79 protein-coding genes, 1 other RNA gene and 1 pseudogene (1 of these 81 running past the window's edge) are annotated in these 53022 nt (G+C 66.9%); 77 read left to right on the forward strand and 4 right to left on the reverse strand.

Annotated features, from left to right (window positions below):
• The first annotated feature begins 434 nt into the window (after window positions 1–434).
• The 74 genes from B082_RS39050 to B082_RS0129180 all read left to right on the forward strand — a co-directional run bounded on the left by B082_RS39050 (window position 435) and on the right by B082_RS0129180 (window position 49473).
• Window positions 435–842, forward strand: a complete 408-nt coding sequence (locus tag B082_RS39050; RefSeq protein ID WP_106435553.1) for a hypothetical protein — start codon at window positions 435–437, stop codon at window positions 840–842.
• A 4-nt stretch (window positions 843–846) separates the two neighbouring features.
• Window positions 847–1443 carry an HNH endonuclease gene (locus B082_RS38380; RefSeq protein ID WP_037711088.1) on the forward strand — a complete coding sequence of 199 codons (597 nt, stop codon included), beginning with the start codon at window positions 847–849 and terminating at the stop codon, window positions 1441–1443.
• Window positions 1444–1572: 129 nt separating this feature from the next.
• On the forward strand, window positions 1573–1968 hold the full coding sequence (locus B082_RS36915) for a hypothetical protein (RefSeq protein WP_018555269.1): 396 nt from the start codon (window positions 1573–1575) through the stop codon (window positions 1966–1968).
• A gap of 19 nt (window positions 1969–1987) precedes the next feature.
• Window positions 1988–3700 (forward strand): terminase, encoded by a 1713-nt coding sequence (locus B082_RS0128830; RefSeq protein WP_018555270.1) that lies wholly within the window; start codon window positions 1988–1990, stop codon window positions 3698–3700.
• 12 nt (window positions 3701–3712) lie between these two features.
• Entirely contained in the window at window positions 3713–5221 is a 1509-nt protein-coding gene (locus B082_RS0128835; protein WP_018555271.1) for a phage portal protein, read from the forward strand.
• Entirely contained in the window at window positions 5202–6011 is an 810-nt protein-coding gene (locus B082_RS0128840) for a hypothetical protein (RefSeq protein WP_018555272.1), read from the forward strand. The genes B082_RS0128835 and B082_RS0128840 overlap by 20 nt, the downstream gene beginning before the upstream one ends.
• Before the next feature lie 41 nt (window positions 6012–6052).
• Window positions 6053–6676, forward strand: coding sequence for a hypothetical protein (locus B082_RS0128845; protein WP_234018252.1), 624 nt, complete (start codon window positions 6053–6055; stop codon window positions 6674–6676).
• 23 nt (window positions 6677–6699) lie between these two features.
• Window positions 6700–7095: a head decoration protein gene (locus tag B082_RS0128850; RefSeq protein ID WP_018555274.1), complete on the forward strand. Its 396-nt coding sequence runs from the start codon at window positions 6700–6702 to the stop codon at window positions 7093–7095.
• Window positions 7096–7108: 13 nt separating this feature from the next.
• Window positions 7109–8143 (forward strand): major capsid protein, encoded by a 1035-nt coding sequence (locus B082_RS0128855; protein ID WP_018555275.1) that lies wholly within the window; start codon window positions 7109–7111, stop codon window positions 8141–8143.
• Between the two features lie 80 nt (window positions 8144–8223).
• A complete protein-coding gene (locus B082_RS0128860; protein ID WP_018555276.1) occupies window positions 8224–8493 on the forward strand; it encodes an Ig-like domain-containing protein in 270 nt (89 codons plus the stop codon).
• A gap of 221 nt (window positions 8494–8714) precedes the next feature.
• Window positions 8715–9092 carry a hypothetical protein gene (locus B082_RS0128865; RefSeq protein WP_018555277.1) on the forward strand — a complete coding sequence of 126 codons (378 nt, stop codon included), beginning with the start codon at window positions 8715–8717 and terminating at the stop codon, window positions 9090–9092.
• Window positions 9089–9448: a hypothetical protein gene (locus B082_RS0128870; RefSeq protein WP_018555278.1), complete on the forward strand. Its 360-nt coding sequence runs from the start codon at window positions 9089–9091 to the stop codon at window positions 9446–9448. The genes B082_RS0128865 and B082_RS0128870 overlap by 4 nt, the downstream gene beginning before the upstream one ends.
• A gap of 354 nt (window positions 9449–9802) precedes the next feature.
• Entirely contained in the window at window positions 9803–10168 is a 366-nt protein-coding gene (locus tag B082_RS0128880) for a hypothetical protein (RefSeq protein ID WP_018555280.1), read from the forward strand.
• Between the two features lie 63 nt (window positions 10169–10231).
• On the forward strand, window positions 10232–10825 hold the full coding sequence (locus B082_RS0128885) for a hypothetical protein (protein WP_018555281.1): 594 nt from the start codon (window positions 10232–10234) through the stop codon (window positions 10823–10825).
• A 101-nt stretch (window positions 10826–10926) separates the two neighbouring features.
• Window positions 10927–11247 (forward strand): hypothetical protein, encoded by a 321-nt coding sequence (locus B082_RS0128890; RefSeq protein WP_018555282.1) that lies wholly within the window; start codon window positions 10927–10929, stop codon window positions 11245–11247.
• Window positions 11248–11658: 411 nt separating this feature from the next.
• Window positions 11659–16761 (forward strand): peptidoglycan DD-metalloendopeptidase family protein, encoded by a 5103-nt coding sequence (locus tag B082_RS0128900; protein ID WP_018555284.1) that lies wholly within the window; start codon window positions 11659–11661, stop codon window positions 16759–16761.
• Window positions 16761–16928, forward strand: coding sequence for a hypothetical protein (locus tag B082_RS39310; protein ID WP_158688907.1), 168 nt, complete (start codon window positions 16761–16763; stop codon window positions 16926–16928). The genes B082_RS0128900 and B082_RS39310 overlap by 1 nt, the downstream gene beginning before the upstream one ends.
• Window positions 16925–19165: a hypothetical protein gene (locus tag B082_RS0128905; protein WP_020573040.1), complete on the forward strand. Its 2241-nt coding sequence runs from the start codon at window positions 16925–16927 to the stop codon at window positions 19163–19165. The genes B082_RS39310 and B082_RS0128905 overlap by 4 nt, the downstream gene beginning before the upstream one ends.
• 2 nt (window positions 19166–19167) lie before the next feature.
• Window positions 19168–20277, forward strand: a complete 1110-nt coding sequence (locus tag B082_RS0128910; protein WP_018555285.1) for a DUF5047 domain-containing protein — start codon at window positions 19168–19170, stop codon at window positions 20275–20277.
• The gene (locus tag B082_RS39055) at window positions 20274–20531 is read left to right on the forward strand and encodes a hypothetical protein (RefSeq protein WP_202453547.1); all 258 of its coding nucleotides are present in this window, start codon (window positions 20274–20276) and stop codon (window positions 20529–20531) included. Before B082_RS0128910 ends, B082_RS39055 begins: the two co-directional genes overlap by 4 nt.
• A gap of 21 nt (window positions 20532–20552) precedes the next feature.
• A complete protein-coding gene (locus B082_RS0128920) occupies window positions 20553–21161 on the forward strand; it encodes a hypothetical protein (protein ID WP_018555287.1) in 609 nt (202 codons plus the stop codon).
• An 81-nt stretch (window positions 21162–21242) separates the two neighbouring features.
• Window positions 21243–22430, forward strand: coding sequence for a peptidoglycan-binding protein (locus B082_RS0128925; RefSeq protein ID WP_018555288.1), 1188 nt, complete (start codon window positions 21243–21245; stop codon window positions 22428–22430).
• A 4-nt stretch (window positions 22431–22434) separates the two neighbouring features.
• Window positions 22435–22761, forward strand: coding sequence for a hypothetical protein (locus tag B082_RS0128930; protein ID WP_018555289.1), 327 nt, complete (start codon window positions 22435–22437; stop codon window positions 22759–22761).
• Entirely contained in the window at window positions 22758–24722 is a 1965-nt protein-coding gene (locus B082_RS0128935) for a glycerophosphodiester phosphodiesterase (RefSeq protein ID WP_018555290.1), read from the forward strand. The genes B082_RS0128930 and B082_RS0128935 overlap by 4 nt, the downstream gene beginning before the upstream one ends.
• 81 nt (window positions 24723–24803) lie before the next feature.
• The gene (locus B082_RS0128940; protein ID WP_018555291.1) at window positions 24804–25379 is read left to right on the forward strand and encodes a hypothetical protein; all 576 of its coding nucleotides are present in this window, start codon (window positions 24804–24806) and stop codon (window positions 25377–25379) included.
• A gap of 13 nt (window positions 25380–25392) precedes the next feature.
• The gene (locus B082_RS0128945; RefSeq protein ID WP_018555292.1) at window positions 25393–25641 is read left to right on the forward strand and encodes a hypothetical protein; all 249 of its coding nucleotides are present in this window, start codon (window positions 25393–25395) and stop codon (window positions 25639–25641) included.
• A 146-nt stretch (window positions 25642–25787) separates the two neighbouring features.
• A complete protein-coding gene (locus B082_RS0128950; RefSeq protein ID WP_158688908.1) occupies window positions 25788–26414 on the forward strand; it encodes a hypothetical protein in 627 nt (208 codons plus the stop codon).
• A gap of 95 nt (window positions 26415–26509) precedes the next feature.
• The gene (locus tag B082_RS0128955) at window positions 26510–27235 is read left to right on the forward strand and encodes a hypothetical protein (protein WP_018555294.1); all 726 of its coding nucleotides are present in this window, start codon (window positions 26510–26512) and stop codon (window positions 27233–27235) included.
• Between the two features lie 260 nt (window positions 27236–27495).
• Window positions 27496–28299 carry a PD-(D/E)XK nuclease family protein gene (locus B082_RS0128960; RefSeq protein WP_018555295.1) on the forward strand — a complete coding sequence of 268 codons (804 nt, stop codon included), beginning with the start codon at window positions 27496–27498 and terminating at the stop codon, window positions 28297–28299.
• Complete coding sequence (locus tag B082_RS0128965; RefSeq protein ID WP_018555296.1) at window positions 28296–28832, forward strand: hypothetical protein; 537 nt, start codon at window positions 28296–28298, stop codon at window positions 28830–28832. Before B082_RS0128960 ends, B082_RS0128965 begins: the two co-directional genes overlap by 4 nt.
• A complete protein-coding gene (locus tag B082_RS0128970) occupies window positions 28829–29092 on the forward strand; it encodes a hypothetical protein (RefSeq protein ID WP_018555297.1) in 264 nt (87 codons plus the stop codon). Before B082_RS0128965 ends, B082_RS0128970 begins: the two co-directional genes overlap by 4 nt.
• A 65-nt stretch (window positions 29093–29157) precedes the next feature.
• Window positions 29158–29760 carry an RNA ligase family protein gene (locus B082_RS0128975; RefSeq protein WP_018555298.1) on the forward strand — a complete coding sequence of 201 codons (603 nt, stop codon included), beginning with the start codon at window positions 29158–29160 and terminating at the stop codon, window positions 29758–29760.
• Window positions 29761–29864: 104 nt separating this feature from the next.
• Window positions 29865–30221: a hypothetical protein gene (locus B082_RS0128980; protein WP_018555299.1), complete on the forward strand. Its 357-nt coding sequence runs from the start codon at window positions 29865–29867 to the stop codon at window positions 30219–30221.
• Window positions 30222–30313: 92 nt separating this feature from the next.
• The gene (locus tag B082_RS0128985; RefSeq protein WP_018555300.1) at window positions 30314–30829 is read left to right on the forward strand and encodes a VUT family protein; all 516 of its coding nucleotides are present in this window, start codon (window positions 30314–30316) and stop codon (window positions 30827–30829) included.
• Window positions 30826–31461 carry a hypothetical protein gene (locus B082_RS36920; protein ID WP_234018253.1) on the forward strand — a complete coding sequence of 212 codons (636 nt, stop codon included), beginning with the start codon at window positions 30826–30828 and terminating at the stop codon, window positions 31459–31461. The genes B082_RS0128985 and B082_RS36920 overlap by 4 nt, the downstream gene beginning before the upstream one ends.
• Complete coding sequence (locus B082_RS0128995; protein WP_018555302.1) at window positions 31458–31637, forward strand: hypothetical protein; 180 nt, start codon at window positions 31458–31460, stop codon at window positions 31635–31637. The genes B082_RS36920 and B082_RS0128995 overlap by 4 nt, the downstream gene beginning before the upstream one ends.
• Window positions 31634–31861, forward strand: a complete 228-nt coding sequence (locus tag B082_RS0129000; RefSeq protein ID WP_018555303.1) for a hypothetical protein — start codon at window positions 31634–31636, stop codon at window positions 31859–31861. Before B082_RS0128995 ends, B082_RS0129000 begins: the two co-directional genes overlap by 4 nt.
• Window positions 31861–32061: a hypothetical protein gene (locus tag B082_RS0129005; RefSeq protein WP_018555304.1), complete on the forward strand. Its 201-nt coding sequence runs from the start codon at window positions 31861–31863 to the stop codon at window positions 32059–32061. The genes B082_RS0129000 and B082_RS0129005 overlap by 1 nt, the downstream gene beginning before the upstream one ends.
• Entirely contained in the window at window positions 32061–32219 is a 159-nt protein-coding gene (locus B082_RS39605) for a hypothetical protein (RefSeq protein ID WP_018555305.1), read from the forward strand. The genes B082_RS0129005 and B082_RS39605 overlap by 1 nt, the downstream gene beginning before the upstream one ends.
• Window positions 32220–32385: 166 nt before the next feature.
• Window positions 32386–32931, forward strand: a complete 546-nt coding sequence (locus B082_RS36925) for a hypothetical protein (RefSeq protein ID WP_018555307.1) — start codon at window positions 32386–32388, stop codon at window positions 32929–32931.
• Window positions 32924–33409, forward strand: coding sequence for a hypothetical protein (locus B082_RS0129025; RefSeq protein WP_018555308.1), 486 nt, complete (start codon window positions 32924–32926; stop codon window positions 33407–33409). The genes B082_RS36925 and B082_RS0129025 overlap by 8 nt, the downstream gene beginning before the upstream one ends.
• Window positions 33410–33504: 95 nt before the next feature.
• Window positions 33505–34272, forward strand: a complete 768-nt coding sequence (locus B082_RS0129030) for a hypothetical protein (RefSeq protein WP_018555309.1) — start codon at window positions 33505–33507, stop codon at window positions 34270–34272.
• 92 nt (window positions 34273–34364) lie between these two features.
• Window positions 34365–34634, forward strand: a complete 270-nt coding sequence (locus B082_RS0129035; RefSeq protein ID WP_018555310.1) for a hypothetical protein — start codon at window positions 34365–34367, stop codon at window positions 34632–34634.
• 67 nt (window positions 34635–34701) lie between these two features.
• Entirely contained in the window at window positions 34702–35430 is a 729-nt protein-coding gene (locus B082_RS0129040; protein WP_018555311.1) for a phiSA1p31-related protein, read from the forward strand.
• A gap of 72 nt (window positions 35431–35502) precedes the next feature.
• The gene (locus B082_RS0129045; protein ID WP_158688909.1) at window positions 35503–35742 is read left to right on the forward strand and encodes a hypothetical protein; all 240 of its coding nucleotides are present in this window, start codon (window positions 35503–35505) and stop codon (window positions 35740–35742) included.
• A 14-nt stretch (window positions 35743–35756) separates the two neighbouring features.
• Window positions 35757–36143, forward strand: a complete 387-nt coding sequence (locus B082_RS0129050) for a phiSA1p31-related protein (RefSeq protein WP_018555313.1) — start codon at window positions 35757–35759, stop codon at window positions 36141–36143.
• The gene (locus tag B082_RS0129055; protein WP_018555314.1) at window positions 36140–36331 is read left to right on the forward strand and encodes a hypothetical protein; all 192 of its coding nucleotides are present in this window, start codon (window positions 36140–36142) and stop codon (window positions 36329–36331) included. The genes B082_RS0129050 and B082_RS0129055 overlap by 4 nt, the downstream gene beginning before the upstream one ends.
• Window positions 36331–36525, forward strand: coding sequence for a hypothetical protein (locus tag B082_RS0129060; RefSeq protein ID WP_018555315.1), 195 nt, complete (start codon window positions 36331–36333; stop codon window positions 36523–36525). The genes B082_RS0129055 and B082_RS0129060 overlap by 1 nt, the downstream gene beginning before the upstream one ends.
• The gene (locus B082_RS0129065; RefSeq protein WP_018555316.1) at window positions 36522–36761 is read left to right on the forward strand and encodes a hypothetical protein; all 240 of its coding nucleotides are present in this window, start codon (window positions 36522–36524) and stop codon (window positions 36759–36761) included. The genes B082_RS0129060 and B082_RS0129065 overlap by 4 nt, the downstream gene beginning before the upstream one ends.
• Window positions 36758–36892 carry a hypothetical protein gene (locus tag B082_RS40310; RefSeq protein ID WP_018555317.1) on the forward strand — a complete coding sequence of 45 codons (135 nt, stop codon included), beginning with the start codon at window positions 36758–36760 and terminating at the stop codon, window positions 36890–36892. The genes B082_RS0129065 and B082_RS40310 overlap by 4 nt, the downstream gene beginning before the upstream one ends.
• Window positions 36889–37059, forward strand: coding sequence for a hypothetical protein (locus B082_RS39610; RefSeq protein WP_018555318.1), 171 nt, complete (start codon window positions 36889–36891; stop codon window positions 37057–37059). Before B082_RS40310 ends, B082_RS39610 begins: the two co-directional genes overlap by 4 nt.
• Entirely contained in the window at window positions 37056–37373 is a 318-nt protein-coding gene (locus B082_RS0129080) for a hypothetical protein (protein WP_018555319.1), read from the forward strand. The genes B082_RS39610 and B082_RS0129080 overlap by 4 nt, the downstream gene beginning before the upstream one ends.
• On the forward strand, window positions 37370–37630 hold the full coding sequence (locus B082_RS0129085; protein ID WP_018555320.1) for a hypothetical protein: 261 nt from the start codon (window positions 37370–37372) through the stop codon (window positions 37628–37630). Before B082_RS0129080 ends, B082_RS0129085 begins: the two co-directional genes overlap by 4 nt.
• Entirely contained in the window at window positions 37627–37767 is a 141-nt protein-coding gene (locus tag B082_RS39315; RefSeq protein ID WP_018555321.1) for a hypothetical protein, read from the forward strand. Before B082_RS0129085 ends, B082_RS39315 begins: the two co-directional genes overlap by 4 nt.
• Entirely contained in the window at window positions 37758–38177 is a 420-nt protein-coding gene (locus B082_RS0129095) for a hypothetical protein (protein ID WP_234018254.1), read from the forward strand. The genes B082_RS39315 and B082_RS0129095 overlap by 10 nt, the downstream gene beginning before the upstream one ends.
• The gene (locus B082_RS40315) at window positions 38174–38305 is read left to right on the forward strand and encodes a hypothetical protein (protein ID WP_018555323.1); all 132 of its coding nucleotides are present in this window, start codon (window positions 38174–38176) and stop codon (window positions 38303–38305) included. The genes B082_RS0129095 and B082_RS40315 overlap by 4 nt, the downstream gene beginning before the upstream one ends.
• Window positions 38306–38400: 95 nt before the next feature.
• Window positions 38401–40878: a DNA primase family protein gene (locus tag B082_RS0129105; RefSeq protein WP_018555324.1), complete on the forward strand. Its 2478-nt coding sequence runs from the start codon at window positions 38401–38403 to the stop codon at window positions 40876–40878.
• Complete coding sequence (locus tag B082_RS0129110; protein WP_018555325.1) at window positions 40875–42779, forward strand: DNA polymerase; 1905 nt, start codon at window positions 40875–40877, stop codon at window positions 42777–42779. The genes B082_RS0129105 and B082_RS0129110 overlap by 4 nt, the downstream gene beginning before the upstream one ends.
• 122 nt (window positions 42780–42901) lie before the next feature.
• Window positions 42902–43192: an HNH endonuclease gene (locus B082_RS40545; RefSeq protein ID WP_420707700.1), complete on the forward strand. Its 291-nt coding sequence runs from the start codon at window positions 42902–42904 to the stop codon at window positions 43190–43192.
• Window positions 43193–43461: 269 nt separating this feature from the next.
• On the forward strand, window positions 43462–43878 hold the full coding sequence (locus tag B082_RS40550) for a DUF7169 domain-containing protein (RefSeq protein WP_420707701.1): 417 nt from the start codon (window positions 43462–43464) through the stop codon (window positions 43876–43878).
• Window positions 43838–43999, forward strand: a complete 162-nt coding sequence (locus B082_RS0129120) for a hypothetical protein (RefSeq protein WP_158688911.1) — start codon at window positions 43838–43840, stop codon at window positions 43997–43999. Before B082_RS40550 ends, B082_RS0129120 begins: the two co-directional genes overlap by 41 nt.
• A 170-nt stretch (window positions 44000–44169) precedes the next feature.
• A complete protein-coding gene (locus tag B082_RS0129125) occupies window positions 44170–44949 on the forward strand; it encodes a sigma-70 family RNA polymerase sigma factor (protein ID WP_018555328.1) in 780 nt (259 codons plus the stop codon).
• Window positions 44950–44982: 33 nt separating this feature from the next.
• Window positions 44983–45117 (forward strand): hypothetical protein, encoded by a 135-nt coding sequence (locus B082_RS40320; protein WP_018555329.1) that lies wholly within the window; start codon window positions 44983–44985, stop codon window positions 45115–45117.
• 49 nt (window positions 45118–45166) lie between these two features.
• The gene (locus B082_RS0129135) at window positions 45167–45652 is read left to right on the forward strand and encodes a hypothetical protein (RefSeq protein WP_018555330.1); all 486 of its coding nucleotides are present in this window, start codon (window positions 45167–45169) and stop codon (window positions 45650–45652) included.
• Entirely contained in the window at window positions 45649–45978 is a 330-nt protein-coding gene (locus B082_RS0129140) for a hypothetical protein (RefSeq protein WP_018555331.1), read from the forward strand. Before B082_RS0129135 ends, B082_RS0129140 begins: the two co-directional genes overlap by 4 nt.
• Window positions 45979–46105: 127 nt before the next feature.
• The gene (locus B082_RS0129145; RefSeq protein WP_018555332.1) at window positions 46106–46300 is read left to right on the forward strand and encodes a hypothetical protein; all 195 of its coding nucleotides are present in this window, start codon (window positions 46106–46108) and stop codon (window positions 46298–46300) included.
• Between the two features lies 1 nt (window position 46301).
• Window positions 46302–46365, forward strand: an RNA gene (locus tag B082_RS37635) — hammerhead ribozyme type II.
• Window positions 46366–46374: 9 nt separating this feature from the next.
• Window positions 46375–46554, forward strand: coding sequence for a hypothetical protein (locus B082_RS0129150; protein WP_018555333.1), 180 nt, complete (start codon window positions 46375–46377; stop codon window positions 46552–46554).
• 103 nt (window positions 46555–46657) lie between these two features.
• On the forward strand, window positions 46658–46819 hold the full coding sequence (locus B082_RS39325) for a hypothetical protein (RefSeq protein WP_018555334.1): 162 nt from the start codon (window positions 46658–46660) through the stop codon (window positions 46817–46819).
• Window positions 46819–47022 carry a hypothetical protein gene (locus B082_RS0129160; RefSeq protein WP_018555335.1) on the forward strand — a complete coding sequence of 68 codons (204 nt, stop codon included), beginning with the start codon at window positions 46819–46821 and terminating at the stop codon, window positions 47020–47022. The genes B082_RS39325 and B082_RS0129160 overlap by 1 nt, the downstream gene beginning before the upstream one ends.
• 19 nt (window positions 47023–47041) lie before the next feature.
• On the forward strand, window positions 47042–47272 hold the full coding sequence (locus B082_RS0129165; RefSeq protein ID WP_018555336.1) for a hypothetical protein: 231 nt from the start codon (window positions 47042–47044) through the stop codon (window positions 47270–47272).
• Between the two features lie 244 nt (window positions 47273–47516).
• Complete coding sequence (locus tag B082_RS37550) at window positions 47517–48278, forward strand: hypothetical protein (RefSeq protein WP_018555337.1); 762 nt, start codon at window positions 47517–47519, stop codon at window positions 48276–48278.
• A gap of 75 nt (window positions 48279–48353) precedes the next feature.
• A complete protein-coding gene (locus B082_RS0129175; protein WP_018555338.1) occupies window positions 48354–49091 on the forward strand; it encodes a hypothetical protein in 738 nt (245 codons plus the stop codon).
• A 10-nt stretch (window positions 49092–49101) separates the two neighbouring features.
• Window positions 49102–49473, forward strand: coding sequence for a hypothetical protein (locus B082_RS0129180; RefSeq protein WP_018555339.1), 372 nt, complete (start codon window positions 49102–49104; stop codon window positions 49471–49473).
• A 57-nt stretch (window positions 49474–49530) separates the two neighbouring features.
• Here the strand turns inward: B082_RS0129180 and B082_RS0129185 are convergent, their stop codons facing one another.
• The gene (locus tag B082_RS0129185) at window positions 49531–50091 is read right to left on the reverse strand and encodes a hypothetical protein (RefSeq protein WP_018555340.1); all 561 of its coding nucleotides are present in this window, start codon (window positions 50089–50091) and stop codon (window positions 49531–49533) included.
• 325 nt (window positions 50092–50416) lie between these two features.
• Here B082_RS0129185 and B082_RS40325 point away from each other — a divergent pair, with 325 nt between their 5' ends.
• Window positions 50417–50539, forward strand: coding sequence for a hypothetical protein (locus tag B082_RS40325; protein WP_018555341.1), 123 nt, complete (start codon window positions 50417–50419; stop codon window positions 50537–50539).
• A gap of 79 nt (window positions 50540–50618) precedes the next feature.
• Window positions 50619–51071 (forward strand): hypothetical protein, encoded by a 453-nt coding sequence (locus B082_RS0129195; RefSeq protein ID WP_018555342.1) that lies wholly within the window; start codon window positions 50619–50621, stop codon window positions 51069–51071.
• Window position 51072: 1 nt separating this feature from the next.
• On the opposite strand, the gene B082_RS0129200 is transcribed toward B082_RS0129195, so the two are convergent.
• Window positions 51073–51342: a winged helix-turn-helix domain-containing protein gene (locus tag B082_RS0129200; protein WP_026250313.1), complete on the reverse strand. Its 270-nt coding sequence runs from the start codon at window positions 51340–51342 to the stop codon at window positions 51073–51075.
• Between the two features lie 341 nt (window positions 51343–51683).
• Here B082_RS0129200 and B082_RS0129205 point away from each other — a divergent pair, with 341 nt between their 5' ends.
• Window positions 51684–51923 carry a hypothetical protein gene (locus tag B082_RS0129205; protein WP_026250314.1) on the forward strand — a complete coding sequence of 80 codons (240 nt, stop codon included), beginning with the start codon at window positions 51684–51686 and terminating at the stop codon, window positions 51921–51923.
• 111 nt (window positions 51924–52034) lie between these two features.
• Here the strand turns inward: B082_RS0129205 and B082_RS36935 are convergent.
• Window positions 52035–52829: pseudogene (locus B082_RS36935) on the reverse strand (ABC transporter transmembrane domain-containing protein); the annotation flags it as partial.
• Window positions 52826–53022: the final stretch of an ABC transporter transmembrane domain-containing protein gene (locus tag B082_RS0129215; protein WP_018555346.1), read on the reverse strand. The gene runs 1639 nt beyond the window's last position; 197 of the gene's 1836 nt are visible here — the last part of the coding sequence; the start codon falls outside the window, past its right edge — the gene reads right to left on this strand; its stop codon occupies window positions 52826–52828. The pseudogene B082_RS36935 and the gene B082_RS0129215, both read right to left, overlap by 4 nt.

Here is a 53022-nt window from a genome sequence, read left to right on the forward strand (position 1 = left end):
TCATCGGGTCTAAAGACCGTAAGAGTGCTGGTGTCCGCTGTCTGTACGGGTCTGGGGACCTGGCATCGCGCCGTTGAGGCGGGCCGGCTGGGAGGCCGTCAGGCGCCCGCCTGGGGCCTTCTGGAGGTATCCAGGCGGAGCGGGAGGCGGATTTACCGTTACCGGCCAGCGAGTAGCCCCTTTCAGAAACCCCAGGTCAGCCTATGGATTACCGTTACACGCCGCTGTACACTGGAGCCATGAACACACGAATCTGCGAGTGGTGCCCGGAGCATCTCGGGGCGCGACACTCGCACCGAGCCCGCTTCTGTTCCACCCGCTGCCGTGTGGCATCGCACCGCGCAGCGAAGAGGAACGCGCTCCCCGCTGAGCTGACGACCCGCGACAGGTGGATCCGACGCTCGTCCACGAAGGTCCCGCTGACGGTCGCCGGCATGGCTGCCTCGTCGACGGACCCGCGGACGTGGAGCAGCTACAAGGACGCCGTCGCATCGTCGGCCGGCGTCGGTACGGGTTTCGTTCTCTCCGACGTCGACGACATTGTGTGCTTGGACCTTGATTATGCAGTCGATCCGATGACCGGACGCCTGAAAGCGTGGGCTGCTGCCATCGTTCGTGACGCCGGAGACACCTTTACGGAGATCTCCCAGTCAGGCTCTGGACTTCACATCTTCGGTTACGCCAACGTCCGACATGGACGGCGCATCCGACGAGCGGATGGGATGGCCGTGGAGGTTTATGGCGCCGGACGGTACATCGCCGTTACTGGTAATCGGTTCCGCAACTGCCCCAACGCCCTAGCCGACGTGACAGACGTGGTGACGCGCATCTTGGAGGGGTGACGCTGTGGAGAAGGTCTGTAAGACGTGCGGCGAGATGAAGCCGCTTGAGCAGTTCAGCCCGGTTACCCGAGGTAAGTATGGTCGCGCATCGGATTGCAAGCGATGCGCTGCTGACAAGAAGGCGGCGTACCGGGCCGCCAACCCCGAACGGATTCGAGCTGCTAACCAGAAGCACTACGCCGCCAACGCCGAACGCATACGCGAGAGCAAGCGGGCGTACAACGCGGACAACGCTGATCGACGCGCTGGGTACATGCACCGGTACCGCGCGGACAACCCCACGGCACGTCGTGAGTGGGGGCGGGCCAACCCCGACAAGGTGGCGGCTCATCGGCATCGGAGGCGTGCCCGCATAGCCGAGAACGGCTATGAGACGTACTCCCTGGTCGACGTATACGACGAGTCGGATTACCGCTGTGCGTACTGCGCCGGGCCCATTGAGCACCTGGACCACATTGTTCCCGTGGCAAAAGGCGGTGCAGACGTGAGGGCCAACGTAACTGGCGCCTGCGCGCTGTGCAACCAAACCAAGGGCGATATGGATCCCGAAGAGTGGATCAACCGGGTGTTGGCTTCCAACAAGCCTGTGTGGGCCCACTAACTGCGCAGCAACTCCCGGCATGGGCAGCGCTGCTGACCCTGAATGGGAGGTACCGAAGTGGCTGGACGAGGCCCAGCACCGAAAGACCCATCCAAGCGACGCCGACGCAACGCCGCGGAGCCCGAAACCGTGATCGTCCCTGACGACGAACTCCGGGGCCCCGAACTCCCTGAAGGCGTCCTGGGCGTCAACAAGAGTACTGGCGAACTCATCGCGTGGCACCCCATGACGCTCACGTGGTGGGACACCTGGCGCAAGAGCGCGCAGGCGCAGACCTTCACGGACACCGACTGGGCATTCCTCGTGGACACGGCACTCATGCACCATTCGATGTGGGCCAAGGGCCAATGGACCCTGGCCGCTGAAGTCCGCCTCCGGGCTGCCAAGTTCGGCGCCACACCGGAGGACAGGGCTCGGCTCAAGCTCAAGGTCGACGACCCCACGAACGCCCCGCAGAGGCCCGCTCAGGCCCCCGCAGGCAACGTCTCAGACATCAACTCACGGCGAGCGAGGCTGACCGGCTAACTACAGAGAGGGGGCGTTGATGCCGCACGTCACGGTACGCGCCCCTGGCCACGATCGAGCCCGCTCGCTCGGCTGGCTGGCGCTGGCGTGGATGGAGTTCATGGTCGTTCACGGCCCCGGTGACGTCCAGGGCGAGCCCGTCCGTCACGGCGACGAGTACAGCGGCTTCGTGGTGGACTGCTACGCGGTCGATGACGACGAGGGCAAGCTCCTCTACGACTCAGCGTTCTTCTCCCGCCCGAAGGGCTGCGACAAGTCGGGCCTGGGCGCCCGCATCGGCCTTTTCGAGGCCCTTGGCCCTGCCCGGTTTGCCGGCTGGGCTGAAGGCGGCGAGGTTTACCGCGACCCCTGGGGGTTTGGCTTCGAGTACGTCTACGAGGCCGGCGAGCCGATGGGCCGCCCGGTGAAGGTGCCGTACCTCCGGATCATGGCCACGGAAGAGGGCCAGACCGGCAACGTGTACGACACGATCTACTTCAACCTGACCGACGAGTCGTCACCCCTCTCCGCCATCCCGGGCATCGACCCCGGCCTGACGAAGATCAACCTGCCACAGGGTGGGGAGATCACTCCGTCAACTGCGTCGTCCTCCTCGAAGGACGGCGGCAAGGAGACGTGGGTCTGTTTCGACGAGACGCACCTCTATAACACCCCTGAGCTTCGTCGCATGTACGCGACCGTTACCCGAAACCTCCGCAAGAGGAAGAAGGGCGCCGGCACGTGGTACCTGGAGACGACCACGATGTTCGCCCCGGGGCAGGACAGCGTTGCTGAGCGGACGTACGAAGAGGCTGAAGCGATTCGGGAGGGCCGCAAGAAGCGCGGTCGCGCGAAGCTCATGTACGACCACCGGTACGGCGTCTGCAAGGACCTGAAGAATGAGGACGAACTCCGCGCCGCTCTCCGGGACGCCTACGGAGACGCCATGGAGTGGATCGACGAGGACACCCTCGTTGACGACTTCTATGACCTCCGCAACGACTCCGCGGACGGCAAGCGCTACTTCCTCAACTCCCGGACGTCCTCCTCCGACGCGTGGATGGACCCGGACGCCTGGCTGCTCTGCCGGCGTGACGAGGAGATCGCACCTGGTGAGCTGATCACCTTGGGGTTCGATGGATCCATCCGAGATGACGCCACTTCGCTCTGCGCAGCCCGCGTGTCCGACGGTCATCTTCAGCTCCTCGGAGTCTGGGAGAAGCCGGAGGGCCCGGAGGGGGACGGCTGGCAGGTGGACCGCGAATCCGTGGACTCCGCCGTCGCCCAAGCCTTCGAGCGGTACGAGGTGTGCGGCTTCTATGCCGACCCGCCACATTGGCAGGACTACGTAGATGCCTGGACCCGTGACCACGGCGAGAACCTTTCTGTACGCGCCACGCAGGCCCGCCCGCTGGAGTGGTGGACCAACCGCCCGACGGCCATGGAGCAGGCGCTCAACCGCTTCACGGAGGCCGTGGAGGACAAGGGCCTTTCGTGGTGCGGCACGGACAAGGTTGCCGACACCGATACCGAGCACGCCCGCAAGGGCGCCACGCTCTCCCGCCACGTACTGAACGCCAAGCGCCGGCCGATGGGCCGCAACCACATCGGCATCGGCAAGGAACACCCGAAGTCGCCGAAGAAGATTGACGCCGCCATGTCCGCGACGCTCGCCTACGAGTGCCGCGCTGACGCCGTTGCCGCAGGGATCACTAAGCGAAAGAAGCGGACTGGCCGCCTCGTCGCATTCTAGGGAGGAGGACGCATGCCGGTTGACGCACAGGTTCCGGAATCCCCGGGATGGTGGCTCCAGCGGCTGGGCAAGAGGATGCTGGACGAGCGCAAGGACAGCATCGACGACGACAACGAGGTTACCCCCGGGCTCACCTCCCTCCGGAAGGCCGCAGAGGGCAAGCCCGCGCTGCCGACAGTTCCAGGAGTCGACCCACGCGAGATCGTTGAGTGGATGCGGGATGCCCGCACCAACTGGCTCAGTCTCGTCATCGACAGCCCCGGCGAACGTCTGGGGGTCGACGGCTTCCGCTTCGACGACGCAGACCGGGATTCCCCTGACGATGCGCGTGTTGCGGACCGGGAGGCCAACAGGATTTGGCAGGAGAACAGCATGGATGCTGACTCCGCCCTGGTGCACTACGGCGCCATGTCGCAGCGACGTGCGTTCGTCCTCGTGGAGAAGGGTGACGACGGGCGGCCTGTGCTGACCCATGAGACACCCACGCAGGTGGCCGTTGAGCATGAGCAGGGCAACCGGCGCAAGCTGGCTGCCGGACTGAAGCTCTGGCGCGACGACTGGACCGGGAACACCCGAGCCACGCTCTGGACGCCTGCCGAGGTCCACGAGTTCACCACGAAGACCAGCACCCCAGCCTTCACCGGTCGCGCCGCGGAACTTCGTGGGTGGGACGCCCTGGCGCTTCCGAATCTGCCCGACGGCAACCGTGTGAACGAGCTGGGCATGGTCCCCCTCGTCCCCTTCATCAACCGTCGCAACCGCCGGCCGGAAGGGTTCGCGGAACACGAGGACGTCCTCTCGATCCAGAACCGGATCAACCTCTCGCTGATCAACCTCATTGCCGCCATGAAGTACGGCGCCTTCCGCCAGCGGTATGCCGCCGGCCTGGAGGTCGACGAGGACCCGCTCACCGGGGCAGCGATCCAGCCCTTCCAGCTGGACATCCGCAAGCTCTGGACGACCGACAACCCCGACGTCCGCTTCGGGGAGTTCTCGGCAACCGACCTGGGCCCGTACGTGAAGGCCGTGACTGCCGCAGTGCAGGACCTGGCCGCCATTAGTCGCACACCCCCGCACTACCTGATCGGCGCCGTTGTGAACGTCTCCGGCGACGCGCTGAAGGCAGCGGAAACCGGCCTCATCAGCAAGGTTCGCGATCGTCAGCGAGCCTACGGGGAGTCGTGGGAGAACGTCATGCGCATGGCCTTCCGGGTCCTGGGCGACGACGAGCGCGCCACGACCTGGAGCGCAGAGACGATCTGGCGTGACCCCGAGTCCCGCACGATCTCCGAACTCGCCGACGCAGCCGTCAAGAAGGCTTCGGCTGGCGTTCCGTGGCGTCAGCGGATGGAGGACATGGGCTACACCCCGGCGCAGATCTCCCGCATGGAGATCGACCGCGCGGCCGACGCCCTGAACGCTGCGCCGACGGAGGACCCCGAGCCGGCGTCACTCCAGGGCAAGCGTGATGCCCGGACGCTGATCACCCGCGAGGAGGACGATGTCCCTGACGCGGCTTGACCGGCAGTACGGCACCGCAGTTCGCAGCGTGTGGAAGACGACCCTTGGTCGCACCACCCGCGCATGGTCCGGCCTCGGCTCGTGGCGCGACGCCGATGTCCGCCGTTTCGAGCGGACCGTCCTCCCGGTGCTCCTCGGTGGTCAGCGGCAGGTTGCCGCCCTCACGGCGTCGTACCTGGAGCAGCTGTACCGCGAGGTTGACGGACGAGCACCGCGAGTAGACCTGGACTTCGACAGGGTGACCGGACGTGCGCTTCGCGACGTCGACCCCGAGACCGTCTACCGGCGCCCGTTCGTTGAGGTCTGGTCCGCGCTGGACAAGGACGTCGCCTTCGACGTCGCTCTAGACCGGGGCACCCACCGACTGGAGACCATCGCTAAGACGGACCTCCAGCTAGCCCGGACCCACACGGTGAGGGAGGTGGGTGACGATATGCCCCGCTTCAGTTACACCGTCCGTGAGCTACAGGGAGAGTACGACTGCGCTCTCTGCATGATCGCCTCCACCCAGCGCTACCACAAGCGCGACCTGGCCCCGATTCACCCTGGCTGTGACTGCCTCGTCAAGCTCGTGACAGCTGACGAGGACCCCGGGCAGGTCATTGACGAAGAGAAGCTGGAGCGCATCCACGACGCCGTTGAGGACGCGCTTGGCACCTTCGACCGAGGGGGCCGCGCGGTGGACTACCGCAAGATCATCATCGCCAACGACCACGGCGAGATCGGTCCTGTCCTGGGCTTCAAGGGCCAGCACTTCACATCCAAGACGGACATCAACCTTCCGACCTGACGCCCGCCACGGGCTGACGACTCCCGACAGGGGAAACACCTATGCCTCGTCGTACTCTCGCGCGCCGCAACCTCCTGACCTTCTCCGCAGAGCCCTGGACCCTCATGGAGGGCGAGCCGGGTACCGGCGGTGGCGGGGGAGGCGGTGCTCCCCAGCTCAACGAGCACGGCTACCCGGACAACACCCCGACCGCCGACATGTCCACCGAGCACCAGGTGGCGTACTGGAAGCACCACGCCCGCAAGCACGAGGCAGCCTCGAAGGCCGGCCCCGATGCCGCGGAGCTGGAGCGCCTCCGGGCTGCTGACGCCGAACTCGCCACCCGCAAGGCGGCCGAGTTGTCCGACGTGGAGCGGGTCCAGGCGGAGAAGGCGACAGCAGAGGCCGCAGCCGCAACGGCACGTGCCGACGCTGACGCCGCTGTCCGCAAGGCGCTCCTGCTCGAAGTGGCCATGTCGAAGAGCCTCACCCCGGCACAGGCCGCGCGTCTCCAGGGCTCCACGAAGGAGGAGCTGGAGGCGGACGCCGACGCGCTGCTGAAGGACTTCGCTCCCGCAGGTGGCACCGGAACCTACCGGGTCGGCGGAGACCGCGGGTCCGACGTCGGCAGCACTGGCGGCGTGACATCCGGAGCTGAGCGCTTCCGGCAGAAGCACGGCAAGTAACCACTACTTCCCATGGAGGGAACATGGACCTCAACCTCAAGGTCGAGTCCTTCACCCAGGACCGCCGTGACTGGCTCGGCAGCGCCCACGGCACTGACGCCCCCGTCTCGATCACCCTGGACGTCAGCAAGTTCACGAAGGCGACCCACTACCCGGACGGCTACCTGAAGAGCGGCATCCCGCTCGGCAAGGTCACGACCGGCGGTAAGTACGGCCCGTACGACGACGCTGCGAGCGACGGCCGGCAGACCCTCGCGGGCTTCCTCTTCACCGCTCAGGACGTCGACGCCCGGCAGGTGGCTTCCACCTCCGTCGTGGGCTCGATGCTCATCCACTGCTTCATCCGCGAGGCGAAGCTCCCCGTCGCCGTCGACGCTGCCGGGAAGACCGATGTCGCCGGCCGCATCATCTTCGTCTGAGAGGCCCTGACACATGCAGCTGATCACTGAGTACGCGACTCCCGCGGAACTCACCGGCTACGCCCGCGAGGCGCTCCGGTTCCGCGAGGAGAACACGCTCAACCTGAACCGGTGGCTCCCCAACGAGACCATCAACGACCTGACGTTCCGGTTCAACCGGGGCGGAGGCGGCCTCACCGAGGCGGCGAACTTCCGCGCCTTCGACGCTGAGTCGGACATCGCGACCCGCTCCGGCGGGGCCCGTGTGAGCGGCGAGCTGCCGCCCATCTCGCGCAAGATGCCCGTCGGCGAGTACGAGCAGATCCGCATGCGGAACGTCGACACCCAGAACGCTGAGATCCGTGATGCCATGGAGTCCGACTCCGTCAAGCTCGTCGCGCAGATCGCGGCCCGCATCGAGCTGGCTCGCGGTCAGGCGCTCTTCAACGGCTCCGTCACCCTGAACGAGAACGGTGTGCAGGCCGGCGTCGACTTCGGTCGATCCGCCACGCACTCCGTCACGGCGGCTGCGGGCTGGGATGACCCGGACGCCCCGGCGTACGACCAGCTCCAGGCGTGGCTTGAGGTGTACAACGACACCAACGGCTCCCTTCCGGCGTACACCCTGATGTCCCGCAAGGTCTACAACGCCCTGCGGAAGAACAAGCAGATCATCGGCCTGGCCTTCGCCGGCCAGAACGGCGCTCCGGGTGTCCTGACTCGTGACGGCCTGAACGCCGCACTCGGTCAGTACGACATCCCGCCGGTCGAGATCTACGACGCGAGGGTCTCCGTCGGAGGTACCGCCACGCGAGTCACTCCCGAGGACCAGATCCTTTTCCTTCCGGAGCAGGGCGACGCTGCGGGCAGGACCCTGTGGGGTGTCCCGGTGGAAGCGAACGATCCTCGGTACGGCCTGGCTGGCGACTCTGCCGGTATCGCGGTGGGCGGCTACAAGTCGGAGGACCCGCAGACCGTGTGGACCCGTGCAACGGCCATCGTCCTTCCGGTCGTGGGGGCCCCGGACCTGACCTTCCGAGCCACGGTGCTTGACGTCCCTTCTCCCTGACGGTGTCGCCGGGAACCGCAGCCCTGACGCTGGGTTGAGGCGGCACCTGTGACCAGTCTGATGACTACAGAAGAGGATGAATGGCTAAGACCCAGCAGTTGGCGGCTGAACTTACGCTGACCAGCGGCGCCAAGCAGACCGTCACCAGTACGGCTACCTGGACCAGCGCGACCCCGGCGGTTGCTACGGTCTCCGCCGGCGGTCTCGTGACGGCAGTAGCAGTAGGTACCGCCGTGATCAAGGCGGCGGCCCAGGGTAAGGAGGGCACGTGCACCGTCACGGTCACGGACCCCGCAACCCTGATGACCGTCACGCCCGGCACGGCTGACCTTGACCTGACGGAGGCCTGACATGGCGCGACTCCGGACGTACGTGCATCTGACTGACGACCTGGGTCGCGCCGTGGTGTTTGGCCCTGACGACGTCGTCCCCGAGTGGGCACAGGCGCTCATCACCAACTCGAAGGCGTGGCTGGAGCCGCCCGCAAGTCGACTCACGGAGCCTGCCCCGGCGGCGACCGTGAAGAAGGCTCCGGCCAAGCGCGCCGCTCCTCGGAGGAAGGCGGGCGGCAGTGCTGTTTCTGACGGCTGAACTCCGCGCACTCCTGGGTACCCCGCTCTCTGACGAACGGGCACAACTTGCCCACGATCTGGCGGAGGATGCCATCCTGGGCGAGGTAGGGGACCGAGTCGCCACCCCTCCCCAGCGGGGCATCAAGACGGTGGCCCTGAGCGTCGCCGCTCGCATCCTGACGAACCCCCAGGGGCTTCGGTCGGAACAGGCGGGCGGCATGCTTCAGTCCTATGTCGACTCTCAGACCGGTGTCGTCCTGTCCGACGACGAGCGCCGCCGGCTCCGACGAGCAGTGGGCATGGCTGCCGGGGCGGGGATGCTGGACATTGCCCCGGCTGAGTCCCGAATCAGTACCTATCCCTGGCGGCAGGCATGAGCCTGATCGCAAACGTCCTGTCGCAGACGTGGTATGTCGAGCGGGCAGGGGAGCGGGTCCGGGACTCCACGGGGTCATGGGTGCCCGGTCCCCGGGTTCGCATCCGGGTTGACCACTGCGCCGTTATGAGCCCCTACGGCGTGACGGTGGGGTCGTCAACGGAGGAGCACGACGCGTCAACCACCGTGACGACCCGGCGCGTGTTCGCCGCTCCTCTCGGCACCGACGTGCGCCCCGCTGACCGCATCGTCAGCGAGGACGGTTCAGAGGTCTGGGAGGTCATCGGCCGCCCGCTTGTCCTGCCGCTGACGTCCCTCGCGCGAGTCGAAGCCGCTCTGAAGGAGGTAACCGGCTGATGTCGTATCGCTCCAAGTACACCGGCAAGTACGCCGGCTTGGGCCGCATGGTCGGCCGCCCGTGGATGGGCAAGCCGTGCCGGGACGCTGCCGTGCGGATCATGCATTCCGCGGAGGGCTTCTCCCCAACGGGCAACCCTCCGCAGGACCCTCACCCCGGCCTGTACCGGGCCAGCTTCAGTGTCCAGCCCGTCTACAGGAACATTCCTTTCCGTGGGAAGCCACGTATGAGGCATGGAGCCATGGTGGTGAACACTGCACCCCACGCCAAGGCGGTGGAGTACGGCAACTGGAACATCCCCCGGTACGCCCCACTGACCAAGGCGTACATGGCGGCCCTGGCGGCGTACGCCAATGGCTGACGTGGAAACGGTTCTGGCCCCCTGGCTGGAGGCTCGGTTCAACGTCTTCGCAGCAGCTGAGACCCCCGCGGACTTGGAGGACACGCTCCCCGTGATCCGCGTGGAGCGTGTTGCCGGCGCCGACGGACGCTTCGGCCAGACCCCCGCCGTTGCCGTCGATGTCTTTGCCGCCACCGCCGATGAGGCTCGGACGCTTTCTGACCAGGTCCGGGAGGCACTGGTTTTCCTGAGCGGTCCCGTCCCCGGCGCTGTCGTCCGCTCCGTCCGCTGCATCTCCGGCCCGACGCGCCAGCCCTGGGCAAACGAGGCAGTCCACCGACGTGGCGCCACCTACATCGTGGGCCTCCGGGCCGCATAACTCCGATCTTCCCAGCTCCGTGAGTCGACTTGCGGAGCCTCCTACGCATGCCCTGGAGGCATCATGGCGGACACCCGCAATGCCGATCTCACGTTCGGCGCAACCGACTACCTTGTCTACGCGGCAGCCGTGGACACCACCATGCCGATGGCCTTTGCCGACCCGGCAACCCCCTGGGTGAACCTGGGCTGGGTCACGACCGACGGCGGGCTGTTCAAGATCGAGGAGGAGAGCAAGGACGTTGAGGCGGCCGGCTCTCTGGAGCCGATCCGGACCCTGATGACCAAGTCCGTCAAGTCGGCGCAGGTCACCTTCCTGGAGGGCCTGAACCCCCTCGTCCGCGCTCTGTACGACAACGTGCCCGTCGCCTCCCTGGAGCCGACCACGGACACCGTGGAGTACGCGCTCCCCGACAAGCCGGCCGACCTGCGCTATGCCTTCGTGTTCGACACGATGGACGGCGACAAGCGCATGCGCCTGTACATGCCGAACGGCAAGGTCGTGGAGCGGGGCGACGAGCAGCCGCAGACGCAGGACGTCATGAGCGTCCAGATGACCTTCAAGTTCTACAAGGGTGCCTCGAACTCCGCGGCCGTCAAGCGCGCCATCAAGTACGGCGGCGTTGACGTCAGCGCGTTCTTCCCCGAAGAGGGCTGAGCCCCACCTACCAGCAGCGCCCCGTTCCGCGCGGGTCCGGGGCGCTGCTTCACCTCCGCAAGTCGACTCGCGCACCCACCTGACATAGGAGACCCGCGCCCATGACCGACATCACCTCTGCCGACGCCCAGGAGAACGAGGCGAACGAGGAGTACGCGACCGTCCCCCTGGACGGCGTGGACCTGCGCATCAAGCCGGGCAACCGCTGGAGGCCCTCGTACCTCCGGGCCCTCCGCCAGGGCGACTACGACACCTGGGCGGCCGGCGTACTTCACGAGGACGACGTGACCACGTTCCTGGAGCTGGACCCCACCTTCGACGAGATCAACGAGTTCACCACGGCCGCCATGGAGTCGACCGGGGAGGCCCCGGGAAAGTCTTCTGGACGTGCCAAGTCCTCCAGGACCACGCGGAAGCGCTAGAGGCTGACATCCCGCGGTACTACCCGGGCGCGCGAGTGCTTGACGTATACCGCGGGACAGTGTCCCTCCGAACTCTGCGGGTCTGGATTCAGCACCTGCCCCCGGAGTCGGCTACGAAGACGGCCCTGCGGAACGCCGCACCGGAGGCCGATTCATCGGCTCCGGCACCGGAGTACCGCCCGGACAAGGCGGCCTGGAGCAGCGAAATGATGCTCCTCGCGGACATCAAGGACCAACTGGTCCTGACCCGGGGCGTTGCCATAGCAGCAGCCGGCGGAAGTCCGCCTGAGTTCCAGCCCACCCCGAGACCTGGGGTCCCCCCGACGTCGGCATCTGCCAAGCGGCTGTCCGACGAGCAGCGCCGCGCGCTTGACCCGCGGCTGAGAAACCAGCCGAAGGAGGCGTAGGCGCATGCCGGACCTGGATATCGTCGGTGGTGCGGCGGTCGACGTCGTACCTGTCATCCCCCAGTTCCACACCAAGCTGAAGGCCCTCGTCCTCCCCATCGCCGACAAGGTGGGCGAGGAAGCAGGCCGTCGGATGGGGGAGGCGATTTCGAAGAACATCGTCATCTCCATCCCCGACGCCATTAACCAGGGCGGCAAGGCCGGTGTCCGGGTCGCGGGCAAGCAGGGTGACGACGCGGGCGGTGCGTTCGCACGCTCCATCCGGCGCAAGCTGGAAGCTGCGTTCAAGGCGATGCCGAAGCTGGACGTGAAGCTCTCCGATGAGGGTGTTGACGCTGAACTCGCCCGCATCCGCGCCAAGCTGGAGCAGCTTTCCAACAAGCGCATCGGCATTGACGTCAGCGCGGAAGCCGCACAGGCAGAGGTCACCAAGCTGGAGGAGCAGCTCCGCCGGCTCGGTGCCGCCCATCCGAATATCGCTGTCAGGGCCGACACCGCAACAGCTCGTGCGGCCCTTGCGGAGATCAGGGCGGAGATTGCCGCTCTGACCCGTCGGCCGGGCACCATTGAGCTGGAGGTGGACGGCGCCTTCGGAGCTAAGCTCCGGGCGGTCGTCGCACAGGCTCAGGCGTCGCTTCCTGAGATCAACATCGACGCCGACACGTCGCCCGCCCGTGCTGAGATCCAGCGACTCCGGGTCCGCCTGGACGCCCTGGCTGACGCCCGCGTCGGTATCGACATCGACGCCAAGGCCGCCATGGCGGAGATCGAGGAAATCCAGGCGCGTCTTGCAGTCCTGAGTATCCAGAAGCACGACATCGACGTCCGGGTTGACGCCGGCCGTGCAGCTGCTCAGCTGGCCGCCCTGCGGGCCATGGCCGACAACACGGCGGTCTTCAACATCAAGGCCGTCGCGGATACCCGGCAGGCTACAAACGCGCTGATGCACCTGGCGATCCAGGTTGCGGTCCTTGCTGCTATCCCCGTCGCCCCGCCGCTTCTGGCGGGTCTCGGTGCCATCGCAGCCCTGGCGACAACTGCCGGCGCAGGTGTCGGTGCGCTCGCACTGGTGGCCATTCCAGCCATCAAGGGCATCACCGAAGCCCTGGCGGCGAAGAAGGCTGCGGAGGACGACGCTGCGAAGGCGACGGACAACGGCGCCAAGGCAACCGTCCAGGCCGCCCAGCGGGCCCTTCAGATGACCAGCGCACAAGCGTCGCTTGCCTCCGCTCACCGCAACGCTGCTCGCTCCATCGCGTCGGCCAACCGGTCGGTGGAGAACGCAGAGCGGTCCCTCGCTCAGGCCGGCATCCGGGCCATGGACCAGCGGCGTCAGGCCACGGAGGCGGTCGAGCGGGCTGAGCGCTCCCTCGCCGACTCCCAGCGCGATGCGCGGCGGGCCGAAGAGGCGCTGACCGATGCACGTAAGGATGCTGCGAGGCAGCTCGCCGACCTGAACGACAAACTCCTTGACGGTGCCCTGGATCAGCGCGAGGCAACCCTCCGTGTCCAGCAGGCACAGGAGTCTCTCAACGAGACGCTTGCCAAGGCCGAGGTCGGGCAGGCGTCGGATCTGGACGTCGACGCCGCTCAGCTGGCGTTCGACCGGGCCAAGCAGAACGCCAAGGAGCAGAAGCAGGACTACGCCGACCTCCAGAAGGAGGCAACCAAACAGCGCAAGGCCGGCGTCGATGGGGCGGATGCGGTCAAGGACGCCACCGAGCGCCTGGCCGACGCCCAGCGCAACGTCAAGGACAACACAAAGGCCGTCGCGGACGCCCAGAAGGCTGCCGCCCGCGCTCAGATCGAAGCGGCCCAGTCCGTGGCCGACGCGCAGCGGAACCTTGCTGACGCCGTCCAGGGCGTGGCTGACGCTCAGGTGTCGGCCGCGGAGTCCATCTCCTCCGCGGAGCGTGGCGTGGAGTCCGCCCGCCTCTCCGGGATCGACACCACGACGAAGGCGATCAGCAAGCAGGAGGAGTACCGTAAGGCACTCGCGAAGCTCAGCGGTCCGCAGCGGGATCTCTTCGAGGCAATCGCCGGCCCCCGGGGGTTGAAGAAGGCGTTCGACGACTGGCAAAAGACCCTGCACCCCGACGTACTGCCGATCTTCACGCGCGGCGTCGACGGGATGAAGAACTCCCTGCCTGGTCTGACGCCGCTGGTCAAGGGCGCCGCCTCCGGAATTCAGACGCTGATGGACAAGGCGTCGGCGCAGATGAAGACTCCCTTCTGGGAGAGCTTCAAAGCAGACCTGAAAGAGAACGTTGAGCCGGCCGTGGTCGGCTTCGGCACGGCATTCGGTAACGTCCTCAAGGGCATTGCCGGGATGATCGACGCTTTCCTCCCCCACATGGGAGGGATCGTTGAGAACTCCGACCGCATCACGGGGCGATTCGCCAAATGGGGCAGCAGCCTGAAGGGCTCGCCTGATTTCGAGAAGTTCCTCGCCTACGTCAAGACGACATCCCCGGGCCTGGCAGCCTTCATAGGTGACATATTCCGGGCGATGCTGGACGTATCAAAGGCGCTGGCACCCCTGTCACAGCAGATGTTCGCGGTCGTCGGCACAGTTTTCGACGCTATCTCCTGGCTCTCTACGAACGCTCCAGGGTTTATCCAGACTCTCTGGGGCCTGTACTTCGCCCAGAAGGCTATCGCCCTGGGCATGGCGGCATTCGGAGCGGCGATGGCCCTCTATGAGATCGCTATTGCCGGTGCCACTCTGGTGACGTCCGGATGGGCGGTGGCGATCAACGCGACGGGAATCGTCCCGGTCATCCGGGCAATCATCATCGTCGTCGCGCTCCTCGTTGCCGGCGTCATATACGCCTACACCCATTGGGACTGGTTCCGGAACGCGGTGGACGGGGCGGCAAAGGGAATCGGCACCGCAGTCAAGTTCCTGTGGGACCGGATCTTGAAGCCCACCTTCTCCCTGATCTGGACCGTGATCAAGGGCGTCGGCGACGTCGCTGTCTGGCTGTGGGAGGAGGCGATCAAGCCGTCCTTCGACTTCATCGCTGACGCCGCTCAGCTCCTGTTCACGGCTCTGGTGGTGGTCCTTCTCGCTCCAGTGATCGCCATGTTCAAGCTCCTGGCGGCTCACGCGAAGTGGGTGTGGGACGTCATCAAGCCCGCTTTCGACGCCATTGGCAAGGCGGCTGTCTGGCTCTGGGAGAAGGCGATCAAGCCAGCCTTCGGCTGGATAGGCGACAAGGCCAAGTGGCTCTGGGAGAAGGCGATCAAGCCCGCCTTCGGCGAGGCGAAGAAGCAGCTGGACGCACTAGGCATTGCAGCCCGGTGGCTCTGGGACAAGGTGATCAAGCCCGTTTTCGGCTGGATCGGGGACAAGGCGGAATGGCTCTGGAAGAAGGCGCTGAAGCCCTCCTTCGATCTCATCGGTGAGGGTCTGGACAAGATCGCCGACGGATTCCGCGCCGCCAAGGACCTGATCAAGAAGCATTGGGACCAGCTTCAGGACATCGCCAAGAAGCCGGTCAAGTTCATCATCGACCACGTCTACAACAAGGGCATCGTGCCCCTTTGGAATGGCGTGGCAGGCGTGACCGGCGCCGACAAGCTCAAGAAGATGGACCTGGAAGGGTTCCACACGGGCGGCATCATGTCCGGCTATTCTCCGGGCCGTGACGACCGGGTCATCGCCGTTGGTGGTGGTGAGGCCATCATGCGCCCTGAGTGGACCCGGGCAATCGGTGCCGACCGGATCAATGAGTGGAATGCCGCTGCCCGTTCAGGCGGCGTTGGAGGCGTTCAGAAGGCGATTTCCAACGGCATGCCGGCGTTCAAGGACGGCGGGGTCGTGGGGAAGACATGGGGCTGGTTCAAGGATCGCGGCAAGGACGTCGGGGACGCCATAACTGGCGCCACCGACTACCTCAACCCGTCGAAGATATTCGACAAGGCGAAGACCGCTATCACCGACCAGATGAAGCCCATTCTGACGAGCCCCTGGGCCACGTCGGTGGCGAAGATGCCTATCGAAATGCTGTCCAGCCTGAAGGACAAGGCGCTCTCCCTCCTCGACGTCTTCGGGGGCGGGAGCGACGGGGGTAACGGTCAGTGGGTCAAGCCGGTCAACGCAGCCTTCGGCACACGCTTCGGCAAGGCCGGCTCCCTGTGGTCCTCCGGGCACCACACCGGGCTTGACTTCCCCGCAGCTGTCGGCACCGCCATCAAGGCAGTCGCTGACGGCAAGGTGACGCAGTCGACGAGCGGCGGCCCGTACGGCATCCACGGGATGATCAACCACGGTGGCGGCCTCCAGTCGCTGTACGCGCACATGAGTAAGATCCTCATGCACGTCGGTGACACCGTGAAGCAGGGCCAGGTGATCGGCCGTGTCGGAGCCACCGGCAACGTCACCGGGCCGCACCTCCACCTGGAGGCACGGCTCAACGGGAAGACGGTCGACCCCATGGGTTACCTGGAGGGCAGCGGCGGAGGCGGCAACGTGGGCGCTGGCGTTGCTCGCTGGCGCGGAGTGGTCAACCAGGCTCTGCGCCTGACGGGCAACCCCTCGTCGTACGCGAACGTGACGCTGGCTCGCATGAACCAGGAGTCGGGCGGCAACCCCCGCGCGGTCAACAACTGGGACAGCAACGCCCGTTCCGGCTACCCGTCGACCGGCCTCATGCAGGTCATCCGGCCGACGTTCCAGTCCTACGCCGGCTCCATGCTGAAGAAGGGCCCGTTCCTGAACGGGGTCAGTATCGACCCCTTGGCAAACGTCTACTCCTCCATGCGCTACGCGAAGGCTGCCTACGGCAACATCGCGAAGGCGTATGGACGACCAGGGGGCTACGCCAACGGCGGTTACCCGCCGGTCGGGCACTTCTCGATGGTCGGCGAGAACGGCCCGGAGCTGGCGTACTTCAGCTCCCCGGCTCAGGTCATCAGCAACACGGACACGCGCAGCATGTTCCGTGAGGCCGCCGGCCAGAAGAGCGGTGGGGGCCCGACGACGATCCAGGCTGACGTCCGGGTTTACGTCGGTGACCGCGAGATCACCGACATCGTGCGGACGGAGGTCATCGCACACGACGCAACCACGGCTTCGGCCATTGAGACAGGACGGTGGATCTGATGAGCGAGGCCAGCCCCGAACAGCCCGACCCGACCCCGGGCCCGACGTACACCGCACCGCCTCCCGAGCCCGACCCCTACAACCCCGACGCCCATCAGCGACGGGGCGAGGGTGACGGCGGGGGAGGCGACGGTGGCGGGGACGGCAGCGGAGGTGACGGCGGATGAGCGTCGCGACCAACCTTCTCGGGACCAACACCTCCGGCATCGACACCGACGCCAGCGGGTGGACGGCAGGCGCGAACACCACGATTGCCCGGTCCAACACCCGCTGGTACGCCGGCAGCGGCAGCCTCTCCATGACGGCTGCCGCTGCCGGCTCCGTCTCCGCAACCACAGCAGCCCGGGTCGCCGTGACGGCCGCCAAGGAGTACACGGCCTACGCCTACTTCGCTAACGTCGTCGCTGCCTCCGGACGGACGGCGACGGTTCGCGTCGACTGGTGGTCCGCGGTATCCGGCGGGACGGCAATCAGCTCCTCTACGGCGACGGCCCTGACCCTGCCGAACTCAACGGCATGGTCCGAGCCGCCTCCCATCCTGATCGCCACAGCACCGGCAGGGGCGGCCTACGCCTCTGTGACGCTTACGGTCACCGGGCTGACGCTTGGGGCTGCGGTGGTGGCGGACGTGGTGAGCTTCGGCCTGCCGGCGGTGCTGACCGGCAACCTGTTGTCGTATGCCCTCCAGTCCCTGGAGGTGGGCTCAAGCGGCTGGTCGGGGTACGGCAACTGCACCTATGCGGTCTCGTCGGCGCAGTCCTTCGAGGGGTGGTACTCGCTACTCGTCACCTCGTCGGCCGCCGGCCTGGCGGTCGTGGGGCCCTCCTCCCCGGTCCCTGTGACGGTGGGGACGGAGTACCTCGGCTACGGCTGGTACCGGGCGGTGACCGCCGGCGAATACCGCATCATGCTGAAGTGGTACGACGCCGGCGGGGCCCTCATCTCCCTGGAGACCGAGACCGTCACGCTGACCGCCGGAGCATGGTCGCGCCTGGCAATCGTCCGTACTGCTCCGCCCGGAGCCGTGACGGTGAGACTTCAGCCGGCACACATGGCCACCGCCGCAGGACAGACGTGGCACCTGGATCAGGTGGCGTTGATGGTGACGCCCCGGTTGGCCGCGGAGGTGCTCCCCTACAACACGTCGTCGATGGAAGTCGATGCCTCCGGCTGGACGGCGGTTTCAGGCTGCACGGCAGCCCGGAGTACCGCCTACGCCTACGAAGGCATCGCGTCCCTGGCCGTCACTCCGACAGGCAGCACCACGGACGCCACGGTGGAGACCACGACGCACGCCCCGGTGGCTCCTCGTCAGGCATACCAGGTGACTCCACGGATACGTCTGGCGGCCTCGTCGTCGACCCGCTACGTCACCACGCGGTACTCCTGGTACGACGCCGCGGACGGAGCCCTGGAGTACGTGGACCGACGATGGGCCGTTGACCCCCCGTCAACGGCCGGCTGGTACACGTTCCAGACAAGCGCAGTCGCTCCGACGGGTGCCGCTGGGCTGAGCATCTCGTTCCGAATCCAGTCTCCGGACCCGGGGGAGTCGATCCACATCGACGCCGTCTCCTTGGTACCCGGGGGCATGGCCGTGATAGCCGACGTCGTCCCTGAGCGGTTCGGCGCCTCGATCGCGCTCCAGGGTCTGACGACCGGCGGTTACACGTACTGGGGCTTGTGGCGGATGGAAGGCGACGGTTCCATGACTGCCGTCCGCGGCCCGGTCGGTGACCTTTCGCAGGTACTCGTGACGGGTGACACGGCAGTGGCGGAGGACTACGAGGCCCCCCTAGGTGTACAGGTCAGCTACTACCTGAAGCTATGGACGACGTCCTCGGCCTACCAGTCGACGACGTCATCGGCGATCGTCATCCCCGAGCCGCCTCCTACGGAGGTCGTGCTCAAGGACCCCGGCCTTCCGGCCAGGCAGACGACGGCAGTCGTGGCCGCTGGTGGGCAGCCCCAATGGACCCGCAAGGCCCGCCAGGGCGTCAACGAGATCCGGGGCAGGGTGCGCCCGGTCATCATTTCCGACGTGCGGACATCGCGCGAAGGAACGATGACCCTCGTAACTGAGACAGGTCAGGACCGGGACAACGTGTGGTGGCTCCTGGAGACAGGGAACACGCTGCTCGTCCAGTGGCCCAGCCTCTTTGAGGAACCTGACGCCTACGTGCAGATCGGCGATGTCACGGAGGCGCCCATCGTTGACTTCGCGGAGTACCAGGATCGCTCGTGGACCGTCCCCCTGATCGAGGTGGACCGCCCCATCGGCGGCTCTGTCGGCAGCGCCGGCCGTACCTGGCAGACCGTCAACGACACCAACCCGGACTGGCTGGCGGTCCTTACTAACGCCACTAGCTGGCTAGACGTATACACCGGAGTGAACGGAGGCTAGGCATGCAGGACGTGACACCGCGCTTCCTGGAAACCCTGACGACGTCGCACTCCATGGTGACGAACGTGCGGGCCATGTACGACGGCGCCACCACCGTGGCCGACCTCCGTATCTCGGACGGCTCGGTCACGGTGGACCGGGGAAGCAAGGTCCGGCGCTCCCTCTCGCTGACGGTCTCCGACCCCCGGCGGCTTCCCTGGGGGGCGCTGGACCCCCTGGCGGTCTACGGGCAAACGCTCGTCGTCTCCCGCGGAATCCGCTACGCCGGCGGCGTGACGGAAATGGTTCCCCTCGGAACGTTCCGCATCAACGAGCCGAGCGGCGACACCCTTTTGGGGCCCGGCACTCTGACCGGCCAGTCGTCGGAGTGCTACATCATCGACGACAAATTCATGGCGCCGACGTCGACCCGTGGTTACAACACATGCGTTGACGCCATTGAGTACCTGATCCGTCAAACGCTCCCAAGTGCCACGATCGTCAACGCAACGGCGGGAGCCCGGAATCCGAGCTGTGCGATTGCCACCTGGAACGCGAACTCAGACCGTTGGGACGCCGTTCAGGAGATCGCCCTAGCGATGCAGGCAGAGGTTTACGTCGATGCCCTGGACCGGTTCGTGATCGCCGACGTTCCGGAGGTGTTGTCATCCCGCGTTGTCTGGGACATCGCGGAGGGAGAAGGCGGAACGCTTATGTCTGCCGCCCGGCAGATGTCACGCACCGCCGTTTACAACGCCGTCGTGGCAAGCGGCGAGAATACCGCCTCCAGTGTGGCCCCGGTCAGCGCCGTTGCGTACGACAACGGGCCGCTTAGCCCGACGAGATGGAACGGTCCTTTCGGTCACGTCCCGAAATTCATCTCCTCCGCCCTCTGGATAACGACCGGAGCCTGCCAGGCGGCTGCGGACTACGCCCTATTCGATGCCATTGCCCCGAACATCTCGACGACGATCGAGGCAATCCCGAACGCCGCTCTGGAAGGCGGTGACTGCATCCGGGTCTCCTACGCCGGCCGCCGGGAGCTGTTCATCGTGCAGTCCGTGACGACGCCCCTCACTGCGGAGGGCTCAGCAGCGCTAGTGCTGCGTGGAGGGAAGGAGGACGACGAGTGAACCCTCGTCAGAGGCTCGCAGATGCCGTACAGCGGGCTGCCAGCCGCACGGTGGTCCAGGAGTCCAGCGGCTGGTGCCTGGCCTCTGTGACGGCCACCTATACGGACGGCACCGTCGACATCAGCACCGCCCGCGGAGCCGTCGCAAAGGTGCGCCGGCTGAAGTCCTACACCGCCCCCGCCGTCGGCGACGTGGTGAAGGTCGATTTCAACCCGGACGGCAATTGGATTGTCGTCGGCGCACTTGCACCCTGAGAATTCCGAGGAGTAGCCAGAATGCCTAAGCCGGATAGCTACGGACAACACGTCCAGTACCCCGTCCTTTCCGACGCCCCCAACATCGAGACCGCGCTCCAGTCCCTCGTAAACGGCGTCGTTCCGCTGACGACCATGCGTTTCGCCAACGCCAACGAGCGGGCAGCGACGTTGACGGGATCGTACAAGCCCGTTCCCGGGATGATTACGTACCTCATCGCGGAAGACCGATTCGACCGGAGGGACGGGGACGGCGTTTGGAGGCCGTTGTCCCCCAGCGTTTGGAAGCCGTTGTCCTATGCAACGGGTTACACCGCGCAGAGTGGTTCGCCGGCGTACCGAGTCCTGAACAACGAGGTCCAACTCCGCGGGACGTTCCGCCGGACAACGGGCGCCGTTCTGACGACGGACGCTGAGATCACCTTCGCAACGCTGCCATCGGAAGCGCGCCCCGGAGGCAGCGATTACCGCTATTTCCCAGTGGCGGGGGACTGGAACACCACGTCAGGGAAGAACTATTTCCTCGCGCGCGTCTCGGTGACGTCAGCCGGCTCGCTCATCTACATGATGCCCAACGACACCAAGTGCACCTGGCTGAGCCTGGACTCGGTCCGGTTCTCCATCGACTAAGACCCGCGCAAGTCGACTCGCGCACACAGACCATCGCCCCGCAGCGCCGGGGCATCTTTCATGCCTGGGAGGGATCACCACATGGGTGAAATCTGGATCAAGGAAGCCGAGCGGCTCGGAGGCGGCAGCATCGGAGGCGCCATGGACTCCCCGGGCGCTCCCGGTCGTGTCGTCTGGCACACCACGGAGAGCGGCCACGGTGACGCCTCGTTCACCAACGTCGGCAAGTACCTGACGTCGGTGGCGTCGGAGCCGCACATCCTCTACGACCCGACCACGGACCGGCTGGGTCAGTACGGGCCGCTCAACCAGTCGGCGCGGGCGCTGAAGAACGACGGGGTGACCCGCACCAACCGCACCGGCAAGGTCTGTATCCAGGTTGAGGTACTGGCTCGTGCCGCGACGCCCTTCACCGGTTATTGGAAGCCGGGCCCGAACTTCAAGGCCCTCATGCGGGCGATCCGCTCCTGGGGCGTCCCGGACTCCTGGCCGGCAGGTGGCTGTGCCCCGGGCGCCCCGCGGAACCGCACCACCTGGGCGACGAAGGGCGGCCACTACGGTCACTGCCACGTCCCCGGCAACGACCACTGGGACCCGGGCGCCATTGACACGTCAGCCATCCTGAAGGCGGCCCCGGGAACAGGCACCGTCTCCGGTGGCAGCTCGTCACCGTCCGTCTCTCGCGCGACCGTCACCATCAACGGCCTGAAGTACGGCTACGGTGCGACTGGCGCTCACGTGACGGCCGTCGGCAAAGCACTCGTCACCCAGGGCTGCTCTGCCTACGTCGAAGGCCCCGGGCCGACGTGGACGGACGCCGACACCAAGAGCTACCAGAAGTGGCAGATCAAGTGCGGGTACTCCGGCTCCGACGCCGACGGCGTTCCCGGTGAGACGTCGCTGAAGAAGCTGATGGGCACCCTGCCTGGCCTTGCCGGGTCCGGCCCCGCGACGAAGCCGGCATCCACCGTTGCCGTCCCCACGGTCGACCTGTCGAACCTCATCGCCGCAGCCCGTCGTGACCCCGGTCTCAAGCAGGGCGGGACGACCCACCCCGCTGACGTGAAGGTCGTGGAGGCGGCGCTCAAGGCGGAGGGACTGCTCAGTGCCACCTACGCCGCGGACGGTTCCTTCGGCTCCACCACGGTCACGGCCTACGCCGCCTGGCAGCGCAAGTGCGGCTACACCGGTTCCGCGGCCGACGGCATCCCGGGCAAGGCATCGCTGGAGAAGCTGGGCGCCAAGCGCGGCTTCAAGGTCAAGGCGTGAGCCGATGAGCCCTGAGATTCTCGTCGCCATCATCACCGCAGTCTCCGTTCTGGGGGCTGCGGTGGTGGCGGCCCTGCCCGCCCTTCGTGCCCTCAAGCGCCACGCCCAGAACGCCGTGCAGGAAGACGGAGACGCCACCCGCACGGCCACCCTGGATGCCCTGAGCACCATGGGGACGCGCCTGGAAGCCCGGTTCAACGCCCGCATCGACGACGTCCGCGACGACATTGACAACGTCCGTGAGGACATCACGCGCGTCCGGGAGTGGCAGGCCGGTCACGACGCGGAGCACATCATCAGCCGGCCACGGACAGGGGGAGACACCACATGACCATGCCCGCAGGCATCGCCACAGTCACGCTGACGGGGCGCTACTTAAGACCCGACGGCACCCCGCTGAAGGGGTCCGTCACCATCACCGCACCGTCCCTCGTGACGTTACCGGGTGCCAACACCGTCAGCGCCGGCTCCGCGTCGGTGACCCTGGACGAGACGGGCGGGTTCTCCGTCCTCCTGATCGCCACAGACCAGATGGACATGCAGCCCACCGACTGGGCCTACCAGGTCTGCGAGAAGTTCCAGGACATCGCGTCCCGGACCTACGCAATCCGTCTCCCCTCCGCGGTCCCGGTCGTCTCCATTGCCGACATCGCGCCGTCCGACCCTTCGACCGGCCAGTACGTCCTTGTCCCTGGACCGGAAGGGCCGGCAGGGACGAGCATTCTGACGGGTGCCGGCGCCCCCTCGCCGCTCCTGGGCAGCGACGGAGACATGTACGTCGACCAGACCGCAGGAGACGTCAGGCTCTACGGCCCGAAGGCACTAGGAGCCTGGCCGGCGGAGGGCGTGGCGCTGGGAGGCGGAGGACTCCTCTCCTCCGTCAACGGTCAGACAGGCACAGTCACGCTGTCCGCGGCTGACGTCGGCGCACTGCCCCGGGCCGTCGTTCCGGTCAGCAAGCTGCTGGAGATGTCCCCCTTCTACATCGCGCACCGAGGGAGCGGCGGGGAGTTTCCGGAGCACACCCTCGAAGCCTACGAGGCCGCCGTAGCAGCCGGCGCAAGGGCGATCGAGGTGTCCGTCAGGCTGACGGCCGACGGCGTCCCGGTCTGCATCCACGACGAGGACCTCTCACGCACAACCTACGCCACGGGCAACGTCAGTGACTGGAACTACGCAGCCCTCAAGTACAAGGTCCTGACGAACGGCCGGCTCATGCTGGGGCAGGGGCGGGCAGACGCTCCCATCCCGACGCTGCGGGAGGTCCTGGACCGCTTCCTAGGCCGTGTCGTGATCTTCCTGGAGGCCAAGAGCAACCCCTCGGTGCCGGTCGTCCAGCAGATCCTGACGGACTTCTACCCGCAGGCGAAGGACTCCGTCGTCTGGAAGAACTACTACCTGGCCACCTCCTGGCCGTGGGCGAAGGCGAACGGCTTCAAGACCTGGGCCTACGTCGACGCAGCCACCACCGACGCCCAAATGAACGCGCTGGATCAGTCCCTGATCGACATGTGGGGCGTCCCAACGAACACGGCTGACGCCCGCGTGACGGCCATCGTCGCCCGTGGGAAGCCCGTCATCGCCTGGGAGATCCACCGACGCTCCGAGCGTGACCGACTGGTCGCCCTGGGCGTTCAGGGGATGATGTGTGCCCAGCTGATCTACGTCAGGCGCAGCGCACCGAGCCGCACGAGCGACGACTTCGCGACGCAGGTGAAGGCACCGGGCGACCTGGGGACGATCAACTACGACCAGGCGTCGGCTCTCAAGTTCGACGACGAGGGCGGCAGCGCCTACATCAACGCCCTGCCCCAGCGGTCCGTCCTCATGGGGTCGCTGAGCAACCCGACGCCGCCGGACACATACACAATCCACTTCAACATGATGTACGAGGGCGTCCCCGGGGCGACGGAGCACGCCGGCGTCGCGTTCGGCAAGGCGTCGGACGACAGTTACCGCTTCTCCCAGGTCAACGCGAGCGGCGGCTACCACATGGCGCTCCGTGGCAACGGGGACATGCAGCTGTACACGCACGCTGCGGGAGTCACCTCCGGGACGCAGATCGGCAGCACCGTTCCCACGGCTGCCCCGGTGGCGGGCGAGTGGATGTCGTTCGAGGTTCAGATGACGTCCTCCAACGTCACGGTGACCAGGACCGATCTGGAGACGCCGGCGGTGATCACCGTCGCCAACACGGCGTTCCGAGGCGGGTACTTCCACCTGTCGACCGGCTCCGTGACGTCAACGGCGAACAAGCCGCACTGGCGGAACGTGCGGGTTACCGTCCCGTAAGTAAATCATGTGGCCTCCGCGTCACATCAGCGTCCAGTCGCCCCATAACCCAGGTACACCAACCGAAGGGGAGTGGGGCGCATGGGCAACATCGGCATCCTGGGGCGGGCCCGGGTCGGCAAGGACACCGCCGGCCAGTGGCTCGTTGACAACCGCGGGTACCGACGGATCGGGTTCGCTGACCCGCTGAAGGAAGCGGCGCTGAAGATCAATCCGCGCGTCAGTGGTTGCGGGCACTACCTGGCCGATGTGGTGCGTGAAGACGGCTGGGAGTACGCCAAGGACGAGTTTCCGGACGCCCGTCGCATCCTCCAGGAACTGGGCGCCTCCATCCGAGCCATCGACGAGGACTTCTGGCTCCGGGCCGCCCTGGCGCGGGTCCAGAAGGCGAACGAGGCTGGCGTCCCGGCCGTCATCACCGACGTCCGCTACCCCAACGAGGCGGCAGCCCTGAAGCGCGCCGGCTTCCACCTCCTGCACATCGACCGGCCCGGCGTCGCCCAGCTGAACCACGAGTCGGAAGGCGCCCTGACGGCCTCTGACGCCGACTACGCCCTGACGAACGACGGCACCCGCGAGCTGTTCCTCGCGAAGCTTCAGATCGCCGTCGCGCACATCTACGCCGACGAGTCCCGCCGGCACTCCAACCGCCTCTGACGAAGGGCCCCGCATGAAGCGACTCATCGCATACCTCAACGACCTCACCCTCCGCGGCATCGTCGCGCTCCAGGTGTTCGCGGCCACCGAGCCTGTACGTCTCCGTGCGGCACTCACGAGCATCCTCCTGGCACTGGGCGTCCTCATCCCCGCCCTGGCGTCGCAGGAGACCGCACAGAGCGTCGCAGGTGTGATCGCCGTGGTGCTCCCCCTCGCAGTGGGGGAGAGCGCCCGGAAGAAGGTCACGCCGACCGACCTCTAGGTAAAACTTCACAGCCACCACCCGGGCCCCTACCCGCCGTAACAGGCAGGTAGGGGCCCTTTTGCGTTCCCGGGACCCGTGAGTCGACTCGCGGTCTGGTACACCGATGTTTGTGTTGCGCAACAGAGGCATGTCACAGTCGGGGCATGTCGACCTCCCCCGGACCGCTCCTCAAGGCGCTTGACGCCACGTGGGTGACCGTTCGCAAGCATGTTCCAGAGCTACCGCCTATGCGCATAGCGCTGTCCCCGCTGCCATCCTCTCCGCGGCACGGCCAGGACCGATGGGCGAGGGAGGGCGAGACAGTGACGGGTCTCGTCATCTCCGCTGAGACCCTGGCAGCCGGCGCACTGGCAACGCTGGACTGTGTACTCCACGAGGCCGCTCACGTTCTCTGCTGGGTGCGAGGAGAGCAGGACACGTCGTCGTGGGGCGTTTACCACACCGCCACGTTTCTGGAGGCGGGAGAGGAGGTGGGCCTCGTCTGGTCACCGGGACGCCCACGGTCCGAGACCAAGGGGTACCCCGACCCTGCCTCGGACCCTGCCGCACTGGAGCGCCATGCCGACGATGTGAAGGCCCTGGACGCCGCCATCCCGCTCGTCCTCCCGCACCTTGTCGTCCCGGCCACCCCCGCACGGCGTCGGCCGGCGAACCGGCTGACTCTTCAGTGCGGCTGCGACGAGCCGCGCAAGATGCAGATGTCTCCCACAGTGGCCGCGAAGGGCCCGGTCATCTGCGGCGTCTGTGGGGAGCCGTTTGCGACGTCGTGACGTCGTGACGTCAGTAAGGTATGGCTAACAGCAGCTCCTTACGCTACGATGATCGACACCCGCCAAGCTGAACACGTGATGTGAGAGGTACCCCCATGTCCTCCAGCGACCTGACCCGCCCCGCCACGGGAGAGATCGCCGTCGATGCTCACAGCGCATTGCCGACGCTGGAGCTGGAGGACTTGGCGGGTGAAACGGAGCAGGCGCTCGTTGCCCGGGGCCAGGCATACGCCCGCGAGTACGCAGCGATCCAGGGCAAAGCAACCGCGCTGCTTAAGAACCTGGCGGTGACGCAAGTCGCCCTGCGGGTCAAGCTGGGCGACATGCGGGGGACGTCACACGAGTACCGGACCATCGTCAAGGACATGTACCGGTCCATGGGCCTGTCCCCAGAGCGGGCGGAGACGATGCAGGCCGCCGTCCGTTGGCACGTAAGCAACGTTCTGCGACGCCACATGACACCGCGAGAGCTGGAGGCCCACAACCTTCAGCCCACGTCGGCCCTGGAGCGGCTCCAGGACAACCGGAAGGTCAACGCGTCCATCATCCGTGCCGCTCGTGCGACGACGGCAGTGGAGGAATCCACCCCGAAGCCGGCGAAGAAGGCGGCCGGTGAGCCTGCGGTGCCCGGTCAGCCCGTCAAGGCGACCGCGGACCACCTCCGCCTCGCCGACGTTGCCCGGGACATTCTAGGCAAGATGGACCGAACCGTGATCAAGAAGCACATGACGGACGGGCAGCGAGCCAAACTGGACGCGGAACTGTCCGCCATGGAGAAGAAGATCGCGTCTCTCCGGAAGCTGACACAGAAGCCCAGGTGAGTGGCCTCGTCGTCGCCTGACGTCAGCCGGCATCCTCCTCCGCCCCAGGACAGAGTCTGGCCAAAATGGCGAACTAGACCCTTATTTTCATCTCTCCTTAACGCGTGGGGTCTAGATGAAAATAAGGGTCTAGTTTGCCATTCTGTCCTCGGTCTGTCCGGGGGGCGGAGGCTAGAAAGATCTTGGTAGCCTCGCGTCACATCCGGCGGCCATCGCCCCATAACTAAGTCGTAAGCAGGACACGACGAGGTGGAGGCCAGATGGCCGGGGTAAGCACAATCAAGCGCGGCGGAAGCCGCTTCTACGTCAACCCGGATGACTCACGGATCAAGGTCCCGGGTGTGACGTCGGTGGTGGGGATGGAGCCCAAGCCGTTCCTGGTGTTCTGGGCGGCGAAGGAGGCGGCGCAGGCGGCGATCGACAACTGGGACATCGTCAACAAGCTTGTCGAGCGGGACCCGGCCGGCGCGATGGACTACCTCAAGAACGCGCATCGTCGCAAGAGCAAGGCGGCGAGCGACCTGGGGTCGTCCGCACACACGTACTTCGAGCGGCTCGCGCGGGGCGAGGAGATCAATCTCCGCCACGTGCATGCCGACGTACAGCCCCACGTGAAGCACTTCCGCGAGTTCCTGGACGAGATCCAGCCGGAGTTCCTGTACTTCGAGGAGACCGTCTGGGATGACGACCTGGCTGTGGCCGGCTCGTTCGACGCGATCGCCAAGGTGGACGGCGAGATCGTGATCATCGACTGGAAGACATCCAAGGCAGTCTACGAGTCCGTGGCACTCCAGCTCAGCGCCTACCGCTACGCCAGCCGTATCATCCTGGCGGACACCGGGAAGTCCATCCCGATGCCGGAGATCACTGGCGGCGCCGTCCTCCACGTTCGCCCGGAGGCATGGGCCTTCCACCCGATCGAGTGCGGGCCGGAGGTCCACGAGACCTTCAAGGCGCTGCGCGCCGTGTTCGAGTGGGACCGCGAGGGGAAGAAGGGCGTCGTCGGCAAGCCGATCGCGTCGGGCGGGGTGCGCCTCACCGGGACCGAGCGGAGGGCAGCGTGAGGCTCACCGAACTGATTAGCGCCTACGCCGACGCAGAGCGGGTGCACCCCGAGCACCGCGAGTTGTTTCGTAAGCTGCAACGCGTTGCCCTGGACACCGTCTACGCAGAGAACGAGCGCGCCGGTGAGGCGCGTCAGGTCGTTGCTGACCTCGCCCGGGTCCTCGGGACCGACATCGACGCCGGCCCAGGGCACCGCTGGGACGCCGACCACATGCAGCGAGTGGTGGAGGCTGCGCGGCTCCTGCGCGAGGAGCGCGACGAGTTGGTTGCCAAGCACGCCACCACGGTCGATCTCCTCCGATCCGAGTACGAGCGCGCCAACGCCGCCATCCGTCGTGAGGAGGTAGCGGACGAGCACTTCGATGAGAAGTCCAAGGAGTGCGAGGCGCTGCGGGAACGCCTGGCCGGCCTGGAGACGTCCGCAGACTACTGGGGCGCCACCGCCCCTGGCGGGTCCCTGATCGACGACCTGAAGAACATCATCATCAGCCAGGCGCGGGAGATCGCGCGACTCAAGGGGGAGAGCGCATGACCACCAACCACCCGGCCACGCCGGCGGAGAACCGCGCCCGCGCGAAGGAGCAGAGGCAGCGGGAGGCGTTCCAGCAGAGCGCCGTCAAGCTCGCCACGGACCTGGCCCTCCTCCCGCTGGTCGCCCTCGTCCTCATGCTCGCCGTCGGTGCCGCCCACGGCTTCGCGCCGGCCGTTCCCGCGATCGGCTACGGAACGACGGTCCTCCTCGTCATCGGGGCGGACGCCCTGGCGTACGTGGCGAAGAAGTTCCGCAAGTAACGCAAGGCACACACGAGGGGCGTCCGACGTGGGCGCCCCTCCTTGGCACGCGCAGAGGAGAGAGCATGAACGACACCTTCACCCCCGAGTTCCGCGAGTGGCCCAAGACCCCGCGGCTCTTCCGCGAGATCGTGATCACGGAGAAGATCGACGGCACGAACGCCGGCCTGCACATCAGCGAGGACGGCCAGGTCGTGGCGCAGTCCCGGAAGCGCATCATCACGCCGGAGTCCGACAACTACGGCTTCGCCCGGTGGGCGGCAGAGAACGCCGACGAGCTGGCCCACATCTTCGGCCCGGGGCTGCACTTCGGCGAGTGGTGGGGTCAGGGCATTCAGCGTCGATACGGGATGACGGAGAAGCGGTTCAGCCTCTTCAACGTCGTTCGCTGGTCCACGCAGAAGGACGAGGACGGGACGACCATGGGGTCCCGCGCGGCGCAGTCGAGCTTGGTCGGTCAGGTCGACGCCGTGCCGATCCTGTACCGAGGAGTCTTCGACCAGGACATGATCGACGACCTGATGAAGGAGCTGCGTGAGAACGGCTCCTACGCCGCCCCTGGTTTCATGAACCCCGAGGGCATCTGTGTGTACCACACGCAGACCCGCAGCGTCTTCAAGGTCACCCTGGACGCCAACGACGCCGGCAAGTGGGAGGCAGCAGCATGAGACACACCCTGAGCGCCACCGAAGAAGAGATGCGGTCGCCCGACTGGTGCCACTCCCACGGCTGCCCGTCCAGCCAGTGCCCCGGGCCGCACTGAGGAGGGCTGATGACGAACCTACGAGAGTTCGGCCGTCGACTGCCCGATCCGTTCAGGACCCGCCCTGACGAGCCCGACCCGATGCGTGCGTTCACCGGGTACACCAACGGGCGCACCGATCCAACGCTCTACCGGGCATGCCTGCTCCGCTACACGTGGCATACGTGGGGTGATGGATCCGGTGAGTGGATATACCCCGACACCTGCTGGGGCGTGACCCTGTGCAGCTACGACGCCTACCCACATCGGTGGAGAGGCGGGGTTGATCTCATCATGGGCGGCCCGGAAGCCGGGGAGAGCTACGTCCCGGAGGTCGCGGACATGCGCCTGTGTGACGCCTGCGCCAGAGAGTGGGCAAAGCACTAGCTCCGTAAGTCGACTCACGCAAGTCCCCAGCCCCCGGTTGCTTCGGCGCCGGGGGCTTTGGGCGTGTACCCACCGAGCAGAGGAGAGCACAGATGATCAAGGTGCGCGCAGGTCTGGCGGCCGGCGGATACGTCGCTGGCGTTGTGGCCGCCAACGTACTTACGGCGAGCAACGGCCTGTGGCCGGTCGGCTTCGGACTCATGGCAACCGCAGGTACGGTACTGGCGGGTGCGTCGTTCGTGCTGCGTGACGCAGTCCAGGAGGTGGGCGGGCGACAGCTGGCCCTTGTCGCTCTGGCTGTCGGGTGTGCGGTGTCAGCTCTGATGGCGACACCGACCCTGGCTGTGGCGTCCGCTGCCGCCTTCGGTCTGGCGGAACTGCTGGACATGATCGTCTACACGAAGCTGCGCGAGAAGGGTTGGCTACGAGCAGCTGCGGTGTCCAACCTTGTCGGCGCCATCGTGGACACCTTCGTGTTCCTGATGGCTGCTGGCTTCCCGGTCACTGCCCTCGCGGTCTCCGGCCAGTTGGTCGGCAAGGGGTGGGCAACGTTGGCCGTGGTTGCCCCGGTGCTGGGCGCGCGGGCCTGGAAGTGGTCGCGACGGTGATCACCTACCTGACGACCCCGTCCGGGGAGAAGGTGCGCGCTGCTATGGCGGCGGGCCTCCTGGGGTGGATGCAGACGCCGGCACAGGGGAACAAGCTGCCGCGTGGGCAGGTCTGGGGCGCCGACAACGGGTGCTTCGGCCGTGGGTATCCCGGTGACGATGGCTACCTGCGGTTCCTGGACGAGTACGGCGACCGAGCGAAGGACTGCCTTTTCGCCACTGCTCCTGACGTCGTGGGCGACGCAGCGAAGACGCTCCCCCGGTCTCTCCCGTTCCTGCCGGAGATACGTAAGCGCGGCTATCCGGCGGCGCTTGTCGGGCAGAACGGCTTGGAGGGCCTTGTAGTCCCGTGGGATGACTTCGACGTTCTGTTCCTGGGCGGTGACACGGAATGGAAGCTGGGCAGCCACGCACGAGCGCTGACAGCCGAAGCTCGCCGGCGCGGGAAGTGGGTGCACATGGGGCGCGTGAACTCCTACAAGCGGCTGAAGTACGCGCACGACATCGGGTGTCAGTCAGCGGACGGCACGTATGTGGCGTTCGGCCCTGACATCAACCTGCCCAAGTGCCTCGCGTGGGTGCGGCGGGTCAACAACAGCGGACAACAACTCACCTGGGAGACAGCCGCATGAAGACCTCACGAACCATCCACACCGCCGACGGCTCGACCGTCACCATCCGCCGGCGCGGGATCGAGTTCGACCTTGAGACCCGGAACGCCCGGGGCGAGACGATCAGCACGGTTGTGATGACTGCGGACGACGTCAACGCGCTGCTGGTCGAGACGTACAAGGAGCTGGCGGCATGAGCGCATGGATGGACCTCGTCAACGCCGACGGCTCCGACGGGTGGTTGGAGCTGTGCAACCGCGCGCTGGTGGAGGTGCAGGAGGAGACGCTCCGTCGGGCGGCGCGGAAGATTCGTGACGTGGGCGTCGATGAGTGGGAAGGCATGTCTGACGCTGCCCGGAGGATTCGGCAGGCGCGTGCGGCAGTGGCCGACCTGATCGACCCCGACGTGGAGGAGTCCTGATGGCCACCATCGACGCCGGCGACCTGTCGCCCGAAGCGGCAGAGACCGAGACTCAGCTCCAGCGCATCGACCTGTTCCGCAGGGCACACGCGCTGGTCACCGACCTGGAGTGGGGCGACACCGTGGGCGTGTACGACGTGCTCCAGGTGGCGCGGTTCCTGGAAGGGAAGCCCGGCATACACGAAGTGGAGATCAGCTAGTGGCACAGATCAAGAGCACAGGCATCGTCGATGTGGAGCTGACGTTCGCGGAGCTGGAACTCGTCCGCCGTGCGCTGGGGCTCGTCCACAACTACGGCAACACCGACGATATGGACCCGGCCCGTGCGCTCCTGGCGGACCTGGAGGTGACGAGATGAGTATATCTGATCTTGTCGCTGCCGGCGGTCCGACGTCGGCCGACGCCTTCGAAGCCTATGAGGCCCCCTGGAGGCGCCTCGTGGAGGCCCGTCGGAAGCAGTGGGCGCCGGTCATCGCGGAGGCGCTCAGCAAGGCACACACGCATTCTGAGATTGAGGAGGAGAGATGGCAGTAACCCCGCTCCCGGGTGACTTCGCCCTGACCAAGATCGGCGGCATCACGGGGAAGCTCGTCGCTGCCGGTCAAGCGCTCATCGGCGACGCCGCTCCGGTCCAGCACGCGTTCGTGTACATCCGGGACAACATGATCGTCCAGGCTATGCCGGGTGGGGCGGAGATTATCGCCCTGGAGGACGCCAGCCCCGCCGTGGAATGGTCGACGGGGAAGATCCCGCTGACGGACGAGCAGCGCTTTGAGATCTGCACGCAAGCGCTCGTACTCCACGGCACCCCGTACAGCTACCTGGACTATGTCTCGCTCGGCCTGGCCGCCTGGCATGTCCGGCCGGCATGGGTGCGGGACCGGGTGGCGAACAGTGGGCATCTGATCTGCTCCCAGCTCGTTGACGAGGTCTACCTCCGAGCCGGCGTGCACCTCTTCGACGACGGGCGGTTGCCGGGCGACGTCACGCCGGGGGACCTGTGGAAGCTGCTCAACCCCAAGCGCGTGACATCGACGGACCGAGACCTGTGGAGGCTGGCGAATGAGTGAGGACATCGCAGCGTGGACCGCCGTCCGCTCGATTCAGTTCATGAACGAGGCGGGGCAGCAGCGCGATCGCTACCGGCTCGCCTGGCTGTCCGCCCGTCGGCGTGCCGCGGACGAAGCGAACTTCGGCATGGAGGCGCTGGAGCTGAAGAATGCGGAGCTGGAGCGGCTGCGCGCCAACCGGGCCACCATCCAGGAACTCCGAGCCCTTCAGCAGCCCCTCGTTGACGGACTCCGCTTCATTCACGAGGACATGGACCGCGCGCACAAAAGCGGCGACGAGTGGGCCACCGGCTGGCTGGGGGACGTGTGGCTGGACCTCCCCCTGCACGTCCGAGCGGCGGGTGGCGACACCGACGCTGCACAGGAACTGGCCGACAAGGCGCAGCACCCCGACCTCCGTGAGTCGACTCACGCACCCCGCCTGGAGTACATGGGCACCGACGAGGACGGCGACGTCTACCGGCTCAAAAGTCCCTGAAAGTCGCGCGTCACATCCGGCGGCCATCGCCCCATAACTAAGGCAGCGGGGGACAACGACCCGCATCACGCAAACCCAACGAGAGGCACTCACACATGGCGAACAACCTCCGCTCCATCTTCGAGACCGACCCCGACGCCAAGCCCCGTCCGAAGCAGAACTTCGCCAACGACGTTGTGGGCCGCTTCCGGTCCGGCCGGCTCGTCGGCAAGCAGCCGGAGAGCCTGAACGAGTGGCGCGTCACCACCGGGGACCCGAGCGTCGCCGACACCATCGCGGCTCTGATGGGCGGCGTCAAGGAGGAGTGGGACACCGACAAGGAGGACAACCTCCAGGTGCTCACCGAGTCGGCGTCGGTGGAGATCATCATCGAGAACAGCGACGCCATCGACGCCTCGATGAAGCTCTTCGGCTTCTCCGGCCTCACCCACCACTGCGACGGGGTCAAGTACCTGTCCGACGAGGACCCGACCCTGGTCGGTACCCTGTGCGGCTGCCCGGCGCTCCTGGAGGAGCGCAAGGCCCGCGCGAAGAGCGGCAAGGGGCCGAAGCCGAGCATCGACCTGACGTTCGCCCTCGCCGCTCACCCGGAGCTGGGCAAGTTCCGCTTCAACTCCGGTGGCTGGAGCCTCGTCAACGTGCTCCACGAGGTCATTGAGGCCATCGACACCGTGGGCGGCCGGCAGGAGGATGCGGACGGCAAGGTGACCGACAAGGGCCGTCCGGTGCGGGCGACGCTGACCATCGAGCACGTGGCGTACACGACCAAGGCCGGGCGCGACGTCGCATACAACATGCCGGTCATCAAGGTGCTGGGGGTCGCGGAGGCCGCCCAGCCGGCTGACCTTCCTGCGGCTGCCTGACCCACCGCACGGCACACATACGCAGCCCCTTCCGAGTAGAGATCGGAAGGGGCTGCGTGGTCACGACTATACCCACCCACAGAGGAGAGAACATGGCACGCACGCCGCTCACCGACTTCACCGGAGCCGAGATCCGCCCCGGCAAGCTGATCACCTTCTCCACCCGACGCGGGAACCGGGTCCGGGTCACGGAGGCCGTGGTCGTGGAGACCAAGACGAACCGCGCGGCCGGCAGGGTGGTGCCGGTCCTGACCGTCCGCCCCACGGGCCGCGAGTCCGGCATCTCCGCCCGCAAGACGCTCGGGCTGCGCACCATCGGCGCCGAACACGTCGTCGTCATCGGCGACGCCCCGACCGCCTGACCGACGCACCATCGGCCCCCGCACATCGACGATGCGGGGGCCTTCCGCTTGGCATGGAGGAGAGAGCATGACGGAGTTCGAGGTAGACGACAAGGTGCGGGTCCTGGCCGGCGGCGAAGGCATCGTCACCTACGGCCCGGTGAACAGCGCCTTCAGCAGCTACAAGCTGTACGTCGTCAAGCAGGACGGCGACGACGAGCGGGCATTCAAGGCGAGCGACCTGGAGCCGCTGCCCGCGAAGTTCGCTGTCGGCGACACAGTCACCCTGACGACCCGCAAGCGGGGCGCCCGCGCGACTGTGGAGTACGGCCCGTTCGACGACGGGGGCGTCTACGTCGTCAAGCTGGTGGACAAGCCCTCCGACGACAACCCCCAAACGTTCACGGTGCTGGACCGCTGGATGGAGAAGGTGCCCGCCCTCGTCCCCGTCGGCACGCGAGTCCGGGTGGACCGGGCGAAGTACGCGGAGTATCGCCACGGGCAGGTAGGCACGGTGACGTACAACGTCGGTACCTTCCGCGCGCCCGACGACGCCCACGTGTACATCGTGGACTTCGAGGATGGCAGCCGCATCTACGCCGCCGAAGTCACCCCCGTCAAGGACGCACCAGCCGACACGTTCGAGTACGAGGGCGTCACCTACGAGTACGGCGTGACATACATCGACCGCGACGGCGACCCCTGGACGTTCGAGCGATCCCGCGGTAGCGACCAGCCCATCTCCGACTCGGGATCGTGGTCGCAGGGCGAGTCGATCGCCTACGTCGTCGGCAACTTCGGCCCCCTGGAGAAGTAACCACCCCGCCCCCGGCGCCCACGTGGCCCGGGGGCTGAGTGCGTAGGAGTACAGCCGAGATGAGGAGAGAGCATGGCAAGTCATCGAGAGATGCGTGCGGCTGCGGAGGGCTCGATTCGCTATGCCCTCCGGGCCGCCGGCTGGACAGACGAGCAGATCCACAACGGCCTCGCCACGTACCGCGCGTCGGTGCTGAACGAGGCGGCAGACGAGGTAGCCGACCCCCAACGACGAACCGGACTGGGGTGGGAGAGCGCGCGGTACGTCCTGCACTCCATGGCTGACGACGTTAAGCGCCTTCGCACCTACTGACATGAGGAGAGAGCATGGCTGAGGCACAGTACGAGACCCGCACACGCACGGTGGAAGAGACGTTCGTCGTCCTCCGGCTGACGGAAGACGAGGCGGAGGAGCTGGCGGGGCGACTGCTCTACGACGCCGCTGACAGTGACTGCATGCAGCGCCTGTTGGAGGCACTGCGACACCCCGTGAGCCCCGCTCCGCCAGCCGACACGTTCGAGTACGGCGGTGTGATGTACGACCTGAGCGCCAAGTACCGGGACACCGAGGCCGACGTCTGGTCGTTCACTGGTCGTCGGGACCCGGAGGGCATCCCGTACGTGACGATGTACGAGGGGTCCAACAACACGGCCGACACCATCGTCAGCGTCAACCGTGGCTGGGGCCCTCTCACCAAGGTTGTCGACGCATGACCATCCACACCATCGACGCCGCCAACGCACCCGCCCTGGGCGATGTCCGGGCGGCCGGCAAGGACGACGTCATCCGCGTCCGCAGGAGCGCCGCAGAGCGCAAGGACTTCGCGAAGTACTGGGAGGCCGTCGGTGTCGCGTTCGTGCGCGGCGCCGTGGTCGACGTGAGGAACCAGGAGGAGAGCTGATGCCGTTCTACAGGGACGCTGGTGGTGCCGTCTGGATCTCGGACCACCGAGCACGCAAGATCTTCTGCGTCTCAGACCCGACCGTGGAAGACGACGTTCCGTCGGTGGGGCTGGCGATGGACCCGGAGGAGATAGCCGAGCGCTTCGGCCCCCTCGTGGAGATCCGACCGACGGGGTGGGAGGTCGTCGAGTGAACGACTCGTTCGGAACACCCATCGAAGAGGGGGACTACGTCCTCTCCGCCGCATCGTCCTCCAGCTACTTCAAGCTGGGCGTCGTCTACTTCGCCCCGTCGGGCCGTCCGATGATGGAGGTCACGAACTCCAACTGGGACCGCGGAGCGAAGCGCAGTGAGGTCGGCTCGAACGTGCTCGTCCTCCGCAAGGCGGACGGCAGCGTACCCGCGCACGTGGCTGGGGAGGCGACGTGAGCCACGACCCCACCCTCCGCGTCGTCCGGGCCGCTCCCGACGAAGAGCCCGTGGAGCCGGTCTCCCGCGCGGTGATGGCCCGCTGGCCCTGGCTGACGGACGAGTTCATGAGGGAGTTGGAGGAGCAGTGAGGGCCTACCGCAAGACGGCCACGCACCACCAGTACTGCGTCTACCTCACCACCGAGGAGCGTGAGCGGCTCCTCGAAGAGCTGCGGCGGACCGTCGACCCGTCGTTCTGGCCGGCGCTCTCACGGCTCTACGCACACCTGAACGCACCGAGAGGGGAGAACGAATGAGCAACCGACAGTTCAAGGACTGCGACGGCGACACGTGGACGGAGACCGCACCGGGAATGCTGGAGCTGACGAAGATCGTCAGCAGCGCCTACGTGGCTCCGGACCCGTCTCCGACGTCGATCGAAGACGTCCGTGACCTTCACGGCCCCCTCACCGAGATCCGCCCCGACGTCGACGTCCGTGCTCTCCTGGCCGGCGTGCTGGAGGACATGGCGAACGAAGCAAACCGCAGGCGCTTCGTGTCGGCGGACTGTGCGTGGATCGCCAACACCTTCACGGCCAAGGCACGGGAGCTGCGGGAGGGAGCGTCATGACGATGGAAGATCAGTGCGCCCCGTACCGCGCCAAGCTCAAGGCCGAGCCGTTCGCCTCCATCGTCCCCGACCGCCGGCCGGAGGTGAAGCTCCATGCCGGCATCGGGCTGGCGAAGCTGGCCGTCGGCTACGAGGAGTTCAAGGGAGCGCGCGGAGGCGAGATCTACGGCCGAACCGCTGACGGCTGGGAGTTGGTGTACCGCGTGGAGTCGGGGACGCGGCTTGCGGATCTGCCGTGGAGGAAGGAGTCGTCATGAAGCTCAGATGGACGTCGGGAGCCTGTGCTCCCGACTGGTACTACGGAGTGACGCCGGAGTGGGTGCGGCGGGACGGCAAGCGCGTCGGCTTCGGCGTTGTCGTCGGACGCTTCTACGCCTATCTGACGTGGAGGTGACGGTGGCCAACTCTAGCAAGGCTAAGGGTACAACCTGGGAGTCCGCCCTCGTCGCCTACCTCCGCGAGCAGCACAACCCTGGCGCCCGCCGGAACGTCCAGATGGGGTCGAAGGACATCGGCGACATCGACGGCTACTACCTACACGCCCTGGAGGCGAAGGCGGAGAAGACCATCACTCTCTCCGACTACATCGCGCAGGCCAACAAGGAAGCCGTCCATGCCGGCCAGCCGTTCGGCTGCGCGGTCGTCAAGCGACGGATGAAGGGCACCGCGGACGGCTACGTGGTACGCGACGTGGCGACGGACGTGCGGCTGATGAACCGGCTGAGGGTCATGGAGTCGGCGCTACAGAGCTTCGCACCTGAGGCATACGCAGAGCTGGACCGACTGCACAGGGAGGCAGCGTGATCTACGTCGGCAAGGACGGCGACGAGAGCGACGAGGGCGTCCCGGAATTCCACTTCGTAGACGACGTGCTCTACCTGTGTCACGAGGGCGACCACTACTGCGCCGCCGGCGCCCTCCCCGACGAGTAGCCCACGTAAGTCGACTCACGCAAGGCCCTAGCCCCCTGACTCTCCGGAGCAGGGGGCTTTCGGCGTAGGAGACCGCCCACGACGAGAGGAGAGCCGTGCGACTGACCGAAATTCTGGGGCGCCTGAGCGGGGTCGTCGACGACCACGACGGTCATCTTGCGTACTGCCCAGCCCACCGAGACCGCACCACGCCCAGCCTGAAGCTGACGCTCAAGGAGAGCGGACAGCTCCTCTACGTCTGCCGGGCCGGCTGCACTCAGACGGACGTGGGCGCCAAGATGAAGGAGCTGGGGCTGCATCCGTCCGACTTCTTCAACGTCGACAGCCAGGGTATGAAGACCATCTCCGCCAAGGCGCCGGAGACCGTCGGCCCCGGAGAGATCGCCGGCCTGAAGATGTTTGTCGACGAGACGTCGGCCGCCCTGGCTGACTCCCCGGAGGCGGTGGCGTACCTAGCCCGTCGCTTCGGCCTTTCCGTCGACCAGGCGGAAGACCTGGGCGTCGGATACGCGGCACCGGGAGACCGCCCACAGCCGTGGCTTTCTCGCGGCTTCACGAGGCACCCGCGCATCACCGTCCCGCTCTACGGCGCCGATGGCGTCGCACGGGGCCTACAGGGACGCGATATCGGCGGACGCTGCCCGGCACGCTGGGTGTCCCTAGCCAACCCGGAGGGTCGCATGTGGTCGAAGTACGGCCTGCTCTCCGCCGGCACGGGCTACGACACGATCCTCGTCACGGAGGGGCCAGGAGATGGTCTGACGTCGGTCGGCGTGGGCTACGACGCGCTCCTCATCCGGGGCGCTGGTGTGGCTCGGAACGCAGCCCTCGTGGCGGAACTGGTCACCGTTCTCCGCGGCCGTGATGTCGTGTTCGCCTTCGACCCGGACGACGCGGGAGCACGGGGCATCGCGGTTCTGTCGGCAGCGCTGACGGAGGACGGCAACGCCCCGCGTCAGCTCCAGTTCCCGAACGTCAAGGAGGACCTGACCGCCTGGCGGGAGAGGACACCGGAGACGTTCGCCAGTGAGCTGCACACCGCCGTCCGTTCCGCCCCGGTCGTCGACCTGACGTCGGCACCCGTTCCCGAGCCCGTGAAGGAGGAGATCGACATGCCCGCTACTGACGCCGCCCTGGAGTCGATGGACCTTTCCTCGCGGCAGGCGTTCGACAGCACAGACGTCGGCATTGCCGTCATGCTCCGCGACTTCATCGCCCGCAACGGCGGGGGAGTGCGCTACGCCAAGGGGCTCGGCTTCCTCGTCTGGGACGGCAAGGTGTGGGCGCCGGGAGGCGACAAGGTGCGCGAGTCCCTGCACCTGATGGGGGCGGAGCTGATCGCGTCGGCCGACGACTCGAAGCGCCGCCTGGCGCTCAAGGCGCTGACGAACCGGTCCATCGACGCCGTGATGAAGGAGCTGCCGAGCGCTCCTGGGGTGCCGGTAAAGGCAAGCGACTTCGACGCCCGTCACGATCTGCTGTCCGTGGCGAACGGGACGGTCGACCTCCGCACCGGCAAGCTCCACCCGCACACGCCGGCAGACATGATCACCAAGCGGCTCGACGTCGCCTACTACCCCGGCGCCCCGGCCGACCGGTGGAACCAGTTCCTGACGGAGGTGTTCCCCGAACACCCCGACCTTCCGGACTTCATGCGCCGGCTGGTGGGCTACGGCATCACCGGGTCGACGTCGGAACACTGCTTCGCCTTCATGCACGGGCAGGGGAGCAACGGGAAGAGCGTCTTCCTGGACGCCCTGATCCACGTCTTCAAGGGCGTCACCCAGGCGACGCAGTTCTCCACCTTTGAGAAGTCCGTGAACGTCGGCCAGGCGTCGCCCGAGCTGGCCTCCCTCCGCGGTGCACGGCTCGTGACGGCGTCGGAGACCGAGAAGTACAGCCGCCTGGCGGAGGCCCTGGTCAAGCAGTTGACCGGTGGCGACCCGATCACGTGCAGGTTCCTGAACCAGAACCCGTTCACCTACGTGCCCAGCTTCTTGCTCCTCGTCGCCGGCAACTTCAAGCCGGCCATCCTGTCGCAGGACGAGGGGACGTGGCGCCGGGTCAAGTTGATCCCCTTCGACGCGACGTTCTCCAACGCACTGGGCAACAAGGACACCACGCTCCCCGCCAAGCTCCGTGACGAGGCGGAGGGCATCCTCGCGTGGGCCGTGGCCGGCGCCGTGGAGTGGTACGCGGACGGGCTGAGTGAGCCGTCCTCCGTCGCCACCGCAACCCAGGCGTACCGGGAGTCGGAGGACCGGCTCGCTGAGTTCCTGAACGCCCGGTGTGTCCGCTCCGGAGACGTCCGGGTTGCCCCCATGGCGATTCGCAGGGCCTACGCGGAGTGGGCGGAGGACGCCGGCCTGGACCGCAAGGAGAAGCTCAGCGGCTGGGCTCTCGCGGTCGAGCTGGAGTCCCGCGGCTTCAAGAAGGCCAAGCGCAAGGGTGCTTGGGGCTTCGACGGGTTGCGGCTGAAGACGGATGAGGAGATCCAGGTCGCCAACGCAGCAGAGCAGGAACTCGCCGACGCACCAGCCGGCTCAGACATCTTCGGACAGGAGGCAGCATGAGGCAATTTACCTTCCCCCTTCTGGGGCGCGAGTTCCCCGTCTCGGTACCCGAGCGGCCGGAGGACCTGGCCCACTTCATTGCCTGGCTCTCCCGCCAGCTGCAGCCTGTCGCCGTTGACACGGAGACTCATGGGCTGAGCGTTCTCTCTGGCGACCCGGAGTACGTCCGTCTCGTCCAGTTCGGCAGCCAGGACGAGGCGTGGAACATCCCGACCGAGCTGGGGGCGCCGTTCAAGGAGGCAGCCCGTACGGCGTTGCGCATCCTGATTGACGGCGTCGGCATCACCGGCCACAACTGGCACGGCTTCGATGCGCCGGCCCTGCACGTTCATCTGGGCATCCCGTACGACGACCTGTGCAAGAACGCCGTCGACACGATGCTGTGCTCCAAGCTCGTCGACCCACGGGCAGTTCAGGAAGGTGGCATCGGCTCCAGCCTCAAGCCTCTGTCGGACCACTACATCGACCCGACGGCGGCCGACACGCAGGGGGATCTCACTGCGGTTTTCCGGTCGCTCGGACTCGTGAAGGCGAACGGCTTCAGCCGGATCGACCTGTGGCACCCGGTGTACCAGAGCTACGGCGGGGGCGACGTACTCCTGACCGCCCGTCTCCGCCCCAAGCTGGAGGAGAAGCTCCGCACCCTGGGCGTCCCGCAGCGCCTTGTCGACTACGAGCACGAGGTGGCCCGCATCTGCGGCCACATGCAGATCCGCGGCCTGCTCCTGGACCAGGACTACACACGACGTCTGGCTGATGAGCTGGGGGAGGAGGAGGAGACCCAGACCGCCATCGTCCGCTCGTACGGCGTGGAGAAGCTGGGCAGCCCCGCCCAGATCGCCGAAGCACTCATCGGCATGGGTGAGGCACTGACGGAGCGCACAGCCGGCGGGGCGGTCAAGGCCGACAAGAGCGTTCTCTCCGCCCTGGCGGACATGGACTTGTACGGCAACCGCCTGGGAGTCCGCACGCCCAACCCGCTCGCCGTCGCCGTCATCAAGGCGAAGCGTGCCGGCAAGTGGAAGTCGGCCTACGCGGACAACTTCCTGACGTCGCTGGACCGCACCGGGCGCATTCACCCGGGCATCCGGACCATGCAGGCACGGACCGGGCGCATGTCCGTGACGAACCCTGCCGTTCAGACGCTGCCGTCGGGTGACTGGAAGATCCGGCGGTGTTTCCTGGCCGAGCCGGGGGAGCGGATCATCTCCGTCGACTTCCAGGCCGTGGAGCTTCGTGTCCTGGCGGCACTGGCCGGCGTGGCACGGATGAAGGAGGCGATCAACGCCGGGCGAGACCTTCACTCGTTCACCGCGGAGCTGGTTTTCGGTCCCGACTTCACGCCGAAGCACCGCAAGATCAGTAAGGCCATCGGCTTCGGGGTGGTCTACGGCGGTGGCGCTGCCACGATCCAGCGTCAGACCGGCGCCCCGCTGGAGGAGGTCAAGAGGGCCGTCGCCGCCTACCACCGGACCTACCCGGAGGTGCGACGGGCGGCGAACCGATGGCAGCGTGAGGCGTTCTCGAACGGCATGGTGACGACGTCGGTGACCGGCCGGCGCCTGCCCCTGGACCGCGACAGGACGTACGCCGTGACGAACTACCAGGTTCAAAGTGCCGCACGGGACTGCCTGGGGCAGGCGCTGATCAACATGGAGGCCGCCGGGCTGCTGTCGTATCTCCGCTTGCCCGTACACGACGAGATCATCGCGTCGGCGCCGGCAGCGGAGGCGGAGGAGATCGGCAGGGCGATCGGGGAGTGCATGACGTTCGATCTCTTCGGGGTGCCCATCGAGTCCGACCCGGAGATCGGAGGGAGGAGCTGGGGCTCGCTGTACCTGCCCGGCGACCAGAGGGCGGCGCACGACGAGTGGTACGCAGCCCAGCCGGTGGCAGCATGACCGCCCGTCTCCCCGTTCCAGCCGTCCGCAGGGCGACCGGAGTTGACCGGTCCCCCGTGGCCGGTTCCCGACCGTCCACCGCCAGGCACCCGGTGCCCCGACCCTGTCCCATTCTGCCCCCTATGCGTGCACCTGAGCCGTCTCACGGCCCGTCACGGCGTGACACTCTGCGACGGTGGGAGGAGGCGGACGAGTGGTCATGCATCTACTGTGACGCTTCGTTCGGCCCGATGGTTGTAGCGGAAGTGGACCACATGACTCCTCTTGCGAGAGGGGGCGTTCACGAGTCGTTCAACCTCGCGCCGGCGTGCGCGGAGTGCAACCGAGCCAAGGGTGATCTGGACATGTCCGACTGGCTCCGCATTCTTGCTGGTCAGTTGGACACGGAGCGCGAGGTTACGGTTACGCGCTGAGTTGTTCGGCCGTCTCGCCACGCACACACCACCTTCACATCGGTAACGAATCCATAACACCGTTCAAGATTGCACTGGTCTATGTCGCGCGACAGAACCGCAGGTCAGCTCTGTTGCGCAACATAAGTCGTACTTACTCAGGGTGCATACCGAGACCCCAAACCATGACATACCGGCGGTAACGCCACTCGCGCCACGTGCGCACGACGATTGCCCGTGGGGGAGCAGTGACCTACAGTCCAAATCACGTCGCAGACGGACAGCACCTGATGAACCTTCTGGACACGCTGGATCGTGACCTGATCGAACTCCGTCAGATGGTGTCGATCTACGACGACGCAGTGACCATGCCGGGGCGGCGTCCCGACGTGGACCCGGACGGGACAGGCCGGCGGATGACCGCGGACCCCTCCCGTCCGACCGAGAACATCGCCCTGGACAGCTCCCGTGCGGAGCTACTGGAACAATTGGAAACCGGCATCTCGTACGTGACTCGCGCACTGGCGTATGTGCGGGGTGCCACAGCATCAATGGACCGGTCCCTTGCCCGATGGGAGGGGGAGGAGGTCCAGATCCCGGGGGGATGCAGTGAACGTACTGACGGGGCCTCGCTCGACGCCGGCCCAGGCAGCCAGCTTGCTGGAGTTGGCGACGCTGACGGAGCTGTCGCTCCTGCACCGCACTGACGTCGTGACGCTCATCGACGCCACGACCCTCTACCGCGCGGCCGGCTGGGAGTTCTGCCCCCTGGCCGTGGCTGACGTCACGATCGCGGAGTCCTACGGCCTGACGGTCGAAGACATCTAAGCTCCGCAAGTCGACTCACGGACCCCCGGCGCACCCGTTCCGACAGGAGCTGGGGCGGGTGCGCCCTGAAGCACGGCACTACATGTGACCCAGGCCACAAAAGAGTCGCGTCACATCTTTGAGCTATCGCCCCATAACCCAGGTACACCAGTCATTCACGAGGAGCCGACATGTCTCAGACCACCGTGACCAACACTCAGATCCTGGCCGCACAGGGCGGGGACGAGACGGCGATGTGGGACATCGTCTCCGCCTACGAGCCGCTGATCCGAAGCACCGTTCGGTCCGTCGCGCCGGCCGCGAACGAGGACCAGGCGGAGGATCTGCTCCAGGAGGCCCGGATCGTGCTCATCCAGCACATCCGCGAGTACTCCACGGAGGCCGACTCCGCGTCCCTCTCTTCATTCGCCTACCGGGCACTGCGCCGCACCGTTGCGGAGGAGTGGGTCCGGATGTCCAGCGCCGTCACGGTCAACCCGGTGATGGTGATCCGGGTTCGACGGGCCCTGTGGGAGGCAGCGGGCGACGTTGACCGCGCCTGGACGATCGTATCGACCTACCCCGACGTGACGCACCGCATCTCGCGTGAAGCATTTGTGAGCGTGTGTGAGGCACTTGCGGACACGGGCAGCCTGGACGCTCCGGCTCCGGGCGGGGACAGCGGCCTGACGTGGGCGGACCTCACCCCCGACACCTCCGCCGACTTCACCGCCACCACGGAGCGTCGGGACCTGGCCCGCTGGCTGCTCACCCAGGTCCCGCCCCGTCAGGCGTACGCACTGCGCGCCTTCTACGGCATCGGAGGGCTGCGCCAGTCCGACGAGCAGACCAGCGACGAGATGGGCATCAGCTCCCACCGAAGCTGCCAGGCCCTGCGCAAGCTCCGGAGTCGCGGACTGGAGAGTGCCCGTAACGTCGCCGCCGGCCACCACATCACGCTGGCTGCGTAAGTCACTCATCAACCGACCGAAAGAGAGTCTGCTATGTACCCCTCCCTTGACGCCTACGACCTTCAGGGTGTCCGTCCCGACGAAGCCGCCCTGTGGGGCGCCGACATCATCGCCGCCGTTGACGACCTGGCGGACGCCTGGATCTTCGACGCGGAGTTCACCGACTGAGTTCCGTGAGTCGACTCACGGAAGTGCCCACCACGACAGAGGAGAGATCATGACCGAGTACATCGCACAGTGCCGATACAACCGTTCGGACACCATCAAGGCTCGCGTGGAGGACAAGGTCGTCTGGCTGGAGCCTGGAGTTGCCAACGTCGCCCTCACGCCGGCCGACGCCCGCACCTTCGCCCGCGGCATCCTGGCCCTGGCCGACGGGGTCGACGGGGGAGAGGCGGAGACGACCATGTTCCCGGCGGTTGGTGACGTCGTGCGGATCGTTTGCCCGGAGAGCGCCTGCGACCCCGAGCACGTGGGGGGTATCGGGGTGCTGACCAGAACCGACAACACGGACTGCAAGTACCGGGTCCGCCTGCCCGGTGGCGAGATCGTGTGGGCGTACGAAGTGGAGGCTCCCACGAAGCCCACCCCCAACCCGTCACCCCGCGTGGCCTTCCTGGAGGAGGCTCGCCGGCTGGTCGGCTCCCGTGACGTCCCGCAGCTGCTCGCCGTGGCCCGCTTCCTGGCAGGAGAGAACGCATGAGCGCCCCCAAGGTCGGCGACCGAGTCCGCATCACCCAGGGATACAAATACGCCCCCGGCTACTTCGCCGGCATGACCGGCACGCTGGTGGAGGTCGACCCCGACGACTCGAACCTGCCGTACCGGGTCCAGGGTGACGGAGAGCCGTCGTGGGAAAAGGTCTGGGCTCACGCCGTGGAGGTGGTGACGCCGGTCGATCCGTTCGCGGGGGCGGGCGCCGGTCCCTCCCGGGACACCCTCGTCATCCGCGCCAAGGAACTCCTGGCCGGCACCGATCACACCGCAGCCGACATCATCCGGATGGCGGCGTTCCTGACCGGGGAGTAGGCCGGCTCGGGGGAGTTCCGCAAGTCGACTCACGGAACTCCCCCACTGGGGTTGTGTTGCGCAACATAACCTGTCATAGTCGAGACATCGCCAGGGACTCACGGAGGGTCCGGCAGGGGAGGACATCATGAACTGGACCGCGGAGACGCTTCGCTCGGGGATCGCGCTCGATTCGGCGTACGACCACCGCCGGCAGATGGCTGCGGTGCCGGGCACCTGGTACCGCGTTCGTCAGGGTGGCGTCGTATCACTCACCACCCGCAACCGGGGCGACGCGCTGCGGTCCTTCCGGCGCCTGGTGACCCTGGCATCCGGAGCCTGACAGCCGAAACGCCCTCCGGGGCTTCCGCGGGGACTGGCCTACCCGCGCTGATGAGGCAGGCCGTAGGAGGAGAAATGACCGACACCATCACCGCTGACGCGCTGTACCGCAACGATCGCGTGATTCTCGACCCGAACGACATGCCGCACCTGGTCGACAGCGTGACGGGCGCGGGGGACACGGTGCTCGTTGTGTTCTCGTCGGGTGAGGAGCGGGTGTTCCGGGTTGACGACGACGTGACGATCGTCGGCTAGCTCCACCCGCCCCGCATAGGCAAGCCCCGGCACCCCCACCGCCAGGGCGCGCGGTTCGAATCCGCGGCGGTGGCACTCCATCACTTCGACGTCAGGAGACGCCGTGTACGAAATCGTATGCCACCGTCCGGGCGAGACCGGACCGCACGACGTGATCGGAACCGAGCGGGGGCAGTTCCTCGCCGACTTCCGGGTACGGCAGGAGAACAGCAAGGCGGAGCGTGACGGCGTGGCGTACCGGTACTACTTCCGAGTGGCGCGCTGATGTTCCGCCACCTGAAAGCCAACCGAGCCGCCCGCCGGCTCCGCGAGGCGTACCCCGAGATCCCTCTCCCCGTCGCCCGGCAGCGGGCATGGGAGCTGCTCCAGCGCTTCCCCGGCGCCACTACGGGCCGGCTGGGGGAGTACCTGATCCACGACGTGCACCTCAACAAGATGCTCGCCAACCTGAACCGCAACATCCGCTAGGCGCTGACGGAGGTACGCCATGGACCAGCCGACGACCCACCTCAACCTCTCCATCCCCGCCCGCATGATCCGCCGTGGCGACGAGTTCACCCTCCACCGCCGTACGCGAGTGGCCGCCGGCTCCCCGGGCGTCGGCGAGTACGGCTCCGCAGTCGTCCCGCTGGAGGGCGGGGGAGCGGCCTGGCTGTCGAAGGACGCCTTCATCGACGTTCGCCGGCCCGTCAGGAACACCCCGTGCGCTACCGCGTGACCCTGGAGAACGGCGCGACGGGGCGGGCCGACGACGTGACCGCACGCCGCATCCTCCGCCAGGCGGCTGACGCCGGCTGCGACCGGACCCGGGTGCGCGGTGGATGGGTAGTGACGCTGCCAGGGGGAGGGCTTGTGGCGCTGCTGCGTGAGTCGACTTACGCGGGATCGGCGTCAGGTGTTGTGTTGCGCAACACAACTGTGTCATAGTGAAGCCACGCCAGAGACTCACGGAGGAGCAGAACATGAAGGCTTACAAGGTCAAGGGGACCACGGACGAGGTCACTACCTGCGAACTGTGCGGTAAGCAGGAGCTGAAGGGCACGGTCATGCTGATGCCCCTAGACGTCGACGGCAACGAGGACGGGGACGTCTCGTACTTCGGCACTTCGTGCGCCGCCAAGGCGGCCGGCTGGACGGTCCGGGAGGTCAACGCTGGCGTCAAGGCTGCGAAGGACGAGGATCGGGCCCGTCGGGACGCGGACCGCCGCGCGGCGTGGGCGGCGCAGACGGAGTTCCTGGCCGGCTGGTACCTGGAGCACTACGGAACGACGGATCTGCACAAGGCCGCGGAGCTGGCCGGTGTGTCGACCGTTCGGCTGTCGGGAGCGGCCATCCGCGCGTACCGGGAGGTACAATCCGCTGCGGAGTCTGTGACGGTCGTCGAAGAACCGGCCGTGGAGCTGGCCCCCGTCACTGTTGACGTCCCCGCCGGATGCCCCGTGCTTGCCGAGCCGGGCAACATCCACTGCATGACTGCTCACTGTGTCGACTGCAATGCGTTCCGCATGGCGAAGATGAACGTCGACACGGTGGAGTCGTGGTACCGGTCCGGGCATTTCAGTCAGGACGAGTACGAGGCGTTCATGCACGCCTGGGCCACAGATGCCTACCGCTACACCGCCGGTGGCCACGCCGTGATCCCGACGGACCCGAAGGTCGTGATGATCGTCGCCGCTATCCGTCGCCACGCCGACATCACCGCTCCCATCACGATCGCAGCGTGACACCTGGAGCCCCTGCCAATCGCACGGGTGGGGGCTCCATCCGACCCCCCGACCACCGCACACGAACGAGGAGCCATGCCGAGAACGCCCCTGCACGTCAGACTGGCCCGCAAGTACGGTCAGACCGCCGTCCTGTACGCCGCCCTGGCGCTCTCCGCCCCCGGTGAGTACGCGCTCGCGCAGATGGCCGGCTGGGACTCACGCTTCGCCTGGCTGATGCCGGCCGTCATGTCCCTCTACGCGGCGATCGGGGCGAGCGTCGCCAAGGCGCAGAAGGAGGCGGCGCGCGTTGCCGTCGGAACGTCGAAGGAACGCGACGCCCAACGCCGTTCCCGAAACGCAACGTTCGGCGCTCTCCTCGCTCTCCTTATGGCAACGGCGGCACAGGTGACGGAACACGTGATCACCGCAACCGTCTTCGGCCCAACGCTCTGGGTGGTCGTCGTTGTGTCGGCCGTTCCGCCGTTGGTCGCCGCCCACGTGCTGCACATCGACCCGCCGGCAGAGGAAGACGACAACGAGGAGCATGAGGCACCCGCAGAGGCGCCCCAGGGGCCCGCTGTGGAGCCTGCGGAGGAGCCGGAGGAGGAAGAGGTCCTGGAGCCCCTGGAAGCCTCTTACAAGCCCGTCCTCGTAACGTACGCCGAAGCAGCCGAAGACCTGGGGCTGAGCGTTGTGACGATCAGGGGTGCCGCCAACGGGCCAACGCCGCGGATCAGGAAGTTCCCCGGGGCAACGCCCAGCTCCGTGCTCGTTGACATCCGCGAGTGTCACGATGTATTCAACCCCAGCCGGCGTTCCGTCGGCGTTTGAGGAGAGAACGATGGAGTTCAAGATCGAGGATCTCGATGGAGGAATGGGCCCCTTCGAGTCCGCCACCATCGCCACCGGGGCGGAGAGCTATGGCCCCGAAGGTTTGATAATGGTCGAAGGCGTCGACCGGATGTTCCCCACCCCCGCCCAGGCCCGCGAGCTGGCTGCCGCTCTCCTTCGGGCCGCGGACGAGGCGGAGGACGTGGAGCCCGTCGACATAGAGCAGGCGGTCCGCAACAAAGTCGCCGAAGAGCTGGAGCAGATGGACGGCAAGAACCTGGGCATGAACGTGAGCCGCACGCAGGCCGTCAACGTGGCCCGGAGAGGCCTCCGACCCGAGGACACACGCCACGGGACCACGCAGAAGATGTGGCTGTACTGAGCACTACCAAGAGCCCTCGTCGCATCCCGCGGCGGGGGCTTTTTGGCGTTTCCGGACCTACGCCGCGCGTCCGCCCTCCCAGAGCGCCGCCACGTGTGAGGCGAACCGATCGTACAGCCCGTCATCCCCGAGCCGGCGCAGATGCAGCATGGGGGATTCGTGACCGAGGAGCGACGAAAGGTGCGGCGTCACCAACATCTCGTCGTCGAAGCTGAAGACCGACAGTGCGATGTGCCCGTCCGAGAACCGCACGTCGACGCCCGGAGCGTCGCCCATGCGCTTCAGCGCGTCCAGGGTGATGTTGATGCGCGTCGTAACGGTGAGCGGGACGCCTTCGATCTCCTCGCGCCGCCGGGTGACGTCGGACTCCGGGTCGCCAAGCAGGAAGCGGATCGAGCAGCCGGCCGACGCCTTGGCCTTGAGTCGCTCCGCCAGCCGCGGATGTTCCTGCCAGAGGAAGTAGTTCGTGTAGCCGGCGAAGACGATCGATGTCGACGCTTCGTCAATCAGCCCGGCCCATACCGACGTTGGGCAGGCGTTTCGGTAGGGGTGGGCGGCGAGGATCTCGCGATCGGCGCCCGTCTTTATGGCGCTCCTGGCAACCTTGGGCCACAGCACGGCGTCACTTACTCCTAGTGCACGGGCTACGTCGGCGCGAATGGTGGTGCGCGGTGCTCGTAGCGGGTTGGACAGCCACCGGTCGACAGTCCGGGGGTCTACTCCGACGGTGCGGGCTAAACGACCCACCGTCATATTGGCCTCGTCCATAGCGGATCGCAGCGCGGTGTTCAATGCTCCACCCCCGGACGTTGTGGACACTCTGGACGATAGCGCGGACTGTCCGCTGTGTCCCCGGAATGCCGTAGGAGTGTCCAACAGAGAGCGACATCTTGATGACACGACGCAATCAGCGCCGGCTCTTCAACGGAAAGGGTCAGTCATCATGCGACACGCGCTCGGCATCATCCTCCACGGCGGGGACGACGACAACGGCGGCCACGGGTCGGACAACACCGACATCGAGGGTGGCGACGGCAACGGCGGTAGCGGCTCCCCGGGTCACTGACGCCGGCAGGTGAAGTGAGCTAGGGCGGGTCCTCGGTTTCGGCCCGGGGGCCCGCCCGTACTTGGATAGGGTCAACGGCATGCCCCAGCAGATCAAAGGCGACTCGCGCCTTGTCATCGGTCGATTCCTGTACGACTGGCACCACCAGGACTACCTACTCCTTGCCTACGCCCACCGCGGACATGAGGGCATGGGTGTGGTCGGGACGGTGGCCGACGCGGAAGGGCGGATGCCCGACCTGTGGTCCGTGGCAGCGCGGCACTGCTCCCTGGGGGCGTCGGCAGAGGAGATCGGCCGCTGGTGTCTGTGTTCGGGCTGGGCCCGTACCATGAGCCCTCGGAACGCGTGGATTGAGGTCGACGGGGTTCCCTGGACATTCGACGTGCGCAACACCCTGTCGGAGATCCGGCCCCACCAGTACGGAACGACTGCGTACGGGTGGCGGGGCGCCTACGTCGGCACGCTGACGCTGGAGGACCCCGACGTGATTCAGCGGGCCCACGACCTGATGCGGGTCGAAGCGCACGCCTGATCTACGGCGTCTTGTCGGCCGGTGGGTTGGACACGAAGGTGCCGCGCTGCGGGACGACGAACACGTCTCCGTCGTCAACGAGTACAGCAATGGCGCGTCGCACCGTGGACCGCGCAAGCCCGTACTGCTGCACGAGTTGGGTCTCGCTCGACATGCGCCGGCCAGGTGCCCAGTCGCCTCGCAAGATGCGAGCGCGGAGGATCTCCGCCAACTGCCTGTACGGCGTCAGCGGGGCTCCGGGATCAATCTCGTCATCGGGCTTGGCGACCATGATCAACAAGCTAGACGACCGCCTCTGACGAGGTTCATTGGGATACGTCTCGCTACGTAGAGATACAAGGCGATACCATGACGACAAGACCCCGGCGACCGTGCGACCGGTCCCGGGGCGTGGCCAACGCTTTGAAGGAGCGTCGACATGCCTGACCTTACCGAACCGGTACATCTGAGCGACCCCGCCCTGTTACTCGAACCCGTCCCCGTCGCCGGCTGCGACGTCTGTGCGTCGCTCGCGCGGCAGCGGGCCGACGCCAGGCGGCAAGGGGATGCCTCCACGGTCTCTGACTGCAATGTGGAACTGGGGCGCCACCCCCACGGGAAGAGGGGGCGGCGATGAGTCCACGCGCTGTCATCCGCCCCGTGACGCACCACATCGTCCAGCACCCCGACACCGACGTCACGTACGAGGGGCTGTGCCTGTCGTGTGAGTGGAGTTCGAAGTCGACGGACGGCGAGAAGGTGAACACCGAATGCCTGCGCCATGCCGGCCGTGCGAATCACCGCGGGTTCCGGCGGGTCGTCACCGGCTTCGCGTTCGTCGTCCGTGACGGCGAGGAAGACCCCGCACGCTAGGGACGTCACTCCACGGCGTGCGGCGGGCGGTCAGGGGGAGGTCGACAGCCACCCCGGCCGCCCAGGGCCCCGTCTCTCTTCGGAGGGGCGGGGCTTTTGTATGCCCCCCCCCGAGAGAATGGTAAACGTACAACGCTCCCAGGCGGTCCACTCCTTGACGCGCCGGTCAGACAGGGCGATCCGGCGCGCGCCCAGCCGGTGCGCCTCCACGGTCCGCCCCGCGTCCACCGTCTCCGCGAGCGCAGCCGCGACCGCCGCGTAGCCGGCGGCCTCCGAGCGGTACGCCGAGGGCGCCCGGCGGAAGTACCAGCGGCAGCCGATCAGCAACGCCGGCAACGCCACGAGCACCGCAAGCGCCAGCGGGGGAGCCGTGATGGTGAGGGCGGCGATGAGCAGGCCCGCCCACACCACGCCGATGGTCAGCTGCGGCACCGCCTCGCGCATCGCGTTGGCGAGCCGGTCGATGTCCGTCGTGATCCGGGACAGCAGGTCACCCGTGCCGGCCCGCTCCAGCACGCCCGGGGGCAGCCGCACCGAGCGCACGAGGAAGTCCTCGCGCAGATCGGCGAGCATCTCCTCACCCAGCATCGCGCTGCGCAGCCGCATCATGCGGGTGGCCACCGTCTGAACGACCAGCGCGACCGCGAAGACGGCAGCCGTGCGCTCCAGATGCAGGTCGGTGGCGCCCTCGGACAGATCCTCGACGAGCCCGCCCAGCAGGTACGGACCGACGATCGAGGCGGTCACCGCGAGCGTGTTGAGCAGGGTCACCACGATGAACGGGCGCCGGTGGCGGCGGATCAGCCCCCGCACATAGGCACGTACCGTCGCGGGGCTGCCGACCGGCAGGGTCGTGGCCGACTCAGGGGCCGCCGGGTCGTGGGCCGGTGGGGCCATGCCGATCATGCCCGCTCCTCGATTTCCTCGCTCGTGCCGATCTCTTCGTCGCGGCCCGCCGCGGCCGCCGGCTCCTCGCCGGTATCGCGTGTGACGACGTCCCGGTACCGCTTCTCGGAGAGCAGCAGCTCACGGTGTGTACCGGCGGCCACCACCGAGCCCCCGTGGACCAGCGCCACCCGGTCCGCCAGGTCCAGCAGCA

This window comes from Streptomyces sp. ATexAB-D23 (assembly GCF_000373645.1).
Taxonomy (GTDB): Bacteria; Actinomycetota; Actinomycetes; order Streptomycetales; family Streptomycetaceae; genus Streptomyces; species Streptomyces castrisilvae.

Bases quoted from the DNA above. Each gene is read 5' to 3' on its own strand.
- B082_RS0129145 (WP_018555332.1), top strand. From the start codon at position 46,106: ATGAACTGGACCGCGGAGACGCTTCGCTCGGGGATCGCGCTCGATTCG.
- B082_RS0129000 (WP_018555303.1), top strand. From the start codon at position 31,634: ATGAGCGCATGGATGGACCTCGTCAACGCCGACGGCTCCGACGGGTGG.
- B082_RS0128890 (WP_018555282.1), top strand. From the start codon at position 10,927: ATGACCGACATCACCTCTGCCGACGCCCAGGAGAACGAGGCGAACGAG.
- B082_RS39310 (WP_158688907.1), top strand. From the start codon at position 16,761: ATGAGCGAGGCCAGCCCCGAACAGCCCGACCCGACCCCGGGCCCGACG.
- B082_RS40545 (WP_420707700.1), top strand. From the start codon at position 42,902: ATGCGTGCACCTGAGCCGTCTCACGGCCCGTCACGGCGTGACACTCTG.
- B082_RS0129150 (WP_018555333.1), top strand. From the start codon at position 46,375: ATGACCGACACCATCACCGCTGACGCGCTGTACCGCAACGATCGCGTG.
- B082_RS39315 (WP_018555321.1), top strand. From the start codon at position 37,627: ATGAAGCTCAGATGGACGTCGGGAGCCTGTGCTCCCGACTGGTACTAC.
- B082_RS0128830 (WP_018555270.1), top strand. From the start codon at position 1,988: ATGCCGCACGTCACGGTACGCGCCCCTGGCCACGATCGAGCCCGCTCG.
- B082_RS0129025 (WP_018555308.1), top strand. From the start codon at position 32,924: ATGAGTGAGGACATCGCAGCGTGGACCGCCGTCCGCTCGATTCAGTTC.
- B082_RS0128845 (WP_234018252.1), top strand. From the start codon at position 6,053: ATGCCTCGTCGTACTCTCGCGCGCCGCAACCTCCTGACCTTCTCCGCA.
- B082_RS0129085 (WP_018555320.1), top strand. From the start codon at position 37,370: ATGACGATGGAAGATCAGTGCGCCCCGTACCGCGCCAAGCTCAAGGCC.
- B082_RS0128995 (WP_018555302.1), top strand. From the start codon at position 31,458: ATGAAGACCTCACGAACCATCCACACCGCCGACGGCTCGACCGTCACC.
- B082_RS0128905 (WP_020573040.1), top strand. From the start codon at position 16,925: ATGAGCGTCGCGACCAACCTTCTCGGGACCAACACCTCCGGCATCGAC.
- B082_RS0129055 (WP_018555314.1), top strand. From the start codon at position 36,140: ATGACCATCCACACCATCGACGCCGCCAACGCACCCGCCCTGGGCGAT.
- B082_RS0128940 (WP_018555291.1), top strand. From the start codon at position 24,804: ATGGGCAACATCGGCATCCTGGGGCGGGCCCGGGTCGGCAAGGACACC.
- B082_RS0129110 (WP_018555325.1), top strand. From the start codon at position 40,875: ATGAGGCAATTTACCTTCCCCCTTCTGGGGCGCGAGTTCCCCGTCTCG.
- B082_RS36925 (WP_018555307.1), top strand. From the start codon at position 32,386: ATGGCAGTAACCCCGCTCCCGGGTGACTTCGCCCTGACCAAGATCGGC.
- B082_RS0128920 (WP_018555287.1), top strand. From the start codon at position 20,553: ATGCCTAAGCCGGATAGCTACGGACAACACGTCCAGTACCCCGTCCTT.
- B082_RS0129140 (WP_018555331.1), top strand. From the start codon at position 45,649: ATGAGCGCCCCCAAGGTCGGCGACCGAGTCCGCATCACCCAGGGATAC.
- B082_RS0128980 (WP_018555299.1), top strand. From the start codon at position 29,865: ATGACGAACCTACGAGAGTTCGGCCGTCGACTGCCCGATCCGTTCAGG.
- B082_RS0128835 (WP_018555271.1), top strand. From the start codon at position 3,713: ATGCCGGTTGACGCACAGGTTCCGGAATCCCCGGGATGGTGGCTCCAG.
- B082_RS0128840 (WP_018555272.1), top strand. From the start codon at position 5,202: ATGTCCCTGACGCGGCTTGACCGGCAGTACGGCACCGCAGTTCGCAGC.
- B082_RS0129080 (WP_018555319.1), top strand. From the start codon at position 37,056: ATGAGCAACCGACAGTTCAAGGACTGCGACGGCGACACGTGGACGGAG.
- B082_RS0128910 (WP_018555285.1), top strand. From the start codon at position 19,168: ATGCAGGACGTGACACCGCGCTTCCTGGAAACCCTGACGACGTCGCAC.
- B082_RS0129045 (WP_158688909.1), top strand. From the start codon at position 35,503: ATGGCAAGTCATCGAGAGATGCGTGCGGCTGCGGAGGGCTCGATTCGC.
- B082_RS0129160 (WP_018555335.1), top strand. From the start codon at position 46,819: ATGTTCCGCCACCTGAAAGCCAACCGAGCCGCCCGCCGGCTCCGCGAG.
- B082_RS0129040 (WP_018555311.1), top strand. From the start codon at position 34,702: ATGACGGAGTTCGAGGTAGACGACAAGGTGCGGGTCCTGGCCGGCGGC.
- B082_RS39050 (WP_106435553.1), top strand. From the start codon at position 435: ATGGCTGCCTCGTCGACGGACCCGCGGACGTGGAGCAGCTACAAGGAC.
- B082_RS0129060 (WP_018555315.1), top strand. From the start codon at position 36,331: ATGCCGTTCTACAGGGACGCTGGTGGTGCCGTCTGGATCTCGGACCAC.
- B082_RS0128850 (WP_018555274.1), top strand. From the start codon at position 6,700: ATGGACCTCAACCTCAAGGTCGAGTCCTTCACCCAGGACCGCCGTGAC.
- B082_RS0128870 (WP_018555278.1), top strand. From the start codon at position 9,089: ATGAGCCTGATCGCAAACGTCCTGTCGCAGACGTGGTATGTCGAGCGG.
- B082_RS0128975 (WP_018555298.1), top strand. From the start codon at position 29,158: ATGAACGACACCTTCACCCCCGAGTTCCGCGAGTGGCCCAAGACCCCG.
- B082_RS0129200 (WP_026250313.1), bottom strand. From the start codon at position 51,342: ATGGTCGCCAAGCCCGATGACGAGATTGATCCCGGAGCCCCGCTGACG.
- B082_RS0129050 (WP_018555313.1), top strand. From the start codon at position 35,757: ATGGCTGAGGCACAGTACGAGACCCGCACACGCACGGTGGAAGAGACG.
- B082_RS0129165 (WP_018555336.1), top strand. From the start codon at position 47,042: ATGGACCAGCCGACGACCCACCTCAACCTCTCCATCCCCGCCCGCATG.
- B082_RS0129005 (WP_018555304.1), top strand. From the start codon at position 31,861: ATGGCCACCATCGACGCCGGCGACCTGTCGCCCGAAGCGGCAGAGACC.
- B082_RS0128855 (WP_018555275.1), top strand. From the start codon at position 7,109: ATGCAGCTGATCACTGAGTACGCGACTCCCGCGGAACTCACCGGCTAC.
- B082_RS0128885 (WP_018555281.1), top strand. From the start codon at position 10,232: ATGGCGGACACCCGCAATGCCGATCTCACGTTCGGCGCAACCGACTAC.
- B082_RS0128960 (WP_018555295.1), top strand. From the start codon at position 27,496: ATGGCCGGGGTAAGCACAATCAAGCGCGGCGGAAGCCGCTTCTACGTC.
- B082_RS0129135 (WP_018555330.1), top strand. From the start codon at position 45,167: ATGACCGAGTACATCGCACAGTGCCGATACAACCGTTCGGACACCATC.
- B082_RS0129195 (WP_018555342.1), top strand. From the start codon at position 50,619: ATGCCCCAGCAGATCAAAGGCGACTCGCGCCTTGTCATCGGTCGATTC.
- B082_RS40550 (WP_420707701.1), top strand. From the start codon at position 43,462: ATGAACCTTCTGGACACGCTGGATCGTGACCTGATCGAACTCCGTCAG.
- B082_RS0128970 (WP_018555297.1), top strand. From the start codon at position 28,829: ATGACCACCAACCACCCGGCCACGCCGGCGGAGAACCGCGCCCGCGCG.
- B082_RS0128935 (WP_018555290.1), top strand. From the start codon at position 22,758: ATGACCATGCCCGCAGGCATCGCCACAGTCACGCTGACGGGGCGCTAC.
- B082_RS0128860 (WP_018555276.1), top strand. From the start codon at position 8,224: ATGGCTAAGACCCAGCAGTTGGCGGCTGAACTTACGCTGACCAGCGGC.
- B082_RS0128880 (WP_018555280.1), top strand. From the start codon at position 9,803: ATGGCTGACGTGGAAACGGTTCTGGCCCCCTGGCTGGAGGCTCGGTTC.
- B082_RS40325 (WP_018555341.1), top strand. From the start codon at position 50,417: ATGCGACACGCGCTCGGCATCATCCTCCACGGCGGGGACGACGACAAC.
- B082_RS40320 (WP_018555329.1), top strand. From the start codon at position 44,983: ATGTACCCCTCCCTTGACGCCTACGACCTTCAGGGTGTCCGTCCCGAC.
- B082_RS0128925 (WP_018555288.1), top strand. From the start codon at position 21,243: ATGGGTGAAATCTGGATCAAGGAAGCCGAGCGGCTCGGAGGCGGCAGC.
- B082_RS0129180 (WP_018555339.1), top strand. From the start codon at position 49,102: ATGGAGTTCAAGATCGAGGATCTCGATGGAGGAATGGGCCCCTTCGAG.
- B082_RS0128945 (WP_018555292.1), top strand. From the start codon at position 25,393: ATGAAGCGACTCATCGCATACCTCAACGACCTCACCCTCCGCGGCATC.
- B082_RS37550 (WP_018555337.1), top strand. From the start codon at position 47,517: ATGAAGGCTTACAAGGTCAAGGGGACCACGGACGAGGTCACTACCTGC.
- B082_RS0129035 (WP_018555310.1), top strand. From the start codon at position 34,365: ATGGCACGCACGCCGCTCACCGACTTCACCGGAGCCGAGATCCGCCCC.
- B082_RS0128900 (WP_018555284.1), top strand. From the start codon at position 11,659: ATGCCGGACCTGGATATCGTCGGTGGTGCGGCGGTCGACGTCGTACCT.
- B082_RS0129125 (WP_018555328.1), top strand. From the start codon at position 44,170: ATGTCTCAGACCACCGTGACCAACACTCAGATCCTGGCCGCACAGGGC.
- B082_RS0128985 (WP_018555300.1), top strand. From the start codon at position 30,314: ATGATCAAGGTGCGCGCAGGTCTGGCGGCCGGCGGATACGTCGCTGGC.
- B082_RS0128955 (WP_018555294.1), top strand. From the start codon at position 26,510: ATGTCCTCCAGCGACCTGACCCGCCCCGCCACGGGAGAGATCGCCGTC.
- B082_RS0129030 (WP_018555309.1), top strand. From the start codon at position 33,505: ATGGCGAACAACCTCCGCTCCATCTTCGAGACCGACCCCGACGCCAAG.
- B082_RS0128950 (WP_158688908.1), top strand. From the start codon at position 25,788: ATGTCGACCTCCCCCGGACCGCTCCTCAAGGCGCTTGACGCCACGTGG.
- B082_RS0129175 (WP_018555338.1), top strand. From the start codon at position 48,354: ATGCCGAGAACGCCCCTGCACGTCAGACTGGCCCGCAAGTACGGTCAG.
- B082_RS0128930 (WP_018555289.1), top strand. From the start codon at position 22,435: ATGAGCCCTGAGATTCTCGTCGCCATCATCACCGCAGTCTCCGTTCTG.
- B082_RS0129205 (WP_026250314.1), top strand. From the start codon at position 51,684: ATGAGTCCACGCGCTGTCATCCGCCCCGTGACGCACCACATCGTCCAG.